Origin of the sequence: Methylobacterium sp. C1 (assembly GCF_001854385.1) — a bacterium.
GTDB classification, from domain to species: domain Bacteria; phylum Pseudomonadota; class Alphaproteobacteria; order Rhizobiales; family Beijerinckiaceae; genus Methylobacterium; species Methylobacterium radiotolerans.
This window is the reverse complement of record NZ_CP017640.1, coordinates 3,936,887-3,992,500: the sequence shown is the minus strand read 5'-3', so window position 1 is coordinate 3,992,500 and position 55,614 is coordinate 3,936,887. Positions and strand designations below refer to the sequence as shown.

General features: G+C 72.0%; 57 protein-coding genes (2 of these 57 only partly in view). 38 read left to right on the top strand and 19 right to left on the bottom strand.

The features are described 5' to 3' along the window. The 3 genes from BKE41_RS18490 to BKE41_RS18480 form a co-directional block, all read left to right on the top strand. Positions 1–102, top strand: partial view of a response regulator transcription factor gene (locus BKE41_RS18490; RefSeq protein WP_024829288.1) — the 3' portion only. Its footprint begins 594 nt before the window's first position; only the last 102 of its 696 coding nucleotides appear in the window; the start codon falls outside the window, past its left edge; its stop codon occupies positions 100–102. Further along, a complete protein-coding gene (locus BKE41_RS18485; protein WP_012320423.1) occupies positions 99–1,607 on the top strand; it encodes an ATP-binding protein in 1,509 nt (502 codons plus the stop codon). The genes BKE41_RS18490 and BKE41_RS18485 overlap by 4 nt, the downstream gene beginning before the upstream one ends. Positions 1,608–1,681: 74 nt before the next feature. Then, complete coding sequence (locus tag BKE41_RS18480) at positions 1,682–2,467, top strand: 3-hydroxybutyrate dehydrogenase (protein ID WP_012320422.1); 786 nt, start codon at positions 1,682–1,684, stop codon at positions 2,465–2,467. Between the two features lie 72 nt (positions 2,468–2,539). On the opposite strand, the gene BKE41_RS18475 is transcribed toward BKE41_RS18480, so the two are convergent. Both BKE41_RS18475 and meaB read right to left on the bottom strand, forming a co-directional pair. Then, entirely contained in the window at positions 2,540–2,917 is a 378-nt protein-coding gene (locus tag BKE41_RS18475) for a CsbD family protein (protein WP_012320421.1), read from the bottom strand. 143 nt (positions 2,918–3,060) lie between these two features. Next, positions 3,061–4,047, bottom strand: coding sequence for a methylmalonyl Co-A mutase-associated GTPase MeaB (gene meaB, locus BKE41_RS18470; protein WP_012320420.1), 987 nt, complete (start codon positions 4,045–4,047; stop codon positions 3,061–3,063). A 190-nt stretch (positions 4,048–4,237) separates the two neighbouring features. Here meaB and BKE41_RS18465 point away from each other — a divergent pair, with 190 nt between their 5' ends. Continuing rightward, the gene (locus BKE41_RS18465; protein WP_012320419.1) at positions 4,238–5,266 is read left to right on the top strand and encodes an alpha/beta hydrolase; all 1,029 of its coding nucleotides are present in this window, start codon (positions 4,238–4,240) and stop codon (positions 5,264–5,266) included. 10 nt (positions 5,267–5,276) lie between these two features. Here BKE41_RS18465 and BKE41_RS18460 read toward each other — a convergent pair whose 3' ends face one another. Next, the gene (locus BKE41_RS18460) at positions 5,277–6,161 is read right to left on the bottom strand and encodes a transglutaminase family protein (protein ID WP_070999956.1); all 885 of its coding nucleotides are present in this window, start codon (positions 6,159–6,161) and stop codon (positions 5,277–5,279) included. A gap of 249 nt (positions 6,162–6,410) precedes the next feature. Here BKE41_RS18460 and BKE41_RS18455 point away from each other — a divergent pair, with 249 nt between their 5' ends. The 3 genes from BKE41_RS18455 to BKE41_RS18445 all read left to right on the top strand — a co-directional run bounded on the left by BKE41_RS18455 (position 6,411) and on the right by BKE41_RS18445 (position 8,501). After that, positions 6,411–6,746: a hypothetical protein gene (locus tag BKE41_RS18455; protein ID WP_071000717.1), complete on the top strand. Its 336-nt coding sequence runs from the start codon at positions 6,411–6,413 to the stop codon at positions 6,744–6,746. A 69-nt stretch (positions 6,747–6,815) separates the two neighbouring features. After that, on the top strand, positions 6,816–7,328 hold the full coding sequence (locus BKE41_RS18450; protein WP_053622410.1) for a DUF533 domain-containing protein: 513 nt from the start codon (positions 6,816–6,818) through the stop codon (positions 7,326–7,328). A 108-nt stretch (positions 7,329–7,436) separates the two neighbouring features. Beyond that, positions 7,437–8,501 (top strand): esterase, encoded by a 1,065-nt coding sequence (locus BKE41_RS18445; protein WP_012320415.1) that lies wholly within the window; start codon positions 7,437–7,439, stop codon positions 8,499–8,501. Positions 8,502–8,728: 227 nt separating this feature from the next. Here BKE41_RS18445 and BKE41_RS18440 read toward each other — a convergent pair whose 3' ends face one another. Next, positions 8,729–9,910, bottom strand: coding sequence for a pyridoxal phosphate-dependent aminotransferase (locus BKE41_RS18440; RefSeq protein ID WP_053622406.1), 1,182 nt, complete (start codon positions 9,908–9,910; stop codon positions 8,729–8,731). A gap of 23 nt (positions 9,911–9,933) precedes the next feature. Continuing rightward, positions 9,934–10,125 (bottom strand): hypothetical protein, encoded by a 192-nt coding sequence (locus BKE41_RS18435; protein ID WP_012320413.1) that lies wholly within the window; start codon positions 10,123–10,125, stop codon positions 9,934–9,936. A gap of 178 nt (positions 10,126–10,303) precedes the next feature. On the opposite strand from BKE41_RS18435, the gene BKE41_RS18430 reads away from it, so the two are divergent. After that, positions 10,304–10,609, top strand: coding sequence for a hypothetical protein (locus tag BKE41_RS18430; protein ID WP_024829297.1), 306 nt, complete (start codon positions 10,304–10,306; stop codon positions 10,607–10,609). Positions 10,610–10,643: 34 nt separating this feature from the next. Here the strand turns inward: BKE41_RS18430 and BKE41_RS18425 are convergent, their stop codons facing one another. After that, positions 10,644–12,038: an ATP-binding protein gene (locus tag BKE41_RS18425; protein WP_024829298.1), complete on the bottom strand. Its 1,395-nt coding sequence runs from the start codon at positions 12,036–12,038 to the stop codon at positions 10,644–10,646. A 237-nt stretch (positions 12,039–12,275) separates the two neighbouring features. Here BKE41_RS18425 and BKE41_RS18420 point away from each other — a divergent pair, with 237 nt between their 5' ends. Genes BKE41_RS18420 through BKE41_RS18405 form a run of 4 tightly spaced genes read left to right on the top strand, consistent with a single transcriptional unit; the run spans position 12,276 to position 14,947 of the window. Beyond that, positions 12,276–12,599 carry an XdhC family protein gene (locus BKE41_RS18420; RefSeq protein WP_012320410.1) on the top strand — a complete coding sequence of 108 codons (324 nt, stop codon included), beginning with the start codon at positions 12,276–12,278 and terminating at the stop codon, positions 12,597–12,599. Beyond that, on the top strand, positions 12,599–13,300 hold the full coding sequence (locus BKE41_RS18415) for an XdhC family protein (RefSeq protein WP_012320409.1): 702 nt from the start codon (positions 12,599–12,601) through the stop codon (positions 13,298–13,300). Before BKE41_RS18420 ends, BKE41_RS18415 begins: the two co-directional genes overlap by 1 nt. After that, a complete protein-coding gene (locus tag BKE41_RS18410; RefSeq protein ID WP_070999955.1) occupies positions 13,297–14,343 on the top strand; it encodes a molybdopterin-binding protein in 1,047 nt (348 codons plus the stop codon). The genes BKE41_RS18415 and BKE41_RS18410 overlap by 4 nt, the downstream gene beginning before the upstream one ends. Then, on the top strand, positions 14,336–14,947 hold the full coding sequence (locus BKE41_RS18405; protein WP_012320407.1) for a nucleotidyltransferase family protein: 612 nt from the start codon (positions 14,336–14,338) through the stop codon (positions 14,945–14,947). Before BKE41_RS18410 ends, BKE41_RS18405 begins: the two co-directional genes overlap by 8 nt. Before the next feature lie 31 nt (positions 14,948–14,978). Here BKE41_RS18405 and BKE41_RS18400 read toward each other — a convergent pair whose 3' ends face one another. After that, positions 14,979–15,152, bottom strand: coding sequence for a DUF2256 domain-containing protein (locus tag BKE41_RS18400; protein WP_012320406.1), 174 nt, complete (start codon positions 15,150–15,152; stop codon positions 14,979–14,981). Between the two features lie 16 nt (positions 15,153–15,168). Then, positions 15,169–16,362, bottom strand: a complete 1,194-nt coding sequence (opgC, locus tag BKE41_RS18395; RefSeq protein WP_070999954.1) for an OpgC domain-containing protein — start codon at positions 16,360–16,362, stop codon at positions 15,169–15,171. Between the two features lie 282 nt (positions 16,363–16,644). Here opgC and BKE41_RS18390 point away from each other — a divergent pair, with 282 nt between their 5' ends. Beyond that, entirely contained in the window at positions 16,645–17,592 is a 948-nt protein-coding gene (locus BKE41_RS18390) for an NAD(P)-dependent oxidoreductase (protein ID WP_012320404.1), read from the top strand. A gap of 87 nt (positions 17,593–17,679) precedes the next feature. Here BKE41_RS18390 and ettA read toward each other — a convergent pair whose 3' ends face one another. The 4 genes from ettA to BKE41_RS18370 form a co-directional block, all read right to left on the bottom strand. Further along, positions 17,680–19,332, bottom strand: coding sequence for an energy-dependent translational throttle protein EttA (gene ettA / locus BKE41_RS18385; protein WP_012320403.1), 1,653 nt, complete (start codon positions 19,330–19,332; stop codon positions 17,680–17,682). A gap of 183 nt (positions 19,333–19,515) precedes the next feature. Then, positions 19,516–19,851 (bottom strand): hypothetical protein, encoded by a 336-nt coding sequence (locus tag BKE41_RS18380; RefSeq protein WP_012320402.1) that lies wholly within the window; start codon positions 19,849–19,851, stop codon positions 19,516–19,518. Positions 19,852–19,860: 9 nt separating this feature from the next. Next, complete coding sequence (locus BKE41_RS18375) at positions 19,861–20,763, bottom strand: DNA/RNA non-specific endonuclease (protein ID WP_012320401.1); 903 nt, start codon at positions 20,761–20,763, stop codon at positions 19,861–19,863. Further along, positions 20,754–20,975, bottom strand: coding sequence for a hypothetical protein (locus tag BKE41_RS18370; protein WP_043074162.1), 222 nt, complete (start codon positions 20,973–20,975; stop codon positions 20,754–20,756). Before BKE41_RS18370 ends, BKE41_RS18375 begins: the two co-directional genes overlap by 10 nt. Positions 20,976–21,210: 235 nt before the next feature. Here BKE41_RS18370 and dxs point away from each other — a divergent pair, with 235 nt between their 5' ends. The 8 genes from dxs to BKE41_RS18330 all read left to right on the top strand — a co-directional run bounded on the left by dxs (position 21,211) and on the right by BKE41_RS18330 (position 29,108). Then, complete coding sequence (dxs, locus tag BKE41_RS18365) at positions 21,211–23,190, top strand: 1-deoxy-D-xylulose-5-phosphate synthase (RefSeq protein WP_024829302.1); 1,980 nt, start codon at positions 21,211–21,213, stop codon at positions 23,188–23,190. Between the two features lie 205 nt (positions 23,191–23,395). Next, positions 23,396–24,145, top strand: coding sequence for a pyridoxine 5'-phosphate synthase (locus tag BKE41_RS18360; RefSeq protein WP_024829303.1), 750 nt, complete (start codon positions 23,396–23,398; stop codon positions 24,143–24,145). Beyond that, positions 24,142–24,552 (top strand): holo-ACP synthase, encoded by a 411-nt coding sequence (gene acpS, locus BKE41_RS18355; protein ID WP_012320397.1) that lies wholly within the window; start codon positions 24,142–24,144, stop codon positions 24,550–24,552. The genes BKE41_RS18360 and acpS overlap by 4 nt, the downstream gene beginning before the upstream one ends. A gap of 158 nt (positions 24,553–24,710) precedes the next feature. Beyond that, entirely contained in the window at positions 24,711–25,526 is an 816-nt protein-coding gene (lepB, locus tag BKE41_RS18350; RefSeq protein WP_012320396.1) for a signal peptidase I, read from the top strand. Between the two features lie 11 nt (positions 25,527–25,537). Beyond that, on the top strand, positions 25,538–26,302 hold the full coding sequence (gene rnc, locus BKE41_RS18345; protein WP_024829304.1) for a ribonuclease III: 765 nt from the start codon (positions 25,538–25,540) through the stop codon (positions 26,300–26,302). Beyond that, the gene (gene era, locus BKE41_RS18340; protein ID WP_012320394.1) at positions 26,299–27,297 is read left to right on the top strand and encodes a GTPase Era; all 999 of its coding nucleotides are present in this window, start codon (positions 26,299–26,301) and stop codon (positions 27,295–27,297) included. The genes rnc and era overlap by 4 nt, the downstream gene beginning before the upstream one ends. Positions 27,298–27,448: 151 nt before the next feature. Continuing rightward, positions 27,449–28,354, top strand: coding sequence for a methyltransferase (locus tag BKE41_RS18335; RefSeq protein ID WP_012320393.1), 906 nt, complete (start codon positions 27,449–27,451; stop codon positions 28,352–28,354). A gap of 13 nt (positions 28,355–28,367) precedes the next feature. Continuing rightward, the gene (locus BKE41_RS18330; protein WP_012320392.1) at positions 28,368–29,108 is read left to right on the top strand and encodes a pseudouridine synthase; all 741 of its coding nucleotides are present in this window, start codon (positions 28,368–28,370) and stop codon (positions 29,106–29,108) included. 17 nt (positions 29,109–29,125) lie between these two features. Here the strand turns inward: BKE41_RS18330 and BKE41_RS18325 are convergent, their stop codons facing one another. After that, on the bottom strand, positions 29,126–29,383 hold the full coding sequence (locus tag BKE41_RS18325) for a hypothetical protein (RefSeq protein WP_043074161.1): 258 nt from the start codon (positions 29,381–29,383) through the stop codon (positions 29,126–29,128). 238 nt (positions 29,384–29,621) lie between these two features. On the opposite strand from BKE41_RS18325, the gene BKE41_RS18320 reads away from it, so the two are divergent. The 6 genes from BKE41_RS18320 to dxr all read left to right on the top strand — a co-directional run bounded on the left by BKE41_RS18320 (position 29,622) and on the right by dxr (position 35,674). Beyond that, entirely contained in the window at positions 29,622–30,689 is a 1,068-nt protein-coding gene (locus BKE41_RS18320; RefSeq protein ID WP_012320390.1) for a 30S ribosomal protein S2, read from the top strand. 118 nt (positions 30,690–30,807) lie between these two features. Beyond that, positions 30,808–31,734, top strand: coding sequence for a translation elongation factor Ts (gene tsf, locus BKE41_RS18315; RefSeq protein ID WP_012320389.1), 927 nt, complete (start codon positions 30,808–30,810; stop codon positions 31,732–31,734). 464 nt (positions 31,735–32,198) lie between these two features. Next, positions 32,199–32,921, top strand: coding sequence for a UMP kinase (gene pyrH / locus BKE41_RS18310; protein WP_024829306.1), 723 nt, complete (start codon positions 32,199–32,201; stop codon positions 32,919–32,921). Positions 32,922–33,035: 114 nt separating this feature from the next. Next, the gene (gene frr, locus BKE41_RS18305) at positions 33,036–33,599 is read left to right on the top strand and encodes a ribosome recycling factor (protein ID WP_012320386.1); all 564 of its coding nucleotides are present in this window, start codon (positions 33,036–33,038) and stop codon (positions 33,597–33,599) included. 19 nt (positions 33,600–33,618) lie between these two features. Further along, positions 33,619–34,476, top strand: a complete 858-nt coding sequence (locus tag BKE41_RS18300) for a phosphatidate cytidylyltransferase (RefSeq protein WP_070999953.1) — start codon at positions 33,619–33,621, stop codon at positions 34,474–34,476. Positions 34,477–34,495: 19 nt separating this feature from the next. Continuing rightward, on the top strand, positions 34,496–35,674 hold the full coding sequence (gene dxr / locus BKE41_RS18295; RefSeq protein ID WP_012320384.1) for a 1-deoxy-D-xylulose-5-phosphate reductoisomerase: 1,179 nt from the start codon (positions 34,496–34,498) through the stop codon (positions 35,672–35,674). 115 nt (positions 35,675–35,789) lie between these two features. On the opposite strand, the gene BKE41_RS18290 is transcribed toward dxr, so the two are convergent. Further along, complete coding sequence (locus BKE41_RS18290) at positions 35,790–36,428, bottom strand: TetR/AcrR family transcriptional regulator (RefSeq protein ID WP_012320383.1); 639 nt, start codon at positions 36,426–36,428, stop codon at positions 35,790–35,792. A gap of 137 nt (positions 36,429–36,565) precedes the next feature. Here BKE41_RS18290 and BKE41_RS18285 point away from each other — a divergent pair, with 137 nt between their 5' ends. The 9 genes from BKE41_RS18285 (at position 36,566) to lpxB (ending at position 48,306) form a co-directional block, all read left to right on the top strand. Continuing rightward, positions 36,566–37,819 (top strand): HlyD family secretion protein, encoded by a 1,254-nt coding sequence (locus tag BKE41_RS18285; protein WP_070999952.1) that lies wholly within the window; start codon positions 36,566–36,568, stop codon positions 37,817–37,819. Positions 37,820–37,827: 8 nt separating this feature from the next. Then, on the top strand, positions 37,828–39,414 hold the full coding sequence (locus BKE41_RS18280) for a DHA2 family efflux MFS transporter permease subunit (protein ID WP_070999951.1): 1,587 nt from the start codon (positions 37,828–37,830) through the stop codon (positions 39,412–39,414). Positions 39,415–39,595: 181 nt separating this feature from the next. Continuing rightward, positions 39,596–40,750 (top strand): RIP metalloprotease RseP, encoded by a 1,155-nt coding sequence (gene rseP, locus BKE41_RS18275; RefSeq protein ID WP_070999950.1) that lies wholly within the window; start codon positions 39,596–39,598, stop codon positions 40,748–40,750. A gap of 422 nt (positions 40,751–41,172) precedes the next feature. After that, positions 41,173–43,743, top strand: a complete 2,571-nt coding sequence (gene bamA / locus BKE41_RS18270; protein WP_012320379.1) for an outer membrane protein assembly factor BamA — start codon at positions 41,173–41,175, stop codon at positions 43,741–43,743. Between the two features lie 50 nt (positions 43,744–43,793). Beyond that, a complete protein-coding gene (gene lpxD, locus BKE41_RS18265) occupies positions 43,794–44,855 on the top strand; it encodes a UDP-3-O-(3-hydroxymyristoyl)glucosamine N-acyltransferase (RefSeq protein ID WP_012320378.1) in 1,062 nt (353 codons plus the stop codon). Positions 44,856–44,964: 109 nt separating this feature from the next. Continuing rightward, positions 44,965–45,441: a 3-hydroxyacyl-ACP dehydratase FabZ gene (fabZ, locus tag BKE41_RS18260; RefSeq protein ID WP_012320377.1), complete on the top strand. Its 477-nt coding sequence runs from the start codon at positions 44,965–44,967 to the stop codon at positions 45,439–45,441. Next, a complete protein-coding gene (gene lpxA / locus BKE41_RS18255) occupies positions 45,438–46,256 on the top strand; it encodes an acyl-ACP--UDP-N-acetylglucosamine O-acyltransferase (RefSeq protein WP_012320376.1) in 819 nt (272 codons plus the stop codon). The genes fabZ and lpxA overlap by 4 nt, the downstream gene beginning before the upstream one ends. A gap of 11 nt (positions 46,257–46,267) precedes the next feature. Then, complete coding sequence (gene lpxI / locus BKE41_RS18250) at positions 46,268–47,131, top strand: UDP-2,3-diacylglucosamine diphosphatase LpxI (protein WP_012320375.1); 864 nt, start codon at positions 46,268–46,270, stop codon at positions 47,129–47,131. After that, positions 47,128–48,306, top strand: coding sequence for a lipid-A-disaccharide synthase (gene lpxB / locus BKE41_RS18245; RefSeq protein ID WP_012320374.1), 1,179 nt, complete (start codon positions 47,128–47,130; stop codon positions 48,304–48,306). The genes lpxI and lpxB overlap by 4 nt, the downstream gene beginning before the upstream one ends. A 9-nt stretch (positions 48,307–48,315) precedes the next feature. Here the strand turns inward: lpxB and BKE41_RS32195 are convergent, their stop codons facing one another. Both BKE41_RS32195 and BKE41_RS18235 read right to left on the bottom strand, forming a co-directional pair. Further along, positions 48,316–48,651, bottom strand: coding sequence for a hypothetical protein (locus BKE41_RS32195; RefSeq protein ID WP_245295807.1), 336 nt, complete (start codon positions 48,649–48,651; stop codon positions 48,316–48,318). A gap of 365 nt (positions 48,652–49,016) precedes the next feature. Next, positions 49,017–49,649, bottom strand: coding sequence for a 2OG-Fe(II) oxygenase (locus tag BKE41_RS18235; protein WP_012320372.1), 633 nt, complete (start codon positions 49,647–49,649; stop codon positions 49,017–49,019). Between the two features lie 292 nt (positions 49,650–49,941). Here BKE41_RS18235 and BKE41_RS18230 point away from each other — a divergent pair, with 292 nt between their 5' ends. Then, entirely contained in the window at positions 49,942–50,259 is a 318-nt protein-coding gene (locus BKE41_RS18230) for a hypothetical protein (RefSeq protein WP_043074150.1), read from the top strand. A gap of 158 nt (positions 50,260–50,417) precedes the next feature. Beyond that, positions 50,418–52,529 carry an ABC transporter ATP-binding protein/permease gene (locus BKE41_RS18225; protein WP_070999949.1) on the top strand — a complete coding sequence of 704 codons (2,112 nt, stop codon included), beginning with the start codon at positions 50,418–50,420 and terminating at the stop codon, positions 52,527–52,529. Positions 52,530–52,735: 206 nt separating this feature from the next. On the opposite strand, the gene eda is transcribed toward BKE41_RS18225, so the two are convergent. From eda to BKE41_RS18210, 3 genes are all read right to left on the bottom strand, one after another. Continuing rightward, a complete protein-coding gene (gene eda / locus BKE41_RS18220; protein ID WP_024829314.1) occupies positions 52,736–53,353 on the bottom strand; it encodes a bifunctional 4-hydroxy-2-oxoglutarate aldolase/2-dehydro-3-deoxy-phosphogluconate aldolase in 618 nt (205 codons plus the stop codon). 31 nt (positions 53,354–53,384) lie between these two features. Beyond that, positions 53,385–55,211, bottom strand: coding sequence for a phosphogluconate dehydratase (edd, locus tag BKE41_RS18215; RefSeq protein WP_012320368.1), 1,827 nt, complete (start codon positions 55,209–55,211; stop codon positions 53,385–53,387). 401 nt (positions 55,212–55,612) lie between these two features. After that, positions 55,613–55,614, bottom strand: a 2-nt sliver of a protein-coding gene (locus tag BKE41_RS18210; RefSeq protein WP_012320367.1) for an asparaginase. It continues 1,120 nt past the right edge of the window; only 2 of the gene's 1,122 nt are visible here; the start codon falls outside the window, past its right edge; its stop codon straddles the right edge of the window (only 2 of its three bases are visible, at positions 55,613–55,614).

Below are 55,614 nucleotides of genomic sequence, written 5' to 3'. Positions count from 1 at the left end.
CGCCTGCGCAGCAAGCTCGACAAGGGCTTCCCGTCGCCGATCATCCACACGGTCCGGGGGGCCGGCTACGTGCTGCGCTTCGACGACGGCGCGGCCGGGTGAGCGACGTCGGGACCGAGGCGCCGGTCGCCCGCGAGACCGCGGGGGCGCGGTTCCAGAAGCTGTTCCGCACCACCGCGTTCAAGCTGTCGCTGGCCTACCTGGCGATCTTCGCCCTCTGCGCGTTCCTGGCGCTCGGCTACGTCGCGTGGAACGCCCGCGCGGTGCTCGACGACCAGATCGTCTCGACGATCGACGCAGAGATCAACGGCCTGTCGGAGCAGTACAATGCCGGCGGCCTGCGGCGGCTGATCTCCGTGGTGGAGCGGCGCTCGCGGGAGCCCGGCGCGTCCCTCTACCTGGTGACCACGGCGGGCGGCGACCATGTCGTCGGCAACGTCGGCTACGTGCCCGCCGCCGTGCTGGCGACGCCCGGCCAGAGCGAGACGCGCTACGGCCGCAACGACGCGGATTCCGAGGCGCATCAGGCGATCGTGCGGGTCTTCACGCTGCCGGGCGGGTTCCGCCTGCTCGTCGGGCGCGACACCGAGGAGCGCGACCGCCTGCGGGCGGTGATCGGACGCGCCTTCGTCACGTCGCTGGCCGCGGTCGTGCTCCTCGGGGTGATCGGCGGCTGGCTCGCGGCGAGCCGTGTCCTGCGCCGGGTCGATGCCATGACACAGACCACGCGGGCGATCATGGCGGGCGACCTCGACGGCCGGCTCCACGTGGCCGGGAACGGCGACGAACTCGACCGCCTCGCGTCCAGCCTCAACCAGATGCTGGAGCGGATCGGCGAACTGATGCGCGGCATGCGGGAGGTCTCCGACAACATCGCGCATGACCTGAAGACGCCGCTGACCCGCCTGCGCAACCGCGCCGACGAGGCCCTGCGCCGGGCCTCGACGCAGGAGGAACTGCGCGCGGCGCTGGAAGCCGTGATCGACGAGGGCGACGGGCTGATCCGGGTGTTCAACGCGCTCCTGATGATCGCGCGGCTCGAGGCCGGAAGCGCCCGGGAGATCCTCGTCCCGCTGGATATCGGACAAGCGGTGCGGGGCGTCGGCGAATTGTACGAGGCGCTCGCCGAGGACCAGGGCCTGACCCTCACGGTGACCGCGCAGGACGACCTGATCATCGCCGGCAACCGCGAACTCATCGGTCAGGCCCTGGCCAACCTGATCGACAATGCCCTGAAGTACGGGGCCGTCTCCGCCGGAGCGGAAGCCCGCGTGACCCTGGACGCGTGGCGCGAGGCGGGCACGGTCCGACTCGCCGTCTCCGATCACGGCCCGGGCATTCCCGAGACGGACCGGGCCCGCGTGCTCGGACGCTTCGTGCGCCTGGAGGATGCCCGGTCGCGACCCGGCTTCGGTCTGGGCCTCAGCCTCGTCAACGCCGTGGTGCGCCTGCATCACGGGACCCTGCGGCTCGCCGACAACGGCCCCGGGCTGCGGGTCGAGATCGAGTTTCCGGCCTCGGCGCAGGCGCAGCCGGCGGCCGGTGACATCCTGCCCGCTCCGCCATCGGGCGACCCTGTGCCGGACTCCCTGTCCCGCGCTACTTAGGTCGCGACCTGTCCCACCGTCGCCCGGCCGTGACCGCGTCCGAGCGGCGGCGCGCCCGCGTTCCAGGAGGCCCCATGACCCTCAAGACCAAGACCGCCCTCGTGACCGGCTCGACCAGCGGCATCGGGCTCGCCATCGCGCGCGCCCTCGCGGCCGAGGGGGCCAACATCGTGCTCAACGGCTTCGGGGACGCGCAGGCCGTCGAGGAGGCCCGGGCGGGGATCGAGAGCACCTACGGGGTCAAGGCCCGGTACTCGGCCGCCGACATGAGCGAGCCCGATGCGATCGCCGCCATGGTGCGCGAGGCGGAGGAGACCTTCGGGGCGGTCGACGTGCTGGTCAACAACGCCGGCATCCAGTTCGTATCGCCGATCGAGGAGTTTCCCGCGGAGAAGTGGGAGCAGATCATCGCGATCAACCTGTCCTCGGCCTTCCACACGATGCACGCGGCGATTCCCGGGATGAAGGCGCGGGGTTGGGGGCGGATCATCAACACGGCCTCGGCCCACTCTCTGGTGGCCTCGCCGTTCAAGTCGGCCTACGTGGCGGCCAAGCACGGGATCGCGGGTCTGAGCAAGACGGCGGCGCTGGAACTCGCCCCGCACAGGATCACGGTGAACTGCATCTCGCCGGGCTACGTCTGGACGCCTCTGGTGGAGGCGCAGATCCCCGACACGATGAAGGCCCGCGGCCTCACCAAGGAGCAGGTGATCGAGGACGTGATGCTGAAGGCGCAGCCGACCAAGGAGTTCGTCACCGTCGACCAGGTGGCCGCGCTGGCGGTGTTCCTGTGCTCCGACGCGGCGAGCCAGATCACGGGCGCCAATATCAGCATGGACGGTGGCTGGACCGCGCAGTAGCGCGACCGGCCGCGGCGGCCGGGCCCGGTCGCCGCCAAGGCCCCGCCCGAATCCGGGCGGGGCCGCTCCCGGTCAGCGGCGACCGTGGACCAGCAGGGCGAGGCCGTAGCCGACCGCGCCCGCGATCAGCAGCGCGACCAAGGGGTTCTCCTCCACCCGGGCGCCGACGGCGGTGCGCCCGTCGCGCAGGTACGAACCGCTTCGCTCGTAGACGTCCCCCGCCACGTCGCCGGCGCGCTCGTAGGCGTCGCTCGCGTAGTCACCGGCCCGGTCGGCGATGTCACGGGCCTTGTCCTTCACCTGGCCGTAGACGTTCTGAGCCTGGCCCTGGGCCTCGCGGAAACGTCCCTCGACCGAGTCGCGGTTGGAGCCCACGAAATCACCGGCCGAGCCCTGAACCTTGCCGACGGCCTCCTTGGCGCCGCCGACGATCCGATCCGTATCAACCATGGCACTCTCCTGGACGTGAGCGCGGCGCCGCGACAGGGGCGCCGCTCGATAAGCCGTCGTCCACCGAACGCGCGAGACGGCGTTTGTGCCCCCGCCCGCCACGAAATTGTGCGTCTCGCCCCGCGATCGCGGCCGCGGAACGGTCAGAGCCCGATCAACTCGGCGATGGCCGCCGCGCCGGCGGCCGGGGAGGTCTCGCCCCGGGCGACGCCGGCCTCGGCCTCGGCCGTGCGGCGGCGAACTTCCGGGGAGCCGACGAGACGCTGGTGCAGGCGCTCGTCGACCAGCGCCCACATCCACTTCACGTCCTGAGTCCGGCGCTTCGCCTGGATCTCGCCGGTCGCCGTGAGCTTCTCCCGGTGATCGACGATCTTCGCCCACAGGGCGTCGAGCCGCAGGTTGTGGAAGCCCGAGATCGTGACCACCGGCGGCGTCCAGGTGGCGGAGGCCGGGGTCAGGATGTGCAGCGCCGCCCGGTACTCCGAGGCCGCCGCGTTGGCGCGCTGCTCGGCCTCGCCCGCATCGGCCTTGTTGACGGCGATCATGTCGGCGAGTTCGAGAATGCCCTTCTTGATGCCCTGCAACTCGTCGCCCGCCCCGGGCAGCATCAGCACGAGGAAGAAGTCGGTGAGGTCGGCCACGGCCGTTTCCGACTGGCCGACGCCGACCGTCTCGACGAGGATCACGTCGAAGCCCGCCGCCTCGCAGAGCAGCATGGTCTCGCGGGTCTTGGCCGCGACGCCGCCGAGCGTGCCGGAGGACGGGGAGGGACGGATGAAGGCTCCGGGATCGTGCGACAGCCGCGCCATCCGGGTCTTGTCGCCCAAGATCGAGCCGCCGGTCCGCGAGGACGACGGGTCGACCGCGAGCACCGCCACCTTGTGACCGGCCTCCGTCAGGTTCGAGCCGAGGGCGTCGATGGTGGTCGACTTGCCGACGCCGGGTACGCCGGTGATGCCGACGCGGATCGCCCGGCCGGTCTCGGGCAGGACCGAGTCGATCAGGCTCGCCGCCAGCGCCCGGTGATCGGCGCGCTTGGACTCGGCCAGCGTGATGGCGCGGGCCAGAGCGGCGCGGTCGCCGCGCAGCAGGCGCTCCCGGAGACTCTCGATGTCGATGGACGGCGTCATGATCCCTTCATGGCCGCGGCGACGGCCGCCGTCGAGGGGGAGAGTACCGGGGCCGGGGGATGGGCCGGCTGTGTCCCGCCCACCACAAGCCCGGCCGTGCCCGCTATTCACGCCGCGATGCGGCGATCGTGCCCCGCGATGGTCACGATCCTGGGCAACGGAAGACGACCCGCCCGAGCGTCACCGGATCATGTCGAGCCAGATCGTCTCACGCCGCGTCCTTCTCCGCTTCGGAGCCCTCGCGGGCGCCGCGGGTCTCGCCCCGTCGCTCGGTGCCTGCGTCACCGACGACCTCGGCACCGGCGCGGCCCTGCCCGAGAAGCAGTCGGCCCTCGACGTCATGCCGGTGCTGCTGGTCGCCACGACCCGCAAGCCCGTGGGCAATCCGCCCCGACCGCCGTACTTCAGCAGCGACCGCGGCCGCGGCCTGAGCTTCGCCGAGGTGCGCCTGTCGCCGCCCGACCGCTCGCTGCTCGGCAAGGTCTCGTCCGTCATCACCGGCGACTGGACCATCGGCGCAGTTCCGAAATCCGAGTCCGGCCCGGGCGCCGCCGAGGCCTTTTCCCAGGCTGCCCTCGGGCGCGACGTGCTGATCTACGTCCACGGCTACCGCGAATCGTTCGAATCCGCCGCCGTCAGCGCTGCCCGGCTCTCGGACGGGATCCGGTTCCGCGGCGTCTCCGGCCTGTTCACGTGGCCGTCGGCGGCCGCGACCCTCGATTACAATTACGATCGCGAGAGCGCCCTCTGGTCGCGCGACGCGTTCGAGGACCTGCTGAAGGCGCTCGCCGCCTCGCCCAGCGGCGGCCGCATCAACATCGTCGCGCACTCCATGGGCACGCTCCTCACCCTCGAGACCCTGCGCATGCTCCGCGCCGAGGCCGGCGAGGCGGCGATGTCGCGGATCGGTGCCGTGGTGCTGGCCGCGCCCGACATCGATTTCGACCTGTTCTCCAACGGCGTCGCCCGCCTCGGGCCCGACGTCTCGAAGATCACGGTGATCTCCTCCACCAACGACCGGGCGCTCGAACTCTCGGCGGCGCTGGCGGGGGGCGTGCGCGCCGGCGCGGCCGACCGCGCCAAGCTCGAGGCCCTCGGCGTCCGCGTCGCCGACGCCTCCGATTACGGCGGCGGCCTGATCAACCACGACCTGTTCCTCTCGAACCCGGACGTGCAGGGGGTGGTCAAGCGCGCCATCGCCCGCGGCGCCGGCGTCTGACGCGCGGCGCTCACCCCGTCCGGGTCGCCATGCTCTGCGGCGGCAGGGGTTCCTCCGGCATTACCGGCGCGTCGCCGGACGCGTCGAGGTGGTCGATCCGGTCGGCCCAGACCCGGAAGCCCACGAGGGGATTGGGTCCGAACGTGTGGGTCAGCGGCACGTCCGCGGCGTCGCGGCCGTACGCGACCATGACGCGGCCGATCCGCGGGCTGTTGTTGCGCGGGTCGAACACGTGCCAGCCTCCACCGAGATAGACCTCCATCCAGGCCGCGAAGTCGCCCGCCGGGTGCGGCTCGGGCTCGCCGATGAAGCTGATGTAGCCGGTGCAGTACCGGGTCGGGACGTTGAGGGCGCGGCAGAACGCGACCGCCAGGTGGGTGAAGTCCCGGCAGACGCCGCGCCCGCCCGCGTAGGCGTCCATGGCCGTGCGGTCGCGGTGGGCGAACTCGTAGCCGAACGCGATGTGGGCGTGGACGAAGTCGCAGACCGCCTGCACCCGGGCCCAGCCCGGCTCGGTATGGCCGAAGAGACGCCACGCCTCGTCGGCCAGGAGGTCGGACTCGCAGTAGCGGCTGGGGAGCAGGAACACGATCGTCTCGGGCGGCAGCTCCTCGATCGCGTGCTGCGCGGTCTCCGGGTGGACCGGATCGGGCACGCCGCTGTCGCGGATCGCGGCGTCGGTCCCGATGGTGAAGTTGCCGGCGGGCGCGGTCAGGCGGCCGCACAGGTTGCCGAAGCCGTCGCGATAGATCGTCACCGGGACGGGCGGATCGGTCCGGAGCGCGTCGGGCGCCTCCAGGGCGGCCGCCCTGGAGGGATGCACGTTGAGCATCACCACCATGGGCACCGGGTAGGGGAAGGCGTAGCGCATCTCGCAGCCGAGCCTGATCCGCATGCGCGGGTGATCCTTCGTGTTCGAGACCGTGTCCGCGGCGATGCGCGCAGGAGCCGTGCCGCGCCGAATCGTGCGGGTGGGGCCGCGACGGGCTTGGCGGCCGTCCGCTTCACCCCTACAGCATCCCCGCGCGACGCTCATCGCCACCGGACGAAACCGAGGCGTTTCTTCCCGGGGCAGCGCGTCGCACCCGTGCGCCGGCCCGCCGAGCGGGGGCGCCTGAGGACGGTTACGAGAGGGATGCCGGCCATGTTCACGCTCGAGATCGACGGCACCGCCGTTGCGGTGATCAACAGCGACGAGGCGTCCGCCAAGGACCTCTTCACCTGTGACGGCTTCAAGGAAGACATCCGGACCATGACGACCGGCGGGAAGCCGCTCTGGAACGGCACGTCGGCGCTCAAGGTCCGGGCCGCCACCGAGGACGAGGTCGAGATCTTCGAGGACGCGCTCGCCGAGGACGACGGCGAGGGCGACTTCGTCGAGGATCCGCGCCACACCGGGTCCGAGTCGGACGACGAGGACGAGGCCGACATCGTCTTCCTCGTGGATATCGACGAGGACGAGGATGAGGCCGACGCCTGAGCGCGGCTGAACCCGAGCGCCTCCCGGGTGGTTTCCGATCCGATCTGGATCGGATCCCGGGAGGACGGCATGGCTGACAGCAGACGGATCGTCGACGCGCTGGTGCGTTCGAGGCGCGGCGGCCTCGCCGCCGGTGCCGCCCTCGGCGGGCTGGCGCTGATCGGCAGCCTCGCCTACCGGGCATTGCGCGGGGCGGCGCCGCCCGAGGCCGGCGGGCCGGACTTCACGCAGGTCGCCGAGGACGAGGCCCGGCTGATGCTGCGGGCCATGGTGGCGGCCACGACGGCCGACGGGATGGTCGACGCCGCGGAGCGCAAACGCCTCGACGCGGCCGTGGCGGAGGCGGGCCTCGATCCCGATGGCCGGTCCTGGCTCGACCGCGAACTCGCGGATCCCGCCGACGTCGACGCGATCGCCGAGCGGGTCGCGAGTCCGGACGCGGCGGCGCGGATCTTCGCGGCGGCGCGGCTCGCGATCGATCCCGACACGCTCCAGGAGCGTCAGTTCCTGAAGATGCTGGCCGAGGCCCTCGACCTGCCCGCGGAGACGACCGAGCGGGTCGAGCGCGACATCGCGGCCTGAGCGGCAACCTGTCCGATGGGTGGATCCTCCACGGCGGCCGAGCTTCGTGCTAGGCTTCCCCGCGACGACGGGTCCGGGCGATCCGTCCGCGGGAGGACGGGACATTTCATGGCAGGACTGTCAGTGCCCGCGCTCGGGCGCGCCCGGCGGCGGGCCTGCGCGCTGGTCGCAGCCGTGCTGATCGCCGGCGGCTCCGCGCGCGCGGCCGACCCGGCCCCCGGCCCGCTGACGATCGCCGAGCAGGGCAGCTTCTTCGTCGGCGGTCGCGACGTCCAGTCCGACACGCTCTCGACGCTGCCGGCCTACGCGCCGTCGGGCACGATCAGCGTCGACCAGATCTATGTCCGCTATCAGATCCCGGTGAACGCCGGACGGCCGCCGCTGGTCCTGATCCACGGCTGCTGCCTCACCGGCAAAACCTGGGAGACGACGCCCGACGGGCGCATGGGCTGGGACGAGTACCTCGTCCGGCGCGGCTTCCCGACCTACGTGATCGATCAGGCCTGGCGCGGCCGCTCGGCGGCGAGCCCGGCCCAGATCAACGCCGTGAAGACGGGGCGGGCCGACCCGAATTCCCTGCCGGCCGTCTTCTCGGCCGGCCGCGAGCCGGCCTGGGCGATCTTCCGGTTCGGGCCGGAATACCCGAAGGTGTTCCCCGGCATGCAGTTCCCCCTGGAGGCTCAGGGCGAGTTCTGGAAGCAGATGGTTCCCGACTGGTCGGCTGCCCTGCCGGTGCCGAACCCGACCGTGCCGGCCCTGTCGGAGCTCGCCAAGCGGCTCAAGGGCGCGGTGCTGATCTCGCACTCGCAATCGGGGATCTACCCGTTCCAGACCGCCGCCCTCGACCGGACCGGCCTGCGCGCCATCGTGGCGATCGAGCCGGCCGCCTGCCCGGACCCGGCGAAGGACGACCTCGCGCCCTACAAGGACCTGCCGATCCTCGTCCTGTTCGGCGACTACGTCGACGCCTCGCCCCGCTGGGCGCCGCGGCTCAAGCAGTGCCGCAGCTTCGTGGCGGCGGCGAACGCCGCGGGCGGCAAGGCGGAACTGATCCTGCTGCCGGAGATCGGCATCCACGGCAATTCGCACATGCTGATGCAGGACAAGAACAGCCTCGACATCGCCGACTGGCTGGTCGGCTGGATCGACAAGCGGGCGCCCGGCAAGTCCTGAGGCGGGCCGATCGGGCGCGCCGTTTACACCTGTGTCCGTCCGAGCGCTGCGGTCGCCACACCCGCCGGCGTCATCACGCGCGCAGCGAAGTGACCCAGGGCGGCTCGGCCTCGGCGGTCGTCGCGCCGGCTGGATCGCTGCGCCGCGCTCGCGGGGATGGCGGCGCCGTTACCGTCGACCGGGACAGGTTCTGATGGCCCGGCCGAGGTGGGTGACGGGGCGTCCGCTCAGCCCGGCTTCCGCTCGCCGAGGAACGCGCCCATCCGCTCCAGAGCCCGCCGGATGTTCTCGGCCGAGTTGGCGTAGGACAGGCGGAGGTAGCCCTCGCCGTGAACGCCGAAATCCGGACCGCCGATCACGGCCACGCCCGTCTCTTCCAGGAGGGCCGAGGCCAGGGCCTTCGCCTTCCAGCCGGTCCGGGCGATGTTCGGGAAGGCGTAGAACGCGCCCTTGGGCGCGATGCAGGAGACGTCCGGCAGGGCGTTCAGCCCGTCGACCACGATCGCCCGGCGCCGGTCGAACTCGGCCACCATCTCGGCCACGCAAGCCTGCGGGCCGTCGAGCGCCGCGATGCCGGCCCACTGGGTCGCCGCGTTGACGCAGGAATGCGCGTTGACCGCGAGCTTGCGCGCCGCGTCGTAGAGCGGCTTCGGCCAGACCGACCAGCCGAGCCGCCAGCCAGTCATCGCGTAGGTCTTGGACGCGCCGTCGAGGTAGACCAGCCGGTCGCGGATCTCGGGATAGGTCAGCAGCGAGTGGTGGGTCTCGCCGTCGTAGGTCATGGTGCCGTAGATCTCGTCCGACAGCACCGCGACGTCGGGGTGCTCGGCGAGGCCCTTCACCAGGGCGTCGATCTCGGTCTTCGGCGTCACGCCGCCGGTGGGGTTGGCGGGCGAGTTGACGATCAGCAGCCGCGTCCTCGGCGTGATCAGCGCCAGCGTCTCGGCCGCCGAGAAGGCGAAGCCGTTCGCCTCGCGGATCGGCACCGGCACCGGCGTCGCGCCGGTGAACTCGATCATCGAGCGGTAGATCGGGAAGCCGGGGTCCGGATACAGGATCTCGGTCCCGGGCGCGCCGAACATCAGGATCGCCATGAACATGGTGACCTTGCCGCCCGGCACGATCATCACGGAATCCGGCGAGACCTCGACGCCGTGGCGGCGGTGGATGTCGCGGGCCACCGCCTCGCGGAGCGGCGGGATGCCGACGGCCGGCGTGTAGCCGTGGTGGCCGTCGCGCAGCGCCTTGATCCCCGCCTCGACCACGTGGGCGGGTGTGGGCATGTCCGGCTGGCCGATGCCGAGATTGATCACGTCCCGCCCCTGGGCGGCGAGGGCCTGGGCCCGAGCCAGAACCGCGAAGGCGTTCTCCTCGCCGATGCGCGAGAAGGCCGGGACCACGTGCAGCATCGCGCCCTCCGGGCGGTGAGGTCTCAGTGCTTGGACCGCTCGGAGAGCTTCATCGCGCCGAACGACATCGCCACGGCGATCGCGCCCAGGATCACGAAGGTCTTCACGGAGGCGTAGAACAGGTCCGGATTGATGCCCTCATCGGTGTAGAGCACGAGCCCGATGGCCGCGAGCGGCAGCGAGATGAGGGCGAAGAGCGGGACGAGCGGGTTCATGTTCGGCACTCGGGATCCGGCGCGCGGCTGACCGCGGCCCTGGGAAAGCGCCCCTGCATATCACCGTGCTGCGAAGGTTGGGACCCCGCAAGCTGCAGTTTTTCGCCGGCTCGCCCGGACGCTCATGGATGCGCAATCATTTCGCGCAACAGTGGCGTCTCCGGGAGGGCGGACACGTATGCGTTGGGCATCGGTCGATTCGAAAGGCAAGGGGGCGGGAGGGTCTGGCCCCAGATCCCCCAGCATCGACACGCTGGCGCTCCATATCGGGCGGCTGCTGCGACATCCCGCCTACCGGCGCGAGGCGGTCGTCAGCCCGCTCCTGCGGCGGCACCTGCCGTACGAGGCCGGCTACGCCTGGAACGGCGAGGCCGGCCTGCGCGCCCGGCTGGCGGGCGCCGCCCTCGACGAGGCGAGCATCGATCACCTGCTCCGGAACGTGCAGGCCGAGTTCCTGCGCCTGCGACGGCCCGCCGATACCTGAGCCGGTTCCCGTGATCCGGCCCGCCTGATCCGGCTCAGGCCGGAACCCGGACGGTGGCCCGCAGGCCGCCGAGCGGGCTGTCGTGCAGGGTTATGTCGCCGCCGTGGGCGCGGGCGATGTCCCGTGCGATCGACAGGCCCAGCCCGGAGCCGCCGGCATCCTGGCGGGCGTCGTCGAGCCGCACGAACGGCTTGAACACGTCCTCGCGGCTCTCCGCCGGGATGCCGGGCCCGTCATCGTCGATCGAGACGAGGAAGGCGCGGGCCTCCAGCCGGCCGGAGATCGCCACCGTCTCGCCGTAGCGGACGGCGTTGGCCGCGAGATTGAACAGGCACCGCCGGAAGGCGCCCGGCCGGACCGTGACCTCGGGCGCGCCGACGAGATCGACCGCGGAGACGTGGGCACCGAGGCGCTCGACATCGGTCCGCAGGTCCTCCAGCAGGGCGCGCATGTCGGTGGGGGTCGCGGGCTCGGCCGAATCGCCCCGCGCGAAGGCGAGGTAGCCCTCCAGCATCCGGCTCATCTCGTCGACGTCGCGGCTGAGATCCTCGATCTCCTCGGTCTGCTCGATCAGCGCCAGGGACAGGCGGAAGCGGGTCAGGATGGTGCGCAGGTCGTGGCTGACGCCGTTCAGCATCGTGGTGCGCTGCTCCATCGCCCGCTCGATGCGCCGCTTCATCTCGATGAAGGCGTGACCGGCCTGACGCACCTCGCGGGCGCCGCGGGGCCGGAACTCGATCTCCCGCCCCTTGCCGAAGCCCTCCGCCACGGCGGCGAGCCGCAGGATCGGCTTGATCTGGTTGCGCAGGAACAGGATCGCGACGCCGAGCAGCACCAGCGACGAGCCGATCATCCACACGAGGAAGATGTGCGAGTTCGACGCGTAGGCCTGGCTGCGCCGGGCGGTGATGCGCATCACCCCGTCGGGGATCGCCACGCGGATCTCGATCAGGTTCGAGCGGCCGACCGTGTCGATCCAGAAGGGTCTGCGGATCTGGCGCTTGATCTCGTCGGACAGGGCCTCGTCGAGGATCGAGAAGAACGGCCGCGGGCCCGGGGGCGGCAGCTTGGCGCCCTTGAGGATGTCGAGGTCGAGGTTCAGCCGCTCCCCGGCGATGCGCGAGAGGGTCTCGGCGTCCTTGTCCTGCGGGTAGCTCTCGTAGATGTCGATCAGCGCCGCGACGTCCGCGGTCACCGCCGCCGACAGCCGCTTGGTCACGAGCTGCCAGTGCCGCTCCATGAAGGTGTAGGCGATCACCGACTGGAGCAGGACGACCGGCGCGATGATGATGATCAGCGAGCGGGCGTAGAGGCCCTTCGGCAGGACGTCGCCGATCGCCCGGCTGACGCGCTTCCACAGGCGGCGCGGGCCCGAGCGCGGCGGGTCCTTCCGGAGCGCCCGGGCGAGGGCGGGATCCGGGGCGTTCATGACATCGCGCGCCCGTCCGTCCCGCGGGCGCGGTGGCAGGTCGGTCGACGGAGGATCCGTTCAACGGCGGCGGACATGGCTCGAGCGGGCGCGGAAAGCCTGTGCGTTATCGCATCCGCGTCGGGATCGGCCAAGGCGCCGCGCGATCCCCGGTGGGCCCGGGCGACTTGCACGGCGGCACGCGGGCCATACCTGTGAGGGGCGGGGGGCGCCCGCCGGCCGAAAGTCCACGAGGCCATGCTCAGCACCGACACAGACATCCTCTCCGCCGCCCAATCCTGGCGGCGCGACGGCCGCGCCGTGGCCCTCGCCACCGTGATCGAGACCTGGGGCTCGGCCCCGCGACCGGTGGGCAGCCACCTCGTCGTCGACGGCGACGGCAATTTCCTGGGCTCCGTCTCCGGCGGCTGCGTCGAGGGCGCGGTGATCACCGAGGCGATCGAGGTGATCGAGGCCGGCGCGCCGCGCGTCCTCGAATTCGGCGTCGCGGACGAGACCGCGTGGCGCGCCGGCCTGTCCTGCGGCGGCCGGATCCGGGTCTTCGTCGAGCGGGTCGACTGATGCGCAGCGATGTCCTGGCGGCGCTCAACGACGCGCGGGCGGCGCGCCGCGCCGCGATCCTCATCACCGACATCGCCGACGGCGCGCAGCGCCTCGTCCGCGAGGACGAGATCGCCGCCGATCCCCTCGCCGACGTGCTGGCGAAGCACCTCGCCGCCGGCAAGAGCGGCCTCGTCGAGGCGGGCGGCCGGACGCTGTTCCTCACCGTGCAGGTGCCGCCGGTGCGGCTCGTGGTGGTCGGCGCCGTCCACATCTCGCAGGCCATGGCGCCGATGGCGGCGGGGCTGGACCTCGCGCTCACGGTGATCGACCCGCGCACCGCGTTCGCGACCCCCGAGCGCTTCCCCGGCACCGCGCTGGTCGCCGAATGGCCGGACGCGGCCCTCGGGACCAGCGTGCCGGTGCTCGACCGCTACTGCGCCCTGGCGGCCCTGACCCACGACCCCAAGATCGACGATCCCGCGCTGAAGGCGGCGCTGGCGGCCGAGTGCTTCTACGTGGGCGCCCTCGGCTCGCGGAAGACCCACGCGGCGCGCGTCGCGCGGCTCACCGAGGCCGGGTTCGCGCCCGCCCAGATCGGCCGGATCCACGCGCCGATCGGCCTGCCCATCGGCGCCGTGAGCCCCGCCGAGATCGCCCTGGCGGTGCTCGCCGAGATCGTCGCCACCTTGCGCCGCGTGCCCCGTCCGGAGGTCGCGTGAGATTCGGGACGGTCCCGGTCGCCGAATCGGCCGGGCTGATCAGCGCGCACACGGTGCGGCGGGCCGACATCACCCTGCGCAAGGGCGCCGTCATCGCGCAGGAGACCGCCGCCGGTCTGGCCCGGGCCGGCCTGTCGGAGATCGTGGCGGCGACGCTCGAACCCGGCGACGTCGGCGAGGACGCCGCCGCGGCGCGCCTCGCCGCGCGCCTGCGCGGGCCGAACCTGCGCGTCGAGGCGCCCTTCACCGGCCGCAGCAACCTGTTCGCCGAGGCGGCCGGGGTGCTCACCCTCGATCCGGCCCGGATCGACGCGGTCAACGCCGTGGACGAGGCGGTGACGGTGGCGACGCTGCCGCGCTTCCGGCCGGTGGTCGAGGGCGAGATGGTCGCCACGGTGAAGATCATCCCCTACGCGGTGCCGGGCGCCGTGCTGGCCCGGGCCTGCGCGGCCGCGGAGGGCGACGTCCTCGCGGTAACGCCGTATCGCCGCCGCCGGGTGGCCGTGGTCTCGACGCGCCTGCCGAGCCTCAAGGAGACCACGATCGACAAGACGCTCCGGGCGCTGGCCGACCGTCTCGCGCCCGCCGGCGCCACGATCGTCGCCGAGACCCGGGTGCCCCATGCCGGCGCGTCCGTGGCGGTGGCCCTGGCGGAGGTGATCGATCGCGCCGGGGCCGAGCTCGTCGTGGTGTTCGGCGCCTCGGCGATCGCCGACCGGCGCGACGTCATCCCGGCCGGCATCGCGGCGGCGGGCGGCCGGGTCGACCATCTCGGCATGCCGGTCGACCCCGGCAACCTGCTCCTCGTCGGCGCCCGCGGCGCCGTGCCGGTGATCGGCGCGCCGGGCTGCGCCCGCTCGCCCAAGGAGAACGGCTTCGACTGGATCCTGCATCGGCTCCTCGCGGACCTGCCGGTGACCCGGGCCGACATCGTCACCCTGGGCGTCGGCGGCCTGCTGATGGAGATCGTCTCGCGCCCGCAGCCCCGCGCCGGCGGCGCCGCCGCGACCGACGAGTCCGAGCCGGGCTCCGCGGATGGCTGAGATCGGCACGGTCCTGCTCGCCGCGGGCCTCGGCAGCCGGTTCGGCGCCGCGCCGAAGCTGCTCGCGCGCCTCGACGGCAAGCCCCTGGTGCGCCACGCGGCCGAGGCCGCCCTGGGCGCCCGTCCGCGCCCGGTGGTCGCCGTCCTCGGCGCGCACGCCGAGGCGGTCCGCGACGCCCTGGCGGGGCTCGACCTCGTCCGCGTCGACAATCCGGACTACCGCACCGGCCTCGCGAGCTCGCTGCGCGCCGGCCTCGCGGCGCTGCCCGCCACCTGCGCGGCCGCCATCGTCGTCCTGGGCGACATGCCGCGCGTCACCGCCGCGCATCTCGACCGCCTCGCGGAGGCCTTCGCGGGCGCCCCGGAGCTGCCCGCGGCCGTGGTGCCGGTTCAGGCCGGCCGGCGCGGGAACCCGGTGCTGCTCAACCTGCGCCGCCTCGGCCCGGACATCGCCCGCCTCGCCGGCGATCGCGGGGCCGGGCCGCTCCTGAAGGGACGGTCGGACGTGCTGGAGATCCCGGGCGACCCGGCCACCGCCCTCGACGTCGACACGCCGGACACGCTGGCCGCGCTGGCCGGCGGACCTTCAGACCGGACCGCGTGAGCGCGGGCTGTCCGATCGTCCCGGCGGGCGGTCAGCGCCCCGCCGCGCCGCGCCCGCGGGCGGCCTTCGCCGCGGCCCGGCACCGATCCGAGCAGTAGCGGACCTCGTCCCAGACCCGCTCCCACTTCTTGCGCCACGCGAACGGGCGGCCGCACTGGGCGCAGATCTTCTCCGGCAGATCGCCCTTGCGGCGCATCGGCGGCATCGTCGCTCCTCCCGGCCTATCCGGGCCGGCGCGCGTCGGGGCCGGTCTCGGCGGCCCGGCGGAGGCGCGCGTCCAGGAGGTGCGCCAGGCCGAGCATGACCGCGATCCCCCCGACATTGACCGCGACCTGCAGCGGCCAAGTGGGGTCGAAGGTCCGGTAGAGGATGCGGCCGATCAGCGCCGCCAGGCACCCGGCCGCGAAGATCTCCAGCGAGTGCCGGCCGCAGGCGTCGACGAGGCGCAGCCCCCGCCACCGGCTCGCGCGCGCCGCGGCGGGCGTGCTGAACAGCAGGTAGGCCAGCGCCAGCATGTTGATCAGGCGCAGGGGCGCGACGTGGCCCTTGTCGGGCGGCCCGATCCCCAGCGGCCGGAGATCGGGAAGTCCCCACTCCGCCCAGGACCCGCCCTGCAGGAAGGCGAAGGCGAGGTAGGCGGCGGCCGCGGCCACGGCCCAGCCGCGCCGCGGCAGCGTGCCGTCATGGGCGCGGACCGCGACCGCGAGCGCCGCGCCGATCACGAACAGGAACTGCCACGCGAAGGGATTGAAGTACCACCCGTCGTCCACCGCCGCGGCGTTCGGGAGGTTCAGCTGATGGTCGACGTTGGCGGCGAGCCAGAGCGCCCCCGACAGGCCCAGCACGCCCCAGATCCCGCGCCGCATCCCGAGATAGATCAGCGGGAACAGCGCCAGCAGCAGGATGTAGAGCGGCAGGATGTCGAGGTAGTTCGGCAGCGCGTTCAGCGCGAGGCCGCGCAGCAGGCCCGGCAGGAGCCCCATCTGCAGCAGGGGCGCGACGCCGAATCGCGGCGTCAGGCCGGTGAGGTCCATCCAGATCCGCACGATGACCAGGGTCGCCAGCAGCAGCCCGGCCTGGAACAGGTAGATGCGCAGGCAGCGCTTGGCGATGCGCGTGAGCGCCGTCCGGATCCCGGCCCGCCGGAACAGCCCGCCGTAGGCGATCATCGACGAGTAGCCGGCCAGCAGGACGAAGATCTCGGCCGCGTCCGAGAACCCGAAATTGTGCAGCGTCAGCAGGGCCGGCGCGTTGCGCGGGATGTGGTCGATGAAGATCGTCAGGAGCGCGAGGCCGCGCACGACGTCGACCCGCGCGTCGCGCACGGGCTTCGCGGGCGGTGCCCCGGCGGGCGGCGGGGGAAGCGCCCGCGGGGCCGCGGCGCCGGGCCGTTCGAGATCGTCGAGGCGCGTCACTCAGCCCATCACCGTGGCGCTCTCCGTCCGGACGCGGAGCGGCCGGGGCCGCGGTGGAACAATAGCGCGCGCGCCGCCCGGGAGCCCGCCGATCACGTGCCTGTGTTCGGATGTGCACAACGGCGGGAGCGCGCCGATGATCCGCAGGCCGCGCCGGCCGTCGCCCGCGCCCCCTCGCGTCGAGGCGGGGCCCGGTATAGACGCGGCCGACGATCCCGGATTCCGGCGCCCGCGCCGGGACGGGGGACCGCGGGGCTCGAGGCAGGGTTGAGGGCAAGGGACATGCGCGTCCTCGTCACCGGAGCGGGAGACTATCTCGGCCGTCGCCTGCTCGAGGCTCTGCGTCGGGACCTGCCCCCGGGCAGCCGCATCCTCGGCCTCGACCGGAGCCCGCCGCCGCCCCTCGACGGCGTGACGCTGAGGACCGTCGACCCGTTCGACGCGCGCGACCTCGCCGAGACGGTCGCGGCCTTCGATCCGACCTGCGTGTTCCACCTCGCGGCCCTGGCCTCGGTCGCCCAGTCGAGCGAGACGCCGTCCTACGCCTGGCGGGCGGAACTGCTCGGCACCCTCAACCTCGCCGAGGCGGTGGCGCGGACCCGCGCGGCCCTGGTCTTCCTCAGCTCCACCGTCGTCTACGGCGAGGTGTTCCGCGCCTGCGCGCGCCCCGACGAGAGCGTCACGCCGCGCCCGGACACGATCTCGGGCCGGACCAAGAACGCCTGCGAGTACATCCTCCGCGACGTCCTGGCGAATGCCCGCGTCAAGCATCTCGTGCTGCGGCCGTCGAACTACATCGGCGCCGGGCAGAGCGAGACCTTCGTGGTCGCCTCCTTCGCCGGTCAGATCGCCCGCATCGAGCGGGGGCTGGCGCCGCCGAGCCTCGAGGTCGGCGACCTCTCGGCGGGGCGCGACTTCTTCGACGTGGCCGACTTCACCGCGGCCTGCCTGCGCGTGATCGCGCGGATCGACGACCTGCCGGACGGCGGCATCTTCAACGTGGGATCGGGGGTCGTCACCCCGGTCTCCGACATCCTGGAGACGCTGCGCGGACTGACGGACGCGCGGTTCGACCTGCGCGTCGCGCCCGGGCGGGTCCGCCCGGCGGGGGTACGCAGCGAGGGCTGCGACCCCGCGGCCTTCGGGACCGCCACCGGATGGGCGCCGACCATCCCGCTCGCGCAGAGCCTGTCGACGATCCTGGCGGAGGCACGGGCGCGCCTCCGGTGATCTGTCACCGTCCGAAGGTGACGGCGACGCCCTCGGACGGGCGCGCGGCTCCGGAAACGCCGGCGGCGCTCGGGAGCGCGACCGGTCTCAGCGCGAGAAGCGCTTGTACTTGATCTTCTTCGGCATGATCGAATCCGCCCCGAGCCGGCGCACCTTGTCGGCCTCGTAGTCGGAGAAATTGCCCTCGAACCACTCGACGTGGCTGTCGCCCTCGAAGGCCAGGATGTGCGTCGCGATGCGGTTCAGGAACCAGCGATCGTGGCTGATGATGACCGCGCAGCCGGCGTAATCCTCCAGCGCGTCCTCGAGGGCGCGCAGGGTCTCCATGTCGAGGTCGTTGGTCGGCTCGTCGAGGAGCAGCACGTTGGCGCCGCCCTTCAGGGTCCGGGCGAGGTGCACCCGGTTGCGCTCGCCGCCCGAGAGGGTGCCCACCTTCTTCTGCTGGTCGGGCCCCTTGAAGGCGAAGGCCGCGCAGTAGGCGCGCGAGTTGATCTCGCGCTTGTTGAAATAGATGATGTCGTTGCCGCCCGAGACCTCCTGCCAGACCGTGGCGTTCGGATCGAGGGCGTCGCGCGACTGGTCGACGTAGCCGAGCTTCACCGTCTCGCCGACCTCGATCTTGCCGCTGTCGGGCTTCTCCTGGCCAGTGATCATCTTGAACAGGGTGGTCTTGCCGGCGCCGTTCGGGCCGATCACCCCGACGATGCCGCCCGGGGGCAGCTTGAACGACAGGTCCTCGATCAGCAGCCGGTCGCCGAACGCCTTGCTGAGGTGCTCGAACTCGATGACGTTGTTGCCGAGCCGCTCGTCGATCGGGATGACGATCTGCGCGGCCGCGTCGACCTTCTGCGCCTGCTTAGCGACCAGCTCCTCGTAGCGGGTGATGCGGGCCTTCGACTTGGACTGGCGCGCCTTCGGCGAGGCGGCGATCCACTCCTGCTCGCGGGCGATGGAGCGCTGCCGCGCCATGTCCTCGCGGCCCTCCTGCTCCAGGCGCTTCTGCTTCTGGACCAGCCACGCCGAGTAGTTGCCCTCGTACGGGATGCCCTTGCCGCGATCGAGCTCCAGGATCCAGCTGGTGACGTTGTCGAGGAAGTAGCGGTCGTGGGTGACGATCAGGATCGCGCCCGGATACTGGCGCAGGTGGCCCTCCAGCCAGTTCACCGTCTCGGCGTCGAGGTGGTTGGTCGGCTCGTCGAGGAGCAGCAGCTCCGGCTCCCACAGGAGCAGGCGGCAGAGCGCGATGCGGCGGCGCTCGCCGCCCGACAGGGTGGCGACCGGCTGCTCGTCGCTCGGGCAGCCCAGGGCCTCCATGGCTTGGTCGACCTTCGAATCGAGTTCCCAGAGACCCAGCGACTCGATCCGGTCCTGGAGCTCCGTCATCTCGTCGGCGGTCTCCTCCGAGTAGTTCATGGCGAGCTCGTTGTAGCGGTCGAGCATGGCCTGCTTCTCGGCGACGCCCTCCATCACGTTCTCGCGGACGGTCTTGTTCGGGTCGAGCTGGGGCTCCTGGGGCAGGTAGCCGACGCGCGCGCCCTGCGCGACCCAGCCGTCGCCGGTGAATTCCTTGTCGATGCCCGCCATGATCTTCAGCAGCGTCGACTTGCCGGCGCCGTTGATGCCCAGGACGCCGATCTTGGCGTCCGGGTAGAAGGACAGGTTGACGTTATCCAGGACCTTCTTGCCGCCGGTATAGGCCTTGGTCAGGCCCCGCATGTGGTAGATGAATTCGCGAGCCATCGCGGATCGTCCTCGGCGCGTTGTTCGGGACCGCGCGGATCGTGCCAGCGGCACGGGTCAGGCACCGGGCCTCAGCACCCGTCCTGGACGCGCGTCCCTACGATATAGGAATGACCCTCTCCGACTATCAGGCCCGCCGGGACGCGGCAAGGACGGGCCGGATCTCGGCGGGGAGCGGAACGCTCACGCGAACGGGTTCTTGACCGATCGCGGCGGCGCGTCCGGCGCCTCCGCCACCGCCTCCGGCAGATCGGACCCCTCCAGGGCCTTCACGATCGCGTCCAGCGTCTCCCGGAGCAGTCTGGCCTGATCCAGGCCGGTCCGGTCGCGGGTCAGGTCGATCGACCCGTGCACGGCGATCCGGTCCGTGCCGTTCTCGAAGCATAGGGCGCCGATGGAGCGCGCGCCGGCCTCGTCCGCGAACGGCACGAAGCCCGCGATGGCCGGGCTCTCGTCACGCCCGCTCTTGTCATCCGGGCTCTCGCCCTTGCGCCGGGCGCGTCGCTTGTCCTCGGGCATCGGGTCCTCTCAGAAGAACGTGCGCAGGAAGTCGCGGACGAGCTTGCGCAGGGCACGGGTGAGTTCGCGCTCGAGCCATTCCTGCCACGTCTGCTCGTGGCGGGGCCGGCGCTCGTCCGCGCGGGCGGAGGCATGGGGGTCCGGCAGGCTCATCGCGGTCGCCCGCGCCGCGGGCGGCAGGCCGGGGAAGACGTCGATGCCGGATTCCCGCTGGAGATCCTCGATCGACAGGGCGCGCCAGTCCTTCGAATCGTCGTTCCGCGCGAGGTAGGCGCCCGCCTCGCCGCGGGACGGGTCGTACACGGCCTTGAACAGCTGCGTCGGGACGAGCACGCCGCCCTTGATCTGCTGCACCGCGTCGCCCGCGAAGATCACCCCGGTGACGACGAAGAGCGCGCCGCGGCGGGTGGCCAGGCGCCGGGTGCTCTCCTCGATATCCGCCCAGAGCCCGCGGTTCAGGACGCGGTTCTGCGGCACGATGTTGGCGAGGCTGAACGACTCGGCCTGGGAACTGAGGGTCGGCATGTCCCCGGCCGGGGCGAGATGGCCCCGGTCGAACCCGCTGCGGACGTAATCCTCCAGCGAGGCGCGCTGATCCTCCGGCAGCCGGGTTTCCTCGTGGAAGGCGTCGTCGCGGGCCACCGCCCGGGCGGCCGCGACGCTGGCGCGCGTGAGGTGCTCGGCGGCGTAGAGCGGCGTGCGCGTCACGCCGGAATGCAGGACCGCGAAGGCCTCGAAGCACAGCGGGACCGCGCGGACGGCGAGCTTCGGGTTCGTGAGGACCGGCGTCCGCCCGTCGGCGAACAGGCCCGGGCAGGCATCCTGGGCCCGGGCCGGGACCGCGCCCGGTGCGAGGGCCAGAACCGCGGCCACGGCCGCGGCGGCGAGCCCTGGGTGGCGCCTCACCAGCATACGCGGACCCGGCGCACGCCCTCCGGGGTCGGGCGGTCCCGCCACGCGCAGGGCCGGCCGAGGCTGTTGCCGAAGGGGCGGGCGTCGCGGTCCGGGCCGCCCGGCGAGACCCGCGCCGGGCAGTCGCCGAGGAAGTTGCAGAGGAAGTCGAGATTGCCGTCCGGCGGCCGCGGCTGGGCGTAAGCTTGGCCGTTACCCGTAATCGCGAGCATGAGCAGGATTGTGCACAGACGAGCCGGATTCAAAGGCGGGCCTCTTGTGGCGTTAAGGGCACGTGATCGAAAAAAACGCCGGCCCGACATTGATCGCGCCGCCGTTCGTCCGTAACTGGCACTATCATGACAGCGACGGACGGGCGGGTTCTAGCATGAACGCGCGTCCCCGGGCTGCTGGCGTCGCGGTTGCCGAGGGCCCGCGGCGGAGCCGTCGCCATACTCGAACGAACGGATGCGAGCATTGGCACTCTCCCCTGAGCAATCGGCGTTGCTGGACCGCGTTCCGTCTCCATCGGCGCTTCGGCGTCTTCCGGAGTCGGAGCTTCAGGCGGTGGCGGACGCGGTGCGCGCCGAGATGATCGACGCGGTCTCGATCACCGGCGGCCATCTCGGCTCGGGGCTGGGCGTGGTCGAGCTGACGGTGGCGCTGCACCACGTGTTCGACACCCCCGACGACCGCATCGTCTGGGACGTCGGCCACCAGTGCTACCCGCACAAGATCCTCACCGAGCGCCGCGACCGGATCCGCACGCTGCGCCAGGGCGGCGGCCTGTCGGGCTTCACCAAGCGGAGCGAGAGCGTCTACGATCCCTTCGGCGCCGCCCACTCCTCGACCTCGATCTCGGCCGCGCTGGGCATGGCGGTCGCCCGCGACCTCGACAACGCCACCGCCAAGCAGAAGGGCGGCGCGCAGAAGCGCCGCAACGCCATCGCGGTGATCGGCGACGGCTCGATGTCGGCCGGCATGGCCTACGAGGCCCTCAACAACGCCGGCGCCCTGCACTCGCGCCTGATCGTCATCCTCAACGACAACGACATGTCGATCGCGCCCCCCGTCGGTGCCATGTCGGCCTACCTCGCAAGGCTGGCGTCGGGCGGCGCCTACCAGTCCCTGCGCGAGACCGCCAAGCAGCTCGGCAAGCTCCTGCCCAAGGCGCTCTACCAGCGCGCCGCCGCGGCCGAGGAGTACGCCCGCTCGCTGGTGGTCGGCGGCGGCACCATGTTCGAGGAGATGGGCTTCCACTACGTCGGCCCCGTCGACGGGCACAACCTCGACCACCTGCTGCCGGTGCTCAAGAACGTCCGCGACGCCGAGCACGGCCCGATCCTGCTCCACGTCGTCACCCAGAAGGGCAAGGGCTACGCGCCGGCCGAGGCCTCGGCCGACCGCTACCACGGCGTGGTCAAGTTCGACGTGGTCTCAGGGATCCAGGCCAAGGCCAAGCCGAACGCGCCGGCCTACACGCGGGTGTTCGGCGAGAGCCTGATCAAGGCGGCCGACGCCGACGACAAGGTCGTGGCGATCACCGCCGCCATGCCGGGCGGGACCGGCATCGACCTGTTCGGCAAGGCGCACCCGGACAAGACCTTCGACGTGGGCATCGCCGAGCAGCACGCGGTGACGTTCGCGGGCGGCCTGGCGACCGAGGGCTACCGGCCGTTCGTGGCGATCTACTCGACCTTCCTGCAGCGGGCCTACGACCAGGTGGTGCACGACGTGGCGCTGCAGAACCTGCCCGTGCGGTTCTGCCTGGACCGGGCGGGCCTGGTCGGCGCGGACGGGGCGACGCACGCGGGCGCGTTCGACCTGGCGTACCTGTGCTGCCTGCCGAACATGACCGTGATGGCGGCGGCCGACGAGGCCGAGCTGGTGCACATGGTGGCGACCGCCCACGCCCACGACACGGGCCCGATCGCGCTGCGCTACCCGCGCGGCGAGGGGGTGGGCGTCGAGCTTCCGGAGCGGGGCGAGGTCCTGGCGATCGGCAAGGGCCGGGTGGTGCGCCGGGACGCGGAGGCGCGGGTGGCGCTCCTGTCGCTCGGCACGCGCCTGGCGGAGGCCTTGAAGGCGGCGGACGCGCTGGCCGAGCAGGGCGTGGCGGTGACGGTGGCGGACGCGCGGTTCGCCAAGCCGCTGGACGAGGCGCTGATCCTGGATCTGGCGCGCGACCACGAGGTGCTGATCACGGTGGAGGAGGGCTCGCGGGGCGGGTTCGGCGCGATGGTGCTGCACCTGCTGGCCGAGCGCGGCGCGCTGGACGCGGGCGGCGTGCGGGTGCGGACCATGACGCTGCCGGACGCCTACCAGGACCACGACAGCCCGGAGAAGATGTACGCAGAGGCAGGCCTCGACGCCAAAACCATCGTCCGGACCGCCCTCGACACACTGCCCGAGCGGAAGGACAGCCGGTCGCGCCTGCGGCTCGCCTGACCGGGCGGGCCGCACCGGCCCCTCGAGAAGCGGGCGGCCGCCGGAGGCCGCCCGCGTCCCGGTCGCGTGACGCCGCGGGCCCCGGGCGTCTTGCCGGCGCGCGCGATCCTCCGCATATCGCCGGCACGGGGTGAGGGCGCGCCGCGCCCTCCGGACCCCGCCGGTATGCCTGTCGCACCGCGCCGACACGGGGACGAACGAGCGGATGACCTCCGAGAAACTGCGCCTGGGCGTCAACATCGATCACGTCGCGACCGTCCGCAACGCCCGCGGCGGCGACTACCCGGACCCGGTGCGCGCGGCCCTGCTCGCCGTCGAGGCGGGCGCCGACGGGATCACCGCGCATCTCCGCGAGGACCGGCGCCACATCCGCGACACCGACATCGCGGCGCTCAAGCGCGGCCTGTCCGTGCCGCTCAACTTCGAGATGGCCGCCACCGACGAGATGGTGGCGATCGCGCTGGACACCCGCCCGCACGCCGCCTGCCTCGTCCCGGAGAAGCGCGAGGAGCGCACCACCGAGGGCGGCCTCGACATCGTCGGCGGCCGGGAGCACCTGGCGCCGCGCATCCGGGCCCTCGCGGAGGCCGGCATCCGCGTCTCGCTGTTCGTCGAGCCCGAGCCCGCGATCATGGACGCCGCCCGCGCCCTCGGGGCGCCGGTGGTCGAGCTGCACACCGGCAGCTACTGCGAGGCGGCTCTGGAGGACGACGACGCCCGGACCGCGCGCGAGCTCGCCCGCATCCGGCGCGCGGCGGAGCACGGCGCCGGCCTCGGCCTCGAGATCCACGCGGGCCACGGGCTCACCCTCGGCAGCGTCGGCCCGGTGGCGGCCCTGCCGCAGATCCGGGAGCTGAACATCGGCCATTCCCTGATCGCCGACGCGATCTTCGTGGGACTCGACCGGGCGGTGCGCGACATGCGGGCCGCCATGGACCGGGCGCGGCACCCATGATCGTCGGGATCGGCTCGGATCTCTGCGACATCCGCCGGATCGCCCGGACCCTGGAGCGGCACGGCGCGCGCTTCACCCACCGGGTCTTCACCGACGGGGAGCGGGCCCGCTGCGACCGGCGGGCCGCCCGCGCCGAGGGCTACGCCCGCCGCTTCGCCGCCAAGGAAGCCTGCGCCAAGGCGCTCGGCACCGGCCTCAGCGCCGGCGTCTTCTGGCGCGACATGGAGGTGGTGAACCTGCCCTCCGGCCAGCCGACCCTGCGGCTCGCGGGCGGCGCGGCGGAGCGGCTCGCGGAACTGCTGCCGGCGGGGCACGCGGCGCGCCTGCACGTGAGCCTCACGGACGATCCGCCGATGGCGCAGGCCTTCGTGATCATCGAGGCCTTGCCGGTCTCTGTCGCCGGTTGAGGCCGGCGTCGCGGATTAGCCAGCGGCGGTCGCGCGTTGCGGGGGGCTCGCGCATGGTCTAGACCGCCGGACACGGCGGACACGATTGCGGCGCATTCCTCGGGACAACCGCACATCAGGCCGCGCGCGGCGGGGCCGCGCCCCGCTGAGCGCGGGCGATGCACCTCAACCGAAGACGGAACGCGCGCGTGGATTACGACGGCAAGCCGCTCAGGAAACCTGCCGAGACCGGCACCTGGGCCAGCATCCGCGAGACGCTGAAGGTCGGCATCCAGGCGCTGCTGATCGCCCTGGTGGTGCGGACGCTCCTGTTCCAGCCGTTCAACATCCCTTCGGGCTCGCTGGTGCCGACGCTGCTGATCGGTGACTACCTGTTCGTGTCGAAATATTCCTACGGCTATTCCAAGTACTCGCTGCCTCTCTCGGAATACATTCCGATCCAGGCCGACGGCCGGATCTGGGGAGCCGACCCGAAGCGCGGCGACATCGCGGTGTTCAAGCTGCCCAAGGACAACTCGACCGACTACATCAAGCGCGTGATCGGCCTGCCGGGCGACAAGATCCAGATGATCGACGGCGTGCTCAACATCAACGGCAAGGCGGTCAAGCGCGAGCGGATCGCCGACTACGAGACCACCGACCCCTACGGCCAGCCGACCAAGGTGCCCCAGTACCTGGAGACCCTGCCCAACGGCGTGGTCCACCGGGTGATCGAGCGCGACGGCGACAACGGATTCTGGGACAAGACCGAGCTGTACACGGTCCCGCCCGGTCACTTTTTCATGATGGGCGACAACCGCGACAACTCCACCGATTCGCGCGATCTCGCCAATGTCGGCTACGTGCCCTTCGCCAATCTGGTCGGGCGCGCCGAGATGATCTTCTTCTCGATCGACGAGGGCACGCCGGCGTGGCAGGTCTGGAACTGGCCGGCCCACGTGCGCTGGTCGCGCCTGTTCACGACGATCCATTGACCGGCCCGGACTTGGACGACGCCGCGCAGCCCCGGGCGAACGCCCGATCCCGGCGGGCCCACAAGCCGCGCCCGCCCCTGACCGCCCTCGAGGAGCGGATCGGGCACAGCTTCGGCGATCAGGACCTGCTCACCCGCGCGCTGACCCACACCAGCAAGGCGAGCGGCCGGGGCGGCAGCTACCAGCGCCTGGAATTCCTCGGCGACCGGGTGCTCGGGCTCGCGGTCGCCGACCGGCTCTACGGCGCCTTCCCGGAGGCCGACGAGGGCGACCTCTCCCGGCGCCTCGCCGCCCTCGTCCGGCGCGAGACCTGCGCGGCCGTGGCCGCCTCCTGGGAGGTCGGCCCGCACCTGATTCTCGGCCAGGGCGAGGTCATGGGCGGCGGCCGGCGCAACCAGACGATCCTCGCCGACGTCTGCGAGGCGATCCTGGGCGCGATCTACCTCGACGCCGGGTTCGACGCCGCCCGGGCGGTGGTCGAGACCCATTTCCGCCCCGGCGAGCCGACCGCGGCGGCCCGGGGCCGCGACGCCAAATCCGCCTTGCAGGAATGGGCCATGGGCCGCAGCCTGCCGATCCCCACCTACGCGGTGGTGGAGCGCACCGGTCCCGACCACGCGCCCCGGTTCCGCATCGCCGTGCAGGTCGAGGGCCTCGAGCCCGGCCTCGGTGACGGCACGTCGAAGCGGATCGCCGAGCAGGCCGCCGCCCGGGCGCTGATGGAGCGGGAGGGAATCGGGGCCTCCGCGGATGCGGAGCCGACGGAGACAGCATGAGCGCGCACGAGCAGGACGATCACGACGAGCGGGACGGGCCCGACAGCGCGCCGGCCCGGGAGCCCGCGCGCGACCCGTCCACCCTTCCCGGCACGCCCGCCGACGCGCGGGCCGGCTTCGTGGCGCTGATCGGCGTGCCGAATGCCGGCAAGTCGACCCTGCTCAACAACCTCGTCGGCACCAAGGTCTCGATCGTCTCGCGCAAGGTGCAGACGACCCGGGCCCTGGTGCGGGGCATCCTCATCGAGGGGTCGGCCCAGGTCGTCCTGGTCGACACCCCCGGCATCTTCGCGCCCAAGCGCCGCCTCGACCGCGCGATGGTGCACTCGGCCTGGAGCGGCGCCGCCGACGCCGACGCCGTCTGCCTGCTGGTCGACGCGCGCAAGGGCGTCGACGCGGAGGTGGAGGCGGTGCTCGGCCGGCTCGGCGAGGTGAAGCGCGAGAAGCTGCTGATCCTCAACAAGATCGACCTGATCCCGCGCGAGCGGCTCCTCGATCTCGCCGCGAAGCTCAACGCCGCCGCGCCCTTCGCCGAGACCTTCATGATCTCGGCGCTGAACGGCGACGGCGTCGCCGACCTGCGCCGGGCGCTGGCCGCCCGCATGCCGCCGGGGCCCTGGCTCTATCCGGAGGATCAGGTCTCGGACGCGCCCCTGCGCATGCTCGCCGCCGAGATCACCCGCGAGAAGATCTACGACCGGCTGCACGAGGAGCTGCCCTACCGCTCCACGGTGGAGACCGACCAGTGGCAGATCCGGCCCGACGGCTCGGTGCGGATCGAGCAGACGATCTTCGTCGAGCGGGAGAGCCAGCGCTCGATCGTGCTCGGCAAGGGCGGCCAGACCATCCGGTCGATCGGGCAGGCGGCCCGGATCGAGATCGCCGAGGCGGCCGACGCCAAGGTCCACCTGTTCCTGCACGTGAAGGTGCGGGAGAACTGGGCCGACGATCCGGCCCGCTACCGCGAGATGGGCCTGGAATTCCCGCGGGGCTGACGCGCCGGGTCGCGCGCGGGAGGCTGGGCTTCCCGGCGGGTTCCGGTATAAAAGCGGTGTTCCCCCCGGATGAACCGAGTCGGGCGCGGGTTTACCCCGCTCCGCCGCGGATTCGCGTTCCGGATTCGGCACTCCAAATCCCGAATTGTCTATGCGCCATGCCGTCTACGGCCTGCCGCCGGTGGACCTCGCCGAGGTCCCGGGCGACGCCGTCCAGCTCTCCCCGTTGATTCCCGGCGCCGCGCGGCTGGAGGACCTGTCCGAGAACAGCCTCGACGCGGCCACCGTGCTGGCGCCGCCCGGAACGGTCGAGCGGCGCTACGTGCTGGCCCAGGTGCTGCGCGCCCTCGGGCCCGGCGGCCGCATGGTCGCCCTGGCGCCCAAGGATCGCGGCGGAACCCGCCTGGCCAAGGAACTGACGACCTTCGGCTGCGCCGCCGCCGACCAGCCGCGCCGGCATCACCGGATCTGCACGGCGGAGCGCCCGACCGACCTCGCCGGCGTCGCCGAGGCGATCGACGAGGGCGGCCCGCGCCACGTCGACAACCTCGCCCTGTGCACGCAGCCCGGCATCTTCTCGTGGGACCGGCTCGATCCCGGCACGGCGCTGCTCCTGGCGAACCTCCCCGCCCTCAAGGGCCGCGGCGCCGATTTCGGCTGCGGCCTCGGGATCCTGTCGCGGGCCGTCCTGGGGTCCGAGGCCGTGACCGCCCTGACCCTGCTGGAGATCGATCGGCGCGCCGTCGAGATGGCGCGCCGCAACGTCGCCGATCCGCGCGCGACGATCCTCTGGGCCGATATCCGCGCGTCCGGCGCGGTGCCGGAAAACCTCGACTTCGTCGTCACGAACCCGCCGTTCCACGAGGGCGGGAGCGAGGATCAGGCGCTCGGCCGGGCGTTCATCGCGCGGGCGGCCGAGGCCCTGCGCCCCGGGGGGGCGCTGTGGCTCGTGGCCAACGCGCACCTGCCCTACGAGGCGAGCCTGCGCGAGGCGTTCCGGCACGTCGCGGTGGCCGTCCAGGCGAACGGCTACCGGGTCTACGAGGCCCGCCGATGAGGGCGCCGCTTCCATGAGCGCGGCGAGATCCGTCCGCCTGGACAAGCTCCTCGCCAATCTCGGCTACGGCTCGCGCCGCGAGATCCAGGCCCTCGCCCGCGCCGGCGCGATCCGCCTCGACGGCGCTGAACTCGCGGATGCCGGCGACCGGGTCGCCCTCGCGCCGGACCTGCCGGAGCGCCTCACCGTCGACGGCGAATCCCTCGACCCGCTCCCCGGCCTGTGCCTGATGCTGCACAAGCCGCTGGGCGTGACCTGCTCCCACAAGGAGGCCGGCCCGCTGGTCTACGGGCTCCTCCCCGAGCGCTGGCGCCGCCGCGACCCGCCGCTCTCCACGGTGGGACGCCTCGACAAGGAGACCTCGGGCCTGCTGCTGCTGACCGACGACGGGGCGCTGCTGCACCGGATCATCAGCCCGAAGGCGCAGGTGGCGAAGCGCTACCGCGTGACCCTCGACCGGCCGCTGACCGGCCGCGAGGCGGAGGTGTTCGCCGCGGGCACGCTCGTCCTGGAGGGCGAGGAGCGCCCGCTCCTGCCGGTGCGGCTCGACGTCGAGGACGCGACCCGCTGCGCGGTGACCCTGACGGAGGGCCGGTACCACCAGGTCCGCCGGATGTTCGCCGCCGTCGGCAACCACGTCGCGGCGCTGCACCGGGACCGGGTCGGCGGCCTCGCTCTGCCGGCGGACCTGCCGGCGGGCGCGCACCGGGTGATGACGGCCGAGGACGTGGCGGCGGTGTTCGCGGGCGGGTGATCCGGGCTGCGCGCCTGTCAGTGCAGAGCCCGGGCGAGGGCGACGACCGCGCCGATGACAGCGAGTGTCTGGAAGCCGATCGAGCCCGCCACCCAGCGCACGATTTCGGACCGCGTATCCGCCAGCTCGACGCGCGGATCCGCCTTCGTGACGCGATCGCCCTGCAGCGCTTCCGCCATGGCATCGGGCAAGCCCTCCGCCTGTTCCGGGGACAGCTTGGCTCTCTCCCGGAGGGTCCGGGCGGATTTCAGGGTGTCGAAGGCGACCGCCGCCACGGTCCGAACTGTCGCGAGGCGCGCCCGCGCGGTGCAAGCGCTCTGAACCCAGGCTGTGATCGAGGGATGGCCCGCGCCACCCCGCCGCTTCTTGCCTTCGGACCCGCCCTCTGCTAAGCGCCCGCCCATCCCACACGCGGAGCCGGCCTCATGCCTGAATGAGGCGTTTCCGGTGGTCGTCCGAGATCTCGGCCGGCCGCATCCCTCCGCGGCGGATATAACCGGAGAGCACAAAGACATGGCCGTCGATTTCTCTATGCGTCAGCTCCTCGAGGCGGGCGCACATTTCGGTCACCAGGCGCACCGCTGGAACCCGAAGATGCAGCCGTACATCTTCGGTACGCGCAACAACATCCACATCATCGACCTCGCCCAGACCGTGCCGGCGATGCACCAGGCGCTGCAGGCGGTGAGCGACACCGTCGCTAAGGGCGGCCGCGTGCTGTTCGTCGGCACCAAGCGCCAGGCGGCCGACACGATCGCCGAGGCGGCCAAGCGGTCGGCCCAGTACTACGTCAACTCCCGCTGGCTGGGCGGCATGCTCACCAACTGGAAGACCATCTCGGGCTCGATCTCGCGCCTGCGCAAGGTCACCGAGACGCTGGAGACCGGCGGCCCGGGCCTGACCAAGAAGGAGCGCCTGATGCTCTCCCGCGAGAAGGAGAAGCTCGAGAAGGCGCTCGGCGGCATCAAGGACATGGGCGGCGTCCCGGACCTGCTGTTCGTGATCGACACCAACAAGGAGCAGCTGGCGATCAAGGAGGCGAACCGCCTCGGCATCCCGGTCGCCGCCATCGTCGACACCAACTGCAACCCGGACGGCATCAGCTACATCGTCCCGGCCAACGACGACGCCGGCCGCGCGATCGCGCTGTACTGCGACCTGATCGCCAAGGCCGCCATCGACGGCATCTCGCGCGCCCAGGGCTCGTCGGGCATGGATCTCGGCGCCTCCGAGGAGCCGATGGCCGAGGAGCTGCCGGCGAACGACGACGCGGCCGTCACGGTCGAGTCCGACGCCCTCGACCCGGCCGACGTGGCGATGCTCGCCGAGTCGACCGAGCACTTCGAGCTGCTCGCCGCCCCGCGCGGCGCGCCGGACGACCTGACCAAGCTGAATGGCGCCGGCCCGCAGATCGTGCAGAAGCTCAACGACGCCGGCATCTACCACTACTGGCAGCTCGCCGCGATGACGCCCGAGGACGTCGCCAAGGTCGATGCCGACCTGAAGCTCAACGGCCGCATCGACCGCGATTCGTGGGTCTCCCAGGCCCGCGGCTTCGTCGAGGCCGCCGCCGCGGCCTGATCCAACGGGGCTTCGCGGCGGCACCGTCATCGGGCCGTCGCGAATCCAGGCATACCGGGCCCGGCCGCTCACCCGCGCGCCGGGCCTCTCGCATCCAGACCACACGAAAGGGACCGCCATGGCCAACATCACCGCCGCGATGGTGAAGGAGCTCCGGGAGAAGACCGGCGCCGGCATGATGGACTGCAAGGGCGCGCTCAACGAGACGCAGGGCGACATCGAGGCCGCCGTCGACTGGCTGCGCAAGAAGGGTCTCGCCAAGGCCGCCAAGAAGGCCGGCCGCGTCGCCGCCGAGGGCCTCGTCGCCGTCGAGTCCGCCGGCCACCACGCCGCCGTGGTCGAGGTGAACTCCGAGACCGACTTCGTCGCCCGCAACGACGCCTTCCAGGCCTTCGCCCGCGAAGCCGCCAAGATCGCCCTGAACACCGACGGCACGCTGGAGGGGCTCCAGACCGCCCACTTCCCGGGCGCCACCGAGACCGTCTCGGAGAAGCTGCAGGCCCTGATCGCCACCATCGGCGAGAACATGAACCTGCGCCGGGTCACCAAGCTCGAGGTCAAGAAGGGCGTCATCGCCTCCTACGTGCACAACCAGATCTCCGAGGGCCTCGGCAAGATCGGCGTGCTCGTGGCGCTCGAGTCCGAGGGCGACGTCGACGCGCTCTCGGCGCTGGGCCGCCAGATCGCCATGCACATCGCGGCGACCAACCCGGTGGCGCTGGACGCCTCGGGCGTCGACGCCGCCACGGTGGAGCGCGAGTCGAACATCCTGCGCGAGAAGAACGCCGGCAAGCCGGACCACGTCCTCGCCAAGATCATCGAGAGCGGCCTGAAGAGCTACTACAAGGAGGTCACCCTCCTGGAGCAGCCCTTCGTGCACGACGGCTCCAAGACGGTGAGCCAGGTCCTCAAGGAGGCCGGCTCCAAGGTCGGCGGCCCCGTGACCCTGACGGGCTTCGTCCGCTACGCGCTGGGCGACGGCATCGAGAAGGAAGAGGGTCCGGACTTCGCCACCGAGGTCGCCCAGCAGGCCGGCCGCGCCTGAGTTCGAGCGCGAGCGCCGGGCCTGCCGGGCTCGCGCGTGACCAGCCCCGTCCGGCACGAGCCGGGCGGGGCTTCGCGTTTCCGGAGTCGCGGGATCGATCCACGCCGGGCCGTGTTGCGCCGCACGCCCCGCCTCGCGGCGCCGCTCTACGTTCCCGGCATGGCTCTGAAACCCTTCTCCTACCTCATGATCGGCGTGTTCGCCTCCGGCCTCGCCATGACCGTCTTCGGCGCCGTCGGCGTCCTCGCCGGCAGCTGAGAGCCGGCGCCGGCGCTCCGGATTCGGACCGCGCCGGCGGCGCAGACGTCCTCCCCGGGCGACCGTCTCTCGCACGTCGCTCGCGCGCCGGTAGCATTTCGGCCCACGATCCCCGCCGTATCGGTGCCGGGCCTCTCGACGGCGCTCGGGCGGTTGACGTAGAAGCCTCCCCGCTTGCGCGATGCGGGATGGAGCCGGGGGCCCAGATGCCGGAGACGACGCCGTTTCGCCGTATCCTCGTGAAGCTGTCGGGCGAGGCGCTCGCCGCTCCGGACGGCTACTGGTTGCATCCGCCGACCCTGGCGGCGCTCGCCGAGGACATCGCCCGCACGATCGAGGCGGGTGCCGAGATCGCCATCGTGGTGGGCGGCGGCAACATGATCCGCGGGGCGCGGATCTCCGCGGCCGGCTGGATCGACCGGGCGACCGGGGATTCCCTCGGCATGATGGCCACGGTGATGAACTCGCTGGCGATCGAGACGGCGCTCAACGCCGCGGGCGTCCAGGCGCGGACCATGTCGGCGGTGTCGATGCCGACCATCTGCGAGACCTACGCCCGCCAGCCGGCGCTGCACCATCTGGACAAGGGCCAGGTTGTCGTCCTCGCCGGCGGCACCGGCAACCCGTTCTTCACCACCGACACCGCCGCGGTGCTGCGCGCCGCCGAGCTGCGCTGCGACGCGGTTCTCAAGGCGACGCAGGTGGACGGCGTCTACTCGGCGGATCCGAAGAAGGATCCGAGTGCCACGCGCTACGACCGCATCACCCACGACGAGGCGATCGCCCGCGACCTCAAGGTGATGGACACCGCCGCCTTCGCGCTGGCCCGGGAGAGCCGCCTGTCGATCGTGGTCGGCTCGCTCCACCCGCCGAGCTCGATCGCCGCGATCCTGTCGGGCGACGCGCCCTCGACCCTCGTGGCGCCCTGACACGCGGCACGATCGGGGTCGCGACCGTTTGCGGCCCTGAAAAAATTCGTCCATTGAGGCCGCGACTGCCCGCGCCGGGCTCAAGACCACGTCAGACGTCTCGGGACGACCCTCATGGCCACACCGGAATTCGATCTCAACGACATCAAGCGCCGCATGCAGGGCGCCGTCGCCTCGCTCTCGAAGGATCTCGGCTCGCTGCGCACCGGGCGCGCCACGCCGTCGCTCCTCGACCCGATCCAGGTCGACGCCTACGGCTCGATGATGCCGATGGCCCAGGTCGCCACCGTCAGCGTGCCGGAGCCCCGGCTCCTGTCGATCTCGGTCTGGGACCGCAGCATGGTCACGGCCGTCGAGAAAGCGATCCGCGAATCCGACCTCGGCCTCAACCCGCAGACCGAGGGGCAGACCATCCGGCTCCGCATCCCCGAGATGAACGAGCAGCGCCGCAAGGAGATGGTCAAGGTCGCCCACAAGTACACCGAGGAGGCTCGCGTCGCCGTGCGCCACGTGCGCCGGGACGGCCTCGACCACCTCAAGAAGCTCCTGAAGGACAGCGCCATCTCGGAGGATGACGAGAAGCGTCAGGCCACCGACGTTCAGAAGGCGACCGACCAGTACATCGCCGAGATCGACGGCGTGCTGGCCTCCAAGGAGAAGGAGATCATGCAGGTCTGAGGCGCGGGACGGGACGCGCGTGACCTCCGCCGCCGCACCGGCCGCGCGTCCCTCGGGGCGGCGCGAGCTGTGGCTGCGCGTCGCCTCGGGCCTCGTGCTCGGGGCCGGCGTGCTGGCCGCGCTCGTCTATGGCGGCTGGCTCTTCGCGGGGATCTGGCTCGCCGCCGGCATCGTCGGCTTCGCCGAGTGGATGGTGATGAGCCGCACGGAGCCCCGCGAGGTGCTGATCGCGCTGGGCGCGGCGACGCTCGGCGCCCTGCTGCTCTGCCAGCGCGGCGGCGCCCCGACGCCGGCCTGCCTCGCGGTCCTGCTGCTCGGCGCCGCGGCCTGCGCCACGGTGGCGCGGACCGGCCGGGGCCGGCTCCGCGCCTTCCTCGGGGTGCTCGGCGCGGCGGCGATCGCGGCGGTGCCGGTGGCCCTGCGCGACGATCCTGCCATCGGCCTCGTCGGGCCGGCCTGGATGTTCGCGGTGGTCTGGTCCACCGACATCGCGGCCTACTTCGCCGGTCGGAAGATCGGCGGCCCCAAGCTGATGCCGCGGGTCTCGCCCAACAAGACGTGGTCGGGCGCCCTCGGCGGCCTCGTCGGCGCGGTCGCCGCCGGGACGCTGGTCCCGGTGGTCGCCGACCTCGCCGGCACGACCCTGCCCAGCGCCGCCTCCCTCCCGGTGGTGGCGGGCGTGAGCGCGCTGGCCTCGGTCCTGAGTCAGGCGGGCGACCTGATCGAATCCGGCCTGAAGCGCCGCTACGGCGTCAAGGATTCGGGGAAGATCATCCCCGGCCACGGCGGCGTCATGGACAGGCTCGACGGATTCTTCGCGGTCGCCGTGCTGGCGGCTGTCTATCTCGCCCTGCGCGGCGGCGGTCTGATCCCGTGACGATGAGGGAGTTGAACCCGTGACCCAGGTCGTCACCGTCTTCGGCGCCACCGGCTCGATCGGCCGCTCCACCGCCGACCTCCTGGCCCAGCACGCCGACCGTTTCCGCGTCGGCGCCCTGGTGGGCGGCAAGGATCCCGTCGCCCTGGCCAAGGTCGCCCGCGAGCTCAACGCCTCCTTCGCGGCGCTCGCCGACGAGGCCGCGGGCCCGGCGCTGGCCGAGGCCCTGTCGGGCTCCGGCATCCCGAGCGGGGCGGGGGAGGCGGCCGTCATGGAGGCCGCCGCCCGCGACGCCGACATCGTCGTCGCCGCCGTGAGCGGGGCGGCGGGGCTGAAATCGACCCACGCGGCCCTTCGGCTCGGCCGCAAGGTCGCCCTCGCCAACAAGGAGAGCCTCGTCTGCGCCGGCGACGCCTTCATGCGCGACGCCGCCCGCTACGGCGCCACGATCCTGCCGATGGATTCCGAGCACGACGCGCTGAGCCAGGCGCTGGCCGGCCGGCCGCTCGCCGACGTCCGCACCATGATGATCACGGCCTCGGGCGGCCCGTTCCGGACCTGGAGCCGCGAGCGGATCGCCGCCGCCTCCGCGGCCGAGGCCGCCGCCCATCCGACCTGGTCGATGGGGATGAAGATCAACATCGATTCGGCGAGCCTGATGAACAAGGGGCTCGAGCTGATCGAGGCGCACCACCTGTTCGGCATCGAGCCCGAGCGGCTCGACGTCGTGGTGCACCCGCAATCGGTGATCCACGGGATGGTCTACTGGCTCGACGGCGCCGTGACCGCCGAGCTGGCGCTGCCCGACATGCGCGTGCCGATCTCGCACTGCCTCGGCCTCGGTGACCGGCTCACGATCCAGCGGGGCCGCCCCCTCGACCTCGTGAAGCTCGGATCGCTCACCTTCGAGGCCGCGGACGAGGCGCGCTTCCCGTGCCTGCGGATCGCCCGCGCGGCGCTGGCGGCGGGCGGTGCGGCGCCGACCGTGATGAACGCGGCCAACGAGATCGCGGTGGCGGCCTTCATCGCCGGCCGGATCGGCTTCTACGGGATCAGCGATCTGGTCGAGCGCGCCTGCGCGCACTTCGCCGGCCGGTACCGGACCGCGCCCGCCGACGTCGACGAGGCGCTCGCCATCGATGCCCACGTGCGGATCTGGAGCGCCGAGGCCCTGCCGGAGCTGCGCGCCGCCGGCTAAACCCGGTCATTGCGAGCGCGGCGAAGCAACCCAGGTCGGCGCAACATTCTGCGAGCGTCGCGCCGCTGGATCGCTTCGCCGCGCTCGCAACGACGTTTCCCGCCTGAGCTGCGCCTCAGCGCGCGGGGCCGTACCCGGCCAGGAACACCCGGACTGCCTCGTCGACCTGATGGCGCATCTCGGCCTCGCCGGCGATGCCGCCCGCCGCGAACAGCAGGCGGGTCAGCAGACCCGCCTGGCAGAGATGCAGGAAGTGCCGGGCCGCGAGCTCGGTGTCGGCGATCGTCAGGCGCCCCGCCTGGACCTGCGCGTCGAGGTAGCGCGAGAGGCGCTCGACGCCGCGGGCCGGACCGGCCTGATAGTAGACCTGCCCGAAGCGCGGAAACTTCTCGCTCGCGCCGATGACCATGCGGACCAGCGAGACGTGCGCCGGCCGGCACATCTCGGTCAGGAAGCTGCTTCCGAGCCGCGTCAGGACGCCCGGCACGTCGGGATCGTCCGCGTCCAGGGTGAACAGGGCCTCGGCGAGGCTGGCCTTCTCCTGGATCGCCAGCGCCTCGAACAGGTCCTCCTTGTTCTCGAAGTAGACGTAGAGCGTGCCCTTCGAGACCCCGGCCGCCCGGGCGATCTCGCCCATGCTGGCCCCGTCGAACCCCGCCGCCAGGAACACCGTCCGCGCGCCCTCGAGGATCTGCTGCCGCTTGTCGCCCTCGTGCTGGGCCTGACCCCGCTCCAGCGCCGCACCCTGAGCCATCATCCCGCTCCGCACCGTGACACCGTCACGCTTGACCGAACCGTTCGGTCAAAATAACCTGCGGCTTCTTCGCGGGCGCGTCAAGTCGTGCCTGGTTATTGACCGAACGGTTCGGTCATCTCTTTCGAGGCGCTGATATGTCCCTTCGCGAGGACGCCGATCGGCCGAGTTCCGGTCTCGAGACCGGTATTGAGACCCGAATCGAGGCCGGGGACGAGGCGCGTGCCGAGCGCACCGCGCCGGCCGCCACCGCGGCGTCCCTGCCGACGCCCGTGCCGGTCGAGGCGCCGCCCGCGCGCAAGCGCTCCATGAGGCGGCTCGTCCTGCTCGGACTGCTGACGGCCGCCCTGGGCGGCGGCGCGTATCAGGGGTGGCAGTGGTGGACCGTCGGGCGGTTCTTCGTCTCGACCGACGACGCCTACGTCCAGGCCGACATCTCGGTCCTCGCGGCCAAGATCCCGGGCTATCTCCAGTCGGTCCCGGTGGTGAACGGCCTCGCGGTGAGGAAGGGCGACGTCATCGCCAAGCTCGACGACGGCGACTACCGCCTCGCGCTGCAGGCGGCGCAGGACAAGCTCGCCACCCAGGAGAGCACGATCGCGCGGATCGGCCGGCAGGCCGAGGCGGCGCAGGCCCAGGTCGCCCAGGCCGCCGCGCAGCTCGACGCGACCCGCGCCGACGCCGTCCGCGCCCAGGCCGACTTCGCCCGGTCGACGCAGATGCAGGCGGATTACGTGGCCAAGTCGCGCATCGACCAGACCCGTGCCGACCGCGACCGCACCGAGGCCTCCGTGAAGGCCATGGAGGCGGGCCTCCTCGCGGCCCGCGCCAACGTGGACGTGCTCCAGGCGCAGAAGCGCGAGGCGGAGAGCCTCGCGGCGGAACTCCGCACCGCCGTCGACCGGGCCCGGCGCGACCTCGACTTCACGGTCATCCGCGCGCCCTTCGACGGTGTGGTCGGCAACAAGGCCGTCGAGGCCGGCGCCTATGTCGGGCCCGGCACGCGGGTCGCCGCGCTGGTCCCGCTCCAGAGCGTCCGGATCGACGCGAACTTCAAGGAGACCCAGGTCGAGCGCATGCGTCCCGGACAGCCGGTGACCGTGACGGTCGACGCCTATCCGGACCGTGAGATCCACGCCGTGGTGGAATCGTTCTCGCCGGCCTCCGGCTCGGTCTTCAGCCTGCTGCCGCCCGACAACGCCACCGGCAACTTCACCAAGATCGTCCAGCGCCTGCCGGTCCGGGTGCGCGTGCCCGAGGAGGTCGCCCGGGAGGGCCTGCTGCGGCCGGGCCTGTCGGCGGTGGTGCGGGTCGATACCCGCACCGGCGCGGACCGCTCCGTCCTCGACCGCGCCTCCGCGGCGCGGCCGGTCAGCACCGCGAGCCGCTGAGACCGGCCATGGCCGCCAGCGCCGCCCTCGCGCCCGGCGCGCCGATCCGCGCCGCCGATCCGCCCCTCGACCGCCGCCGCATGGTGGCGTTCGTCTGCATGGTCTTCGGCATGTTCATGGCGATCCTGGACATCCAGATCGTCTCGGCCTCCCTGAACGAGATCCAGGCCGGCCTCTCGGCCTCCGGCGACGAGATCCCCTGGGTCCAGACCAGCTACCTGATCGCCGAGGTCATCTCGATCCCGCTCTCCGGCACCCTGTCGCGGGTGCTCTCGACGCGCTGGATGTTCGCCATCTCGGCGGGCGGCTTCACCCTGATGAGCCTGATGTGCGCCACCTCCTCGTCGATCGGCGAGATGATCGTCTGGCGGGCGCTCCAGGGCTTCATCGGCGGCGGCATGATCCCGACCGTCTTCGCCGCGGCCTTCACGATCTTCCCGCCCTCGAAGCGGACCATCGTCTCGCCGATGATCGGCCTCGTGGCGACGCTGGCGCCGACGATCGGCCCGACGGTGGGCGGCTACCTGACCGACCTGATGTCGTGGCACTGGCTGTTCCTGATCAACGTCGTGCCGGGCATCTTCGTGACCGTCTCGACCTGGATCCTGGTCGATTTCGACGAGCCCAATTACGGCCTGATCAGATCGTTCGACTGGGCCGGCCTCGCCTTCATGGCCGGCTTCCTCGGCTGCCTCGAGTACGTGCTGGAGGAGGGGCCGAACCACGACTGGCTGCAGGACGAGGCGGTCTTCGCCTGCGCGGTCGTCTGCGGGACGTCGGCGCTGCTGTTCTTCTGGCGGGTCTTCACGGCCAAGCAGCCGATCGTCGATCTCCGGGCCTTCTCGGACCGGAACTTCGCCAGCGGCTGCGTGGCGAGCTTCGTGCTGGGCATCGGCCTCTACGGTCTGACCTACATCTACCCGGTCTACCTCGCCCGGGTGCGCGGCTACTCGGCGCTGATGATCGGCGAGACGATGTTCGTCTCCGGCCTGTGCATGTTCGCCACCGCCCCGATCGCCGGCCGGCTCTCGGGCAGGGTCGATCCCCGCATCATGATGGGGATCGGCTTCGTCGGCTTCGCCTGCGGCACCTGGATCGTCACCGGGCTCACCAAGGACTGGGACTTCTACGAGCTGCTGCTGCCGCAGATCCTGCGCGGCTGCTCGCTGATGCTGTGCATGATCCCGATCAACAACATCGCGCTGGGCACGCTGCCGCCGGCGCGGATGAAGAACGCGTCGGGGCTGTTCAACCTGACCCGCAACCTCGGCGGCGCGGTCGGGCTCGCGCTGATCAACACGATCCTCAACGACCGCTGGGACCTGCACCTCGCCCGGCTCCACGAGCGCTTCACCTGGGCGAACACGGCCGCGCTGGAGCGCCTCGACGCGCTGCAGCGCGGCTTCGACGCCTACGGCAGCGCCGCCTCCGGCATGGCGCTGAAGGCGATGACCAACACGGTGCGGATCCAGGGCCTCGTCATGGCCTTCGAGGACGTGTTCCTGACCCTCACGGTCCTGTTCCTCGCGATGGCCTGCGCGGTCCCGATGATCCGGCGGCCGAATGCCGGCGCGGGCGGAGGCGGCGGCCACTGACGGGCGGGACCGCCGCGCGCGATCGGCCGGTGCGGTATCGGACGGTGCGGTTTCGGACGGTGCGTGCGACGTTCCGCGGCCGAGCCGCAGGATTGCGTTGGCGGTCGGCACCGCCGATCTGCTAGACAGGGCGGATGGCCGGCCCGAGAAGCCGGCGCCGAGACGGCCAGGAATACGGCTTATGGACTTCCTCAACGCGATGGGCGGGACCGCCGGCGGTTTCTTCGGTGCCGTGATCCCGTTCCTGTTCGTGCTCACCGTCGTGGTGTTCGTGCACGAGATGGGCCACTTCTTGGTCGGGCGCTGGTGCGGGGTCGGCGTGCACGCCTTCTCGCTCGGCTTCGGCCCCGAGCTGTTCGGCTTCAACGACCGGCGCGGCACCCGCTGGAAGGTCTGCGCGATCCCGCTCGGCGGCTACGTGAAGTTCCACGGCGACGTGAACGGCGCCAGCATGCCGGATCCGGAGGCCGTCGCCCGGATGAGCCCGCAGGAGCGGGCGATCAGCTTCCCGACCCAGCCCGTGTCGAAGCGCGCCGCGATCGTCGCCGCTGGCCCGGTGGCGAACTTCATCCTGGCGATCCTGCTCTTCGCGGGCGCCATCTGGCTCGGCGGCCGCTACGAGCTGCCCGCCCGGGTCTCGTCGGTGGAGCCGAACAGCGTCGCCGCCCAGGCCGGCTTCCAGCCCGGCGACGTGATCACCGCCATCGACGGCGAGAAGATCGGCGACTTCAACGCCATGTACCGCACGGTCACCGGCAGCGCCGGGACGCTGCTGACCTTCACGGTGGAGCGCAACGACCAGCCCATCACCATCCAGGCGACGCCGGCGACCTTCGAGGAGAAGACGCCGTTCGGCCGCCACCGGATCGGCCGGCTCGGCATCCGCTCCCCCGCGGGCTCGGAGGCGCGGCTCGTGCATTACGGCGCGCTCGACTCGCTCAATCTCGGCGTGAAGGAGACCTACTTCGTCGTCGAGCGCACCTTCTCGTATCTCGGCAAGCTCGTGACCGGCCGGGAATCCGCCGACCAGCTCTCGGGTCCGATCGGCATCGCCCGCGTCTCCGGCGAGGTCGCCAAGACCGGCGGCGTCGGCGGTCTGGTCGGGCTGATCGCCCTGCTCTCCGTCTCGATCGGCCTGCTCAACCTGTTCCCGGTGCCGCTGCTCGATGGCGGCCACCTGCTGTTCTACGCCTTCGAGGTGGTGCGCGGCCGCCCGCTCAGCGAGCGGGCCCAGGAGATCGGCTTCCGCATCGGCCTCGCCCTGGTGCTGATGCTGATGCTGTTCGCCGCCTGGAACGACATCCTCAACCTCGGCGCCTCCTGGCGGAACACCTGATCCGGGGCCGGCGGGGATCCCGGTATCCCCGCCGGATCTCCACCGGAAACGCTGCCCCAATCCCGCCGCGATCTCGCCCGGACACCGCCCGGATGACGCCCCGCCGGCGCGTCGAAACGGGGTTAAAATCGCGTTCACGGGATCGCGAGGGCCGCTGAAAAGGTGCGACGGCCCAGACGTTTACGGGTCGTTCACCACGATCCGCGGTTTGCCCGCAGGCTGACCGCACCGTTAAGTGGCGCGAAGGCCACGACCCCCCAAAATCCCCTGACGATGGCCTCCCGCGCGTTTGCTTGGCAGGGGAATCCCGCTAAGAGCTACGCTTGGACCGAAGCCACGCTTGGACCAGGTGACGGGACGGCCGATCAACGGTCGCCTGTGACGGGCTAACCCCCGCGACCAGAACAGAAACGGGCGATTGCATGATGTCGTTGACGGGGAAGCCCCGACGTAAGTCGGTGCGGAAAACCATCGTCCTAGTCACTGCCGGTCTGGGTGTCGTCCTGAGCGGGGCTGCCCAGGCGCAGCAGATCGTCGTCCAGGGCAACCAGCGCGTCGATGCCGACACGATCCGGTCCTACGTGACCGGGACGGCGTCCGGCTCCGCCGAGGAGGCCCGCCGCAACCTGCTCGCGAGCGGGATGTTCTCCGACGTGAAGGTCGCCCAGTCGGGTGGCCGCACGGTGGTGACGGTCCGCGAGAACAACCTGATCAACCGCGTCGTCTTCGAGGGCAACAAGAAGATCGAGAAGGCCACCCTGGAGGGCGTGGTCGAGGCCAAGGCCCGCGGGCCGTACAGCGAGGCGATCATCAACGCCGACCTCGCGCGCATCCGCGACGTCTACAAGCGCTTCGGCCGCGGCACCGCCAAGGTGACCTACCGGACGGTCGACCTGCCCAACGGCCGCGTCGACGTGATCTACCAGATCGACGAGGGCGATAAGACCGGCATCATCTCGATCAACTTCGTCGGCAACAACGCCTACTCGGAGCGGACGCTGAAGGGGCTGATGAGCTCCTCGGAGATGAACTTCCTGTCGTTCATCAAGACCTCCGACGTCTACGATCCCGACCGCATCACCAACGACCTCGACCAGGTCCGCCGCTACTACCTGAAGAACGGCTACGCCGACTTCCAGGTGGTCAGCGCCGACGCGCGCTACGTCGAGGGCGACAAGTCCGGCTACGTCATCACCATCACGGTGAACGAGGGCGAGCAGTACAAGGTCGGCGCCGTCCAGGTGGATTCGCGCCTGCCGGGCCTCGACACCACGAAGCTCGACAGCGACATCGCCACCTCGGTGGGCGACATCTACAACGCCGACGACGTCGAGAAGACGCTCAACAACGTCACCCGCGAGGTCAACCGCGCCGGCTACCCGTTCGCGCAGGTCCGCCCGACCGGCCAGCGCGACCCGGCGAGCCACCAGGTCTCCCTGGGCTTCGTGGTCGAGGACGGCCCGCACGTCTACGTCGAGCGCATCAACATCCGCGGCAACACCCGCACCCGCGACTACGTCATCCGCCGCGAGCTCGATATCGCGGAGGGCGACGCCTACAACCGCGTGCTGACCGACCGCGCCGAGCGCCGCCTGAACGGCCTGGGCTTCTTCAAGAAGGTCCGCTTCTCCAACGAGCCGGGCTCGGCCCCGGACCGCGTGGTCATCAACATCGACGTCGAGGATCAGCCCACGGGTTCGTTCTCGGTGGCGGGCGGCTACTCCACCCAGGACGGCATCATCGGCGAGGTCTCGGTCTCCGAGTCGAACTTCCTCGGTCGCGGCCAGTACGTCCGCCTCGCCGGCACGGGTGGCCAGTACTCGCGCGGCGTCGACTTCTCGTTCACCGAGCCGTACTTCCTCGGGTACCGCCTCGCGGCGGGCTTCGATGCCTTCTACAAGTACTCCGACCTGACCCGGTACTCGCGCTACGAGACCACGGTGTACGGCGGCCAGCTGCGCCTCGGCCTGCCGATCACCGAGGAATTCGGCATCACGCTGCGCTACTCGCTGTACAACACCGAGCTGAAGGTGCCGAACACCCTCAAGCGGCCGTACAACGACTGCTCGATCCCGATCCCGGGCTACACCGCCACCTACGCGGCGGGCACGATCGACCCGAACACGGGCCGGAACATCGGCGGCCAGTCGATCTACCCGAACTGCGCGTATGACGGCGAGGCCTCGATCGCCATCAAGGGCTCGCAGGGCAACACGCTCACGTCGCTGGCCGGCCTGACGCTCGCCTACTCGACCCTCGACGTGATCGGCGCGCCCCGCAACGGCCTCTACGCCGAGCTGAAGCCCGACGTCGCCGGCCTGGGCGGCGACTCGAAGTTCTTCCGCGTGACCGCCGACGCGCGGTACTACAAGGAGATCTTCGAGGACGTGGTCGGCTTCATCCGCTTCCAGGGCGGCCACATCTCGTCGCTCAACAACGACCCGCTGCGGGTGACCGACCAGTTCTTCCTCGGCCCGTCGCTGGTCCGCGGCTTCGCGCCGAACGGCATCGGCCCGCGCGACGTCGGCATCGCCGACGCCCGCTCGAACGCGATCGGCGGTTCCACCTACATCGGCGGCACCCTCGAAGTGCAGTTCCCGCTGCCCCTCGTTCCGCGCGATCTGGGCCTGAAGGGCGCGCTCTTCGCCGACGCCGGCACGCTGTTCGGCTATCACGGCCAGCGCAACTTCAACGTGAACGGCGACGCCTTCATCAACGGTGTCTCGCCGACGACCGGGAAGTGCAACTTCAACGCCTTCACGATCGGCGTGGAGCCGGAATGCGTGAACGTCCGCGATACGGCGGCGATCCGCTCCTCGATCGGCGCGTCCATCCTGTGGAACTCGCCGCTCGGCCCGATCCGGTTCGACTACGCCTACGCGCTGTCGAAGGACGAGGGTCAGAAGGTGTTCGTCCCGATCCTCGGCAAGTACGGCCATATCGGCGCGGATCAGGTCCAGGCGTTCCGCTTCTCCGGCGGCTCGCGCTTCTGATAAAAATCCCGCGCGCCGGCCGGATTGTTCCGGCCGGCGCGTTGTCGAACATGTCAGATCCCGTTTTCTTCACCGCCGCCGCCACAGGCCTCACCCTGGCCGAGATCGCGGCGGCCGCCGGCACCGGCCTCCCCGAGGGGGCGGACCCGGATCGCCGGTTCAGCGGCGCGGCCTCCCTGGAGAGCGCCGGCCCGGACCACCTCGCCTACATGGACAACGCCCGCTACGGCGACGCCCTCGCGGCGACGCGGGCGGGCGCGTGCCTCGTCTCGCCCCGCTTCGCGGCGCGCTGTCCCGCCGGCACGGTCGCCCTCGTCAGCCGCGACCCCTACCGCGCTTACGCCGCGCTGCTCGGCCGCCTGCATCCGGACGCCCTGCGTCCCGGCTCGCAATTCGCCGTCCGCGGCGTCGCCCCCGGCGCCCACGTCCATCCCGAGGCCCGTCTCGAGGACGGCGTCACGGTCGATCCCGGCGCGGTGATCGGGCCGGGCGCCGAGATCGGCGCCGGAACGGTGGTCGGACCCAACGCCGTGATCGGACCGGGCGTCCGGATCGGGCGCGACTGCGCGATCGGCGCCGGCACGACCCTGAGCCACGCCCTCCTCGGAAACCGGGTGATCGTCCATCCCGGGGCGCGGCTCGGGCAGGACGGGTTCGGCTTCGCCATGGGCGCCACCCATCTCAAGGTCCCGCAGGTCGGGCGCGTCATCGTGCAGGACGACGTCGAGATCGGCGCCAACACCACGGTCGACCGCGGCGCCTCGCGCGACACGGTGATCGGGGAGGGCACCAAGATCGACAACCTCGTGCAGATCGCCCACAACGTCGTGATCGGGCGCCACTGCGTCATCGTGTCGGGGGTCGGCATCTCCGGCTCGACCACGCTGGAGGACTACGTCGTCCTGGGCGGGCAGGTCGGCGTCGTCGGCCACCTGCGCATCGGCCGCGGCTCGCAGATCGCCGGCTCGTCCAACGTCAACCGCGACGTGCCGCCGGGAAGCCGCTGGGGCGGGACGCCCGCCAAGCCGGTGCGGGCGTGGTTCCGCGAGCTGACGACGCTCGCGCGTCTCGCCGAACGCTCGGGCAAGGACCAAGCGGGAGACGACGCCTGACCGGGAAGGCCTTGCGCTTCCGGCGATTTCTTCCGAAGAGGGCGGTCGGCGCGCCGGAGGCGGCCGGATTGCGGGCCGCCGAAGGCGGCAAGTCGAGGTGCGGATTTCGATGAGTGAGGCGGCGCGCGAGACCGGCACCGAGCTGGGCACAGCCGACATCCAGACGCTGCTGGAGCTGCTGCCGCACCGCTACCCGTTCCTGATGGTGGACCGCATCGTCGAGATCGACCGGGACGAATCCTGCGTCGGCATCAAGAACGTCACGGCCAACGAGCCGCAGTTCATGGGCCACTTCCCCGACATGCCGGTCTTCCCGGGCGTGCTCCTGATCGAGGGCATGGCGCAGACGGCGGGCGCCATCTGCTGCCGCCACATCCGGGCGGACGGGCGGAACACCAAGCAGGTGTTCTTCATGACCATCGACAAGTGCAAGTTCCGCAAGCCCGTCACCCCCGGCGACCAGGTGCGCTTCCACATGACGAAGCTGAACCAGCGCCGGACCATGTGGTGGTTCCGCGGCGAGGCCCGGGTCGACGGCACGCTGGTCGCCGAGGCCGAGATCAGCGCCATGCTGGTGACGGAGTGACCGCGCCCGCCATCCACCCGAGCGCCGTGATCGAGTCCGGCGCCCGGATCGGCGACGGGGCGCGGATCGGCCCCTTCTGCCATGTCGGGCCCGAGGTCGTGCTCGGCGCGGATTGCGAGCTCATCAGCCACGTGGTCCTCGCGGGCCGGACCACGATCGGCCCCCGCACCCGGATCTTCCCCTTCGCGTCGATCGGCCACCAGCCGCAGGACCTGAAGTACCGGGGCGAGGCCTCGACCCTGACGATCGGCGCCGATTGCCTGATCCGCGAGGGCGTCACCATGAACCCGGGCACGAGCGGCGGCGGCCTGGAGACCCTGGTCGGCGACCACTGCACCTTCCTGGCCAACTCGCATGTCGGCCACGATTGTCGGGTCGGCGCCCACGTGATCTTCTCCAACAACGTCATGCTGGCGGGCCATTGCAGCGTCGGCGACTACGCGATCCTGGGTGGCGGCGCCGCCGTGATCCAGTTCGCGCGGGTCGGCGCGCACGCCTTCGTGGGCGGCCTGTCGGGCCTGGAGAACGACTGCATCCCCTACGGCATGGTGCTCGGCAACCGGGCCTACCTGTCGGGGCTCAACATCATCGGCCTGCAGCGCCGCGGCTTCGCCCGCGAGGACATCCACGCGCTGCGGCGCGCCTACCGCCTGCTCTTCGCCCCAGAGGGCACGCTGATGGAGCGGGTGGAGGACGTGGCCGCGACCTTCGAATCCCACGCGGCGGTCGCCGAGATCCTCGACTTCATCCGCCTCGGCGGCAAGCGCTCGATCTGCACGCCGCGCGAGGTTCCGACCCCGATCAGCGCCGCCTGAGCGGCCGGGCCGTGACCGAGGCCGATCCCGCCCCCGAGGGGGCCCTGGTCCTGATCGCGGGGGCGGGGCGCCTGCCCGAACTCGTCGCCGAGTCGCTCCGCCGGGCGCGCCGGCCCTTCCGGGTCATCGCCCTGCGCGGCTTCACCGGGCCGGCCCTGCGCGCCGGCGCCGACGCGACGGTCGATCTCCTCGATCTCGCGGCCACCCTGAAGCTGCTGCGGCGCTGGGGTCCGGCGACCGTGGTGCCGGCGGGCGGCGTCTCCCGCCCGAGCCCGGCCGCGATCCTCAACGCCGGCGCCGCCCTGCGCAACCGCGAGGCCCTGCGGGCGATCGCCGGCGGCGGGGACGACCGCCTGCTGCGGGCCGCCGTCGCGCTGGTCGAGGAGGAGGGACACCGCGTCGTCGGCGTCCACGAGGCCGCGCCGGACCTGCTCTGCCCAGACGGCCCCCTCGGGCGCCGGGCCCCGGACGCCGAGGCCGCCGCCTCGATCCGCACCGGGCGCGGCGTCCTGGACGCCCTCTCGCCCTACGATCTGGGGCAGGCGGTGGTTCTGGCCGGCGACCGGATCCTCGCGGTGGAAGGGCCGGAGGGCACGGACCGCATGCTCGCCCGGGCGCGGGCCCTGGGGCGCCGCCCCTTCGGGTTCGGCCGGGCAATGCCCTCCACCGTGCTGGTGAAGGCCCCGAAGGTCGGCCAGGACCGCCGCATCGATCTTCCGGCGATCGGCGCGCGGACCGTGCGCAACGCCGCCCGGGCGGGCTGCGTCGGCCTCGCCCTGGAGGCGGGCGGGACCCTGGTCATCGACCGGGCGGCCACGGCCGCGGAGGCCGATCGCCTCGGCCTCTTCGTGGTCGGGTACGGAGGCGCGCCGTGACCGGCCGGCCCCGGACGATCTGGCTCGTCGCCGGCGAGGATTCCGGCGACCAGCTCGGCGCCAAGCTGATGCGTGCCCTGCGCGAGGCCGCGCCCGACACCGTCTTCGGCGGCGTCGGCGGCGAGGCCATGGCGGAGGCGGGGTTCGCGTCGCTGTTCCCGCTCGATGACGTGGCGGTGATGGGCTACCTGCCGGTTCTCGCCCGCGCCCGGACGCTGCTCCGCCGCATCCGCGAGACGGTGTCGGCGACGATCCGCGCCCGGCCGGACGTGCTGGTGATCATCGACAGCCCGGGCTTCACCCACGCGGTGGCCCGGCGGGTGCGCAGGGCGGCCCCCGGCATCCCGATCATCGACTACGTGTCGCCGAGCGTCTGGGCGTGGCGGCCCTGGCGGGCGAAGGGCATGCGTCCGTTCATCGACCACGTCCTGGCCCTGCTCCCCTTCGAGCCCGACGCGCATCTGCGGCTCGGCGGCCCCCCCTGCACCTATGTCGGGCACCCGCTGATCGAGCGCCTCCCGGAGCTGCGCCCCGGCGCGGACGAGCGGGGGCGGCGCGACGCCGTGCCCTACAGCCTCGTGGTCCTGCCGGGCTCCCGTCGGTCCGAGATCGAGCGGCTGATGCCGGTCTTCGGCGCGGCCCTGGCACGCGTGGCCGAGGGCCTCGCGGTCGAGGCGGTGCTGCCCGCCGTGACCCGGCACAGGGCCCTGATCGAGCGGCTTTCGGCCGACTGGGCGGTGCCGGTCCGCATCGTGACCGGCGAGGCGCCGAAATACGCCGCCTTCCGGGAGGCCCGGGCGGCGCTCGCCGCCTCCGGCACGGTCACGCTGGAGCTGGCGCTCGCCGGCGTGCCGATGGTCGTCGCCTACAAGGTCTCGCGGGCGGAGGAGTTCATCGCCCGCCGGCTGATCCAGGTCCCGAGCATCGTGCTGCCGAACCTGATCCTCGCCGAGAACGCGATGCCGGAATTCGTCCAGGCCGACTGCACCCCGGAGCGCCTCGCGGGCGCCCTGCGGCCACTCCTGGCCGGCGGTGCCGACCGCGACGTCCAGCTCGCCGCCCTCGGCCGCATCGACGGGCGGATGCGGCTCGCCGCGGCGGACACGCCGAGCCGCGCGGCGGCGCGGATCGTCCTGCGCGCGGCCGAGGGGCGGGGGCCGGGTCCGGCGGCGTGACGGTCCCCCTCAGCCGGCGCGGCGGCCGCAGCGGATGTAGGTCGAGGTCCCGCGGCTGCTCGACCAGGTCAGATGCTCGCCGTCCACCTGCAGGCGGACCTGCGACGACCAGCGGCGGCCGCGATCGCTGCACTCGGCGGCGGTGACCCAGGCGGCGCCGCTCCGCCGCATGTCGTGGAAGAGGCAGAGCGTGCGGCCCGCGCGGGCGCGGTCCTGCGTGATCGTGGCCGGGATGTAGCCGCGGCGCCGCGACCGGGCCCCGCAGGCCTCGGGTGTCGGGCCCCAGACGCCGACGTACTCGGCCGCGGCCGACGCGACGGCCGGAGCGGGGACCGGAGCCGGCACCGGCCGGGCGTTCGCGACCGCGGGCGCCGCCGCGCGGTCTGCGGGCCGGCGGCGCCGCCGCGGCGGCCATGGCGGTCTGGCCGGGCGTCTCGGCCGGGGGCGCGGGCTGGTCGGGCTCGTCGAGCATCACCACGCGGCGCGCGGCGCGCGGACCGGCGGAGCTCCCAGCGGACGGGCCCGCTTCCGGCATGGACGGGCGGAACGGCAGGTCCTCGGTCAGGTAGGCGGCGCTGTAGGCGAACAGGCCCACCCAGCCGAGGATGAGGAGCGTCGGCAGGGCGAAGCGACGCCAGGAGCCGGCACGCGCCCCGTCGCCCGGATCCGCCAGCACGACCGCCCCCATGGTCCGCCCCCTTCTCGTCCGATCAGCGGCCGAAGATGCCCTTCAGGAACTGCGCCGTGCGGTTGCGCTTGCGCTTGCGCTCCAGCTCCGACGCGTCCTTGAGCCACGCCACCTGCACCACGCGCCGCTCGCCCTCGAAGGGCTCGTGGCCGTGCCAGGAATTGTCCGCCCGCAGGAAGGCGAACATCGTGCCCATGGTCGGCGGGACTTCCACCGCGAAGGGCTCGTAGTTGCGGCCGTCGTACAGCACCCGCAGGCGGCCGGCCGCGGGGGCGTCCCAGGCATCGTTCATGTAGACGAGCAGGGTCAGCACCTTCGACGGGCCGTCGGTGTGGATCGAGCCGTATTTCAGCTGGCTGCGGCGCATGATGGTCGTCAGCCGCGGGCACGAGACGAGGTCGATGCCGAATTTCTCGCCGAGGATCTCCGAGAAGGCGTCGCTCTCCAGCTCGTCGATCAGCGCCTTGAACCGGCCCTTGAGGGCGACCTCGTCCACCGTGAGGTAGCCGGGCTTGGCGATGTCCGGGAAGTCGCGCCGGATGTCGTCGATCGCCTCGGGATTCAGGACGTTGCTGCCGAGCGTGTAGGCGTAGGGCTCGCGGGAGACGGGCGCGGCGCGCACGGCGGAGATGTCGAGGATCGAGAGAGCGGACATCGCTGGGTCCCTTGGCTCCGGCGCCGGTCGGCCGGCACGCGGGGCGCCGGAGACGCGTGCCGGGGGGGCCGGTCCAGCCGTCGTGCCGGGGCCGCCCGCGCAGGCGTCCACGATCACAAATCTAAAGCGGCTTTCGGCAATCCCGGAATCTCCTAATCCGCCGATTGCGGCGGTCCGACGGCGAAAGCGGCCCGGTGGCGCATTCCGGTGACAGTCTCGGACGGCCTGCTTGTGCAGGATGGCGCCAGACCCGCGGGCTTTCTTCCCGGGTGCGTACCGGAACCCGTGCCCGATGAGGCCGTTGGCCCTCGCTCTGCTGTTCGCCCACCTCGCCGCCGTCGCGACCGGGGTCGAGGCCCGCGCCCAGACGCGGCCGCCGCGCGGCTCGATGACGGCCCGCATGACCTGCTCCGAGGCGATGGCCCTGGTGAAGAACGAGGGCGACGTGATCATCGCCGCCGGGACGGCGCCGGAGCGCTTCGTCAGCAATCCCGGGCAGTGCAGCGGCTCGGAGATCGCCGAACTGCGCTTCGCCCCCACGCGCGACAACCCGCAATGCCCGATCGGCTACCATTGCCGCGAGCCCGGCTTCGAGGAGTGGAACTGGTAGCCGCGCTGCCCGCGCCACCCGCGTAAATCGCCGCACCGTCGGAAGGTGACCAAAGTTTCACGCGACAGCGCGGCCAGAGTGCCACTATCTGGCCATCTGCCGGGGCCAAGGCCGCCGGTGGCGTCCCGAGCGGGCGCGCACGGATGGGGGATCGACGCGTGGCAGCACTCAGGACCGGACTGGGCATCCAGGCCGTGCTCACCGCCCTGGCCGCGCTGATCCTGCTGGCGTTCCCCGGAATCCCGAGCCCGCCGCTCTACGTCTCCCTCGCCGGCTTCGCCATGGCGGGCATCCTGATCGCCTCGAACGGCATCTCGGCCTACCTCAAGGTCTTCGTCTCGGTCTACGGCGTCGGCTACCTGCTGCTCGCGGGCTCGAAGACGGTCGCCGCCATGGGGCTGCTGCCGCCGGTGGTCGCGGCCCTGCTCCCGCCGGCCTTCGCCGCCACCGGCGCGGTGGTCTTCGCTGCCATCGTGCTGGGCATCTCGCATCTCGAGCCGATCCGCGCGATCACCAACATCGCCGACCCGTACTTCGCCAACCGCGACAAGCCGACCAAGGAGATCGGCCTGTTCCGCTGGTTCGGCACCACCGAGGGCCGGATCGGCCGCAACCTCGTGGCGCTGTCCATCTTCGTGAATTTCGCCGACGTGGCGCTGACGCTGCGGTTCAACTTCTTCTACCGCGACATCTACAACTCGCTCCAGGAATACGACGCGAACGCGTTCTGGTACCAGCTGCTCTGGGTGTTCGTGCCGCTGGCCACGCTGAACATCGCCATCGGTATGTTCGACCTGTTCGTGGATTCCTCGCTGCTGATCCGCTGGCGCACGTGGCTGACCCACAGCCTGTACGAGCGCTGGCTCGGCAACGGCACGCACTACCGCATCCCGTTCACCGACGAGGAGGCGGACAACCCGGATCAGCGCATCCAGGCCGACGTCAACAGCTTCATCGTGCAGACCACGACGCTGTCGATCCGGCTGCTCAGCCAGGCCGCGCAGCTCGTCTCGTTCATCGTGATCCTCTGGACCCTGTCGCGCGACTTCGTCGTGCCGTTCACCGACACGGTGATCCCGGGCTTCCTGGTCTGGCTGGTGATCGCCTACGCGGTGGTCGGCACGTGGCTCACCCACCTGATCGGCCGGCCGCTCATCGGGCTGGACTTCCGGCAGGAGCAGGTCGAGGCGAATTTCCGCTTCGCGCTGGCCCGGAACCGCATCTACTCGGAGCAGATCGCCCTGCTGCGCGGCGAGCGCGCGGAGGCCTCGCGGCTCTCGAGCCTGTTCCACAGCGTGATCGACAACTACGTCGGGATCATCTTCCGCCGCATCAAGCTGATCGCCTTCACGTTCAGCTACCGGCAGGCGAGCGTGATCTTCCCGATGGTGCTGGCGGCCCCGTCCTTCTTCGCCAAGAAGATCACGCTGGGCGCGCTGCAGCAGACCTCCCAGGCGTTCGGCCAGGTGCAGAGCTCGCTGTCGTTCTTCGTCGATTCGTACACGACGCTGGCGGCCTACAAGGCCAACACCATCCGTCTCGGCTCCTTCCGCCGGGCCATGACCAAGGCCGAGGCGCTGGAGGCGGCGGGCTACGGCCTCGTCCAGGGCAACGACAGCGCCGGCGACGTCACCGCGCGCGACCTGGTCCTCGCCCTTCCGAACGGGAAGCCGATCGTCACCGCCGACGCGCTGACCCTGCCGCGCGGCGGCGCGACCCTGGTCACGGGTCCCTCCGGCTCGGGCAAGTCGACCCTGTTCCGGGCGATCGCGGGGATCTGGCCCTTCGGCAAGGGCCGGGTCGACGTGCCCGCCGGGCAGTCGGCGCTGCTGCTGCCGCAGCGGCCCTACATCCCGCAGGGCACGCTGCGCGGCGCCGTGGTCTACCCGAACACCACCGACCAGTTCCCGGACGCGGCGATCAGGGACGCCCTGACGGCCGCCCAGCTCGCCCACCTCGTCGACCACCTCGACGAGAGCGACACCTGGGAGCGGCGGCTGTCGGGCGGCGAGCAGCAGCGGCTGGCCATCGCCCGCGCGCTGCTGGCGAAGCCCGAATGGCTGTTCCTCGACGAGGCGACGGCCTCCCTCGACGAGCCTTCCGAGGCGGCCCTCTACCGGATGCTGCGCGAGCGGCTTCCCGGCACGACGATCGTGTCGATCGGCCATCGCTCGACGCTCGACGCCTTCCACGACCGGCGCATCGCGCTCGAGTCGGAGAGCGGCGTGTTCGTCCCGCGCGTGCAGCGGCAGCCGCTGCCGGCAGAGTAGCCGGCGGCACGACCGGCCCTCCCTCCGCCGGGAGGGGAGCCGATGTCCGGCTGCTCAGCCCTGCGGTCTTCCGCCGATCGACGCGGGCGCCGTGCCCTGTCCGTCATCGCGAGCGCGGCGAGGTGATCCAGGGCAGCGCGACATCTCGAAGATTTGGCGCGACCCCGGACCTTTCGCTCTGCTCGCAAGGGCTTCGGTCGTGAGGCTTACGCCGTCCGCAACCCGGCGGCGGCCCGGGCCGCCCGCTCGATCGCCGCCGGGTCGGGGGCGCCGGGCTTCACCACCCAGCTGCCGCCGACGCAGAGCACGGACGGGATCGACAGCCATTCGGGAGCGGTCGCCTCGGTGATCCCGCCCGTGGGGCAGAACCGCACCGCGCCGAACACGGCCGCGTGCGCCTTCAGCGCCTTGATCCCGCCCGCGGCCTCGGCCGGGAAGAACTTGAACCGGTCGAGGCCGTGGTCGAGGCCGCGCATGATGTCGGCCGCCGTGGCCACGCCGGGCAGGTAGGGCACGCCGTTGGCCTTGGCGGCGTCGGTCAGCGGCTCGGTGAGGCCCGGCGAGACGATGAACTCGGCCCCCGCCGCCAGCGCCTTCTCGAGATCGCGCGGGTTGAGCACCGTCCCGGCGCCCACCACCGCGCCCTCGACCCGCGTCATCTCCCGGATGACGTCGAGGGCGGCCGGGGTCCGCAGGGTGACCTCCAGGGCGGTCAGGCCGCCCTTGACCAGGGCCTCGGCGATGGGCCGCGCCTGGGCCGCGTCGTCGATCACCAGGACCGGAATGACGGGCACGGAGCGCATCAGCGCGTCGATGCTGGTCAGATCGTTCATGGTCGGCAACTCCCTCTCGGTTTCAGAGGCCGGCGGCGGCGAGCATCGCCGAGGCGCCCCGCTCCGCCGTGTCGGCCCCCTGGCGCATGAACGCGAACAGCTCCCGCCCGGTGCCCTGCGCGGCCTCCGGCGCCTCGGCCTCGGGGCGCGCCGCGAATTCCGCGTCGTCGACCAGAACCTGCAGCAGCCCGTCGGCGGCGCTGAGGCGGACGATGTCGCCGTCGCGGATCCGCCCGATCGGGCCGCCGCCGAGCGCCTCGGGGCTCAGGTGGATGGCGGCCGGCACCTTGCCCGACGCCCCCGACATGCGCCCGTCGGTCACCAGGGCGACCCGGTGGCCGCGGTCCTGCAGCACGCCCAGCGGCGGGGTCAGCTTGTGCAGCTCGGGCATGCCGTTCGCCTTCGGGCCCTGGAACCGGACCACGACCACGACGTCGCGCTCCAGCTCCCCGGCCTTGAACGCCTTCAGCACCTCGTCCTGGTCGGAGAAGACCCGGGCCGGGGCCTCGATGGTGCGGCGGTGCTCCTCGACGGCGCTGGTCTTGAACGTCGCCCGGCCGAGATTGCCCTTCACGAGCCGCATGCCGCCGTCGGGCTGGAACGGGTTGCCCGGCCGGCGCAGCATCGTGTCGTCCAGGCTCTCCGGCACCGCGTCCTCGAAGACCAGATCCTCGCCGTCGAGTTTCGGGTCGCGGGCGTGGTCGCGCAGCGACTGGCCCGCCACGGTCAGGATGTCGTCGTGCAGGAGGCCCGCGTCGAGCAGCGCCGCCATCACGAAGCTCATGCCGCCCGCGGCGTGGAAGTGGTTCACGTCGCCGGCGCCGTTCGGGTAGACGCGGGCGATCAGCGGCACGGCGCTGGAGAGCCGGTCGATATCCTCCCAGTCGATCACGATGCCGGCGGCGCGCGCGATGGCCGGCAGGTGGATCGCGTGGTTGGTCGAGCCGCCCGTGGCGAGGAGGCCGACCGCGGCGTTGACGATCGCCTTCTCGTCGACGCAGAGGCCGAGGGGGCGGTAGTCGTTGCCGGCGCCGCCGATCTCGGTGAGGCGGTGGATCGCCGCCCGGGTCACGGCCTGGCGCAGCTTGGTGCCCGGGTTGATGAAGGACGCGCCCGGCATGTGCAGGCCCATCATGTCCATCATCATCTGGTTGGAGTTGGCGGTGCCGTAGAACGTGCAGGTCCCGGCCGCGTGGTAGGAGGCGGACTCGGATTCGAGCAGTTCCGCCCGGCCGACCTTGCCCTCGGCGTAGAGCTGGCGGATCCGCTGCTTCTCCTTGTTGGCGAGGCCCGAGGGCATGGGACCGGCCGGGATCAGGATCGTCGGCAGGTGGCCGAAGCGGAGCGCCCCGATGAGCAGGCCCGGCACGATCTTGTCGCAGATGCCGAGGAGCGCCGCCCCGTCGAACATGCCGTGGCTCAGCGCCACCGCGGTGGAGAGCGCGATCGTGTCCCGGGAGAACAGCGACAGCTCCATGCCGCTCTGGCCCTGGGTGACGCCGTCGCACATGGCCGGCGTACCGCCCGCGACCTGCGCGGTGGCGCCGCGCTCCCGGGCGAACAGCTTGATCTGCTCCGGGTAGCGCCCGTAGGGCTGATGGGCCGAGAGCATGTCGTTGTAGGCGGTGACGATGCCGATGTTCATCACCGTCCGCTCGTCGCGGATCGCCGCCTTGTCCTCGCCGGAGGCCGCGAAGCCGTGGGCGAGGTTGCCGCAGGCGAGCTTGCCGCGCCGGACCCCCGCCTCGCGCTCGCGGGCGATCAGGTCGAGATAGGCGCGCCGGGTCTCGCGGGAGCGCGCCACGACGCGCTCGGTGACCGCCGCGACCTCGGGATGAAGCTCGGTCATGCTCGTTCCTCCAGGCTCGGTGCCGACGGGCGCGCGGCCGGGGCCGCGAGTCGGGATCGGCCGCGCGGCCGCGTCGTCGGTGGCCGGTATCTAAGGGGGTGCGCCGCGGGATGTAACCCGGGGCGAGCGCCGGCGACGCCATGCGGTCTGCCCGCCGGCTCGGGAAACCCCGAGTTCAGGGCAGCGAACGCTCACGCCCTCGATCGATGCCGCCGGCCTCGTCGTGACGAGCGGAGCGAAGTGACACAGGGCAGCGCGACCCTGGATCGCTTCGCTGCGCTCGCGAAGCCGGTGGGTCCACGCCCCTGCGCGGACGCCCGACGTCGGCAGGTCTCGAAGCGTTCCTCCGAGGCCTGCCTCAGCGAGGGGTTGAACCTCAGGGGCGCAGCGCGTCCCTGGACTC

Coding starts and splice junctions, on each gene's coding strand:
- BKE41_RS18440 (WP_053622406.1), bottom strand. CDS start 9,910: ATGCTGCACGTGGTCCCGGCCTTCTCGCGCATCGGCGAGGAGAACGCC.
- BKE41_RS18235 (WP_012320372.1), bottom strand. CDS start 49,649: ATGTCCGCTCTCTCGATCCTCGACATCTCCGCCGTGCGCGCCGCGCCC.
- BKE41_RS18375 (WP_012320401.1), bottom strand. CDS start 20,763: ATGCTGGTGAGGCGCCACCCAGGGCTCGCCGCCGCGGCCGTGGCCGCG.
- BKE41_RS18480 (WP_012320422.1), top strand. CDS start 1,682: ATGACCCTCAAGACCAAGACCGCCCTCGTGACCGGCTCGACCAGCGGC.
- dxs (WP_024829302.1), top strand. CDS start 21,211: ATGCGAGCATTGGCACTCTCCCCTGAGCAATCGGCGTTGCTGGACCGC.
- BKE41_RS18460 (WP_070999956.1), bottom strand. CDS start 6,161: ATGCGGATCAGGCTCGGCTGCGAGATGCGCTACGCCTTCCCCTACCCG.
- BKE41_RS18370 (WP_043074162.1), bottom strand. CDS start 20,975: ATGCTCGCGATTACGGGTAACGGCCAAGCTTACGCCCAGCCGCGGCCG.
- pyrH (WP_024829306.1), top strand. CDS start 32,199: ATGCCGGAGACGACGCCGTTTCGCCGTATCCTCGTGAAGCTGTCGGGC.
- lepB (WP_012320396.1), top strand. CDS start 24,711: ATGCACCTCAACCGAAGACGGAACGCGCGCGTGGATTACGACGGCAAG.
- BKE41_RS18380 (WP_012320402.1), bottom strand. CDS start 19,851: ATGCCCGAGGACAAGCGACGCGCCCGGCGCAAGGGCGAGAGCCCGGAT.
- bamA (WP_012320379.1), top strand. CDS start 41,173: ATGATGTCGTTGACGGGGAAGCCCCGACGTAAGTCGGTGCGGAAAACC.
- BKE41_RS18415 (WP_012320409.1), top strand. CDS start 12,599: ATGCGCAGCGATGTCCTGGCGGCGCTCAACGACGCGCGGGCGGCGCGC.
- acpS (WP_012320397.1), top strand. CDS start 24,142: ATGATCGTCGGGATCGGCTCGGATCTCTGCGACATCCGCCGGATCGCC.
- era (WP_012320394.1), top strand. CDS start 26,299: ATGAGCGCGCACGAGCAGGACGATCACGACGAGCGGGACGGGCCCGAC.
- meaB (WP_012320420.1), bottom strand. CDS start 4,047: ATGACGCCGTCCATCGACATCGAGAGTCTCCGGGAGCGCCTGCTGCGC.
- frr (WP_012320386.1), top strand. CDS start 33,036: ATGGCCACACCGGAATTCGATCTCAACGACATCAAGCGCCGCATGCAG.
- BKE41_RS18335 (WP_012320393.1), top strand. CDS start 27,449: ATGCGCCATGCCGTCTACGGCCTGCCGCCGGTGGACCTCGCCGAGGTC.
- BKE41_RS18455 (WP_071000717.1), top strand. CDS start 6,411: ATGTTCACGCTCGAGATCGACGGCACCGCCGTTGCGGTGATCAACAGC.
- BKE41_RS18450 (WP_053622410.1), top strand. CDS start 6,816: ATGGCTGACAGCAGACGGATCGTCGACGCGCTGGTGCGTTCGAGGCGC.
- BKE41_RS18400 (WP_012320406.1), bottom strand. CDS start 15,152: ATGCCGCCGATGCGCCGCAAGGGCGATCTGCCGGAGAAGATCTGCGCC.
- BKE41_RS18360 (WP_024829303.1), top strand. CDS start 23,396: ATGACCTCCGAGAAACTGCGCCTGGGCGTCAACATCGATCACGTCGCG.
- BKE41_RS18465 (WP_012320419.1), top strand. CDS start 4,238: ATGTCGAGCCAGATCGTCTCACGCCGCGTCCTTCTCCGCTTCGGAGCC.
- tsf (WP_012320389.1), top strand. CDS start 30,808: ATGGCCAACATCACCGCCGCGATGGTGAAGGAGCTCCGGGAGAAGACC.
- lpxD (WP_012320378.1), top strand. CDS start 43,794: ATGTCAGATCCCGTTTTCTTCACCGCCGCCGCCACAGGCCTCACCCTG.
- BKE41_RS18425 (WP_024829298.1), bottom strand. CDS start 12,038: ATGAACGCCCCGGATCCCGCCCTCGCCCGGGCGCTCCGGAAGGACCCG.
- BKE41_RS18435 (WP_012320413.1), bottom strand. CDS start 10,125: ATGAACCCGCTCGTCCCGCTCTTCGCCCTCATCTCGCTGCCGCTCGCG.
- BKE41_RS18445 (WP_012320415.1), top strand. CDS start 7,437: ATGGCAGGACTGTCAGTGCCCGCGCTCGGGCGCGCCCGGCGGCGGGCC.
- BKE41_RS18475 (WP_012320421.1), bottom strand. CDS start 2,917: ATGGTTGATACGGATCGGATCGTCGGCGGCGCCAAGGAGGCCGTCGGC.
- BKE41_RS18390 (WP_012320404.1), top strand. CDS start 16,645: ATGCGCGTCCTCGTCACCGGAGCGGGAGACTATCTCGGCCGTCGCCTG.
- BKE41_RS18230 (WP_043074150.1), top strand. CDS start 49,942: ATGAGGCCGTTGGCCCTCGCTCTGCTGTTCGCCCACCTCGCCGCCGTC.
- BKE41_RS18405 (WP_012320407.1), top strand. CDS start 14,336: ATGGCTGAGATCGGCACGGTCCTGCTCGCCGCGGGCCTCGGCAGCCGG.
- rseP (WP_070999950.1), top strand. CDS start 39,596: ATGGACTTCCTCAACGCGATGGGCGGGACCGCCGGCGGTTTCTTCGGT.
- BKE41_RS18330 (WP_012320392.1), top strand. CDS start 28,368: ATGAGCGCGGCGAGATCCGTCCGCCTGGACAAGCTCCTCGCCAATCTC.
- BKE41_RS18285 (WP_070999952.1), top strand. CDS start 36,566: ATGTCCCTTCGCGAGGACGCCGATCGGCCGAGTTCCGGTCTCGAGACC.
- fabZ (WP_012320377.1), top strand. CDS start 44,965: ATGAGTGAGGCGGCGCGCGAGACCGGCACCGAGCTGGGCACAGCCGAC.
- edd (WP_012320368.1), bottom strand. CDS start 55,211: ATGACCGAGCTTCATCCCGAGGTCGCGGCGGTCACCGAGCGCGTCGTG.
- ettA (WP_012320403.1), bottom strand. CDS start 19,332: ATGGCTCGCGAATTCATCTACCACATGCGGGGCCTGACCAAGGCCTAT.
- BKE41_RS18430 (WP_024829297.1), top strand. CDS start 10,304: ATGCGTTGGGCATCGGTCGATTCGAAAGGCAAGGGGGCGGGAGGGTCT.
- BKE41_RS18320 (WP_012320390.1), top strand. CDS start 29,622: ATGGCCGTCGATTTCTCTATGCGTCAGCTCCTCGAGGCGGGCGCACAT.
- BKE41_RS18420 (WP_012320410.1), top strand. CDS start 12,276: ATGCTCAGCACCGACACAGACATCCTCTCCGCCGCCCAATCCTGGCGG.
- BKE41_RS18280 (WP_070999951.1), top strand. CDS start 37,828: ATGGCCGCCAGCGCCGCCCTCGCGCCCGGCGCGCCGATCCGCGCCGCC.
- BKE41_RS18290 (WP_012320383.1), bottom strand. CDS start 36,428: ATGGCTCAGGGTGCGGCGCTGGAGCGGGGTCAGGCCCAGCACGAGGGC.